53 protein-coding genes, 3 tRNA genes and 2 pseudogenes (2 of these 58 only partly in view) are annotated in these 57,671 nt (G+C 64.7%); 30 read left to right on the top strand and 28 right to left on the bottom strand.

What is annotated here, in order from left to right; all coding sequences use genetic code 11:
- Together QFZ23_RS01340 and QFZ23_RS01335 are read right to left on the bottom strand one after the other, a co-directional pair.
- Positions 1–281, bottom strand: the 5' portion of a protein-coding gene (locus QFZ23_RS01340) for a carbohydrate ABC transporter permease (RefSeq protein ID WP_306920164.1). Its footprint begins 688 nt before the window's first position; 281 of the gene's 969 nt are visible here — the first part of the coding sequence; it begins with the start codon at positions 279–281; its stop codon lies beyond the left edge, outside the window.
- Between the two features lie 60 nt (positions 282–341).
- On the bottom strand, positions 342–1,691 hold the full coding sequence (locus tag QFZ23_RS01335; protein ID WP_306920163.1) for an ABC transporter substrate-binding protein: 1,350 nt from the start codon (positions 1,689–1,691) through the stop codon (positions 342–344).
- 275 nt (positions 1,692–1,966) lie between these two features.
- Between QFZ23_RS01335 and QFZ23_RS01330 the strand changes: the two genes are divergently transcribed.
- On the top strand, positions 1,967–2,890 hold the full coding sequence (locus QFZ23_RS01330) for an AraC family transcriptional regulator (RefSeq protein WP_306920162.1): 924 nt from the start codon (positions 1,967–1,969) through the stop codon (positions 2,888–2,890).
- A 23-nt stretch (positions 2,891–2,913) separates the two neighbouring features.
- On the opposite strand, the gene QFZ23_RS01325 is transcribed toward QFZ23_RS01330, so the two are convergent.
- The 8 genes from QFZ23_RS01325 to QFZ23_RS01290 form a co-directional block, all read right to left on the bottom strand.
- Positions 2,914–3,264 carry a GNAT family N-acetyltransferase gene (locus QFZ23_RS01325; protein ID WP_306920161.1) on the bottom strand — a complete coding sequence of 117 codons (351 nt, stop codon included), beginning with the start codon at positions 3,262–3,264 and terminating at the stop codon, positions 2,914–2,916.
- Positions 3,265–3,285: 21 nt separating this feature from the next.
- Positions 3,286–4,299 (bottom strand): pirin family protein, encoded by a 1,014-nt coding sequence (locus QFZ23_RS01320; RefSeq protein ID WP_306920160.1) that lies wholly within the window; start codon positions 4,297–4,299, stop codon positions 3,286–3,288.
- Positions 4,296–4,805 (bottom strand): carboxymuconolactone decarboxylase family protein, encoded by a 510-nt coding sequence (locus tag QFZ23_RS01315; RefSeq protein WP_306920159.1) that lies wholly within the window; start codon positions 4,803–4,805, stop codon positions 4,296–4,298. Before QFZ23_RS01315 ends, QFZ23_RS01320 begins: the two co-directional genes overlap by 4 nt.
- A 126-nt stretch (positions 4,806–4,931) precedes the next feature.
- Positions 4,932–5,207: a hypothetical protein gene (locus tag QFZ23_RS01310; protein WP_306920158.1), complete on the bottom strand. Its 276-nt coding sequence runs from the start codon at positions 5,205–5,207 to the stop codon at positions 4,932–4,934.
- Between the two features lie 285 nt (positions 5,208–5,492).
- Positions 5,493–5,897 (bottom strand): universal stress protein, encoded by a 405-nt coding sequence (locus QFZ23_RS01305; protein ID WP_306920157.1) that lies wholly within the window; start codon positions 5,895–5,897, stop codon positions 5,493–5,495.
- Entirely contained in the window at positions 5,894–7,426 is a 1,533-nt protein-coding gene (locus QFZ23_RS01300) for a tripartite tricarboxylate transporter permease (RefSeq protein ID WP_306920156.1), read from the bottom strand. The genes QFZ23_RS01305 and QFZ23_RS01300 overlap by 4 nt, the downstream gene beginning before the upstream one ends.
- A gap of 9 nt (positions 7,427–7,435) precedes the next feature.
- Entirely contained in the window at positions 7,436–8,023 is a 588-nt protein-coding gene (locus QFZ23_RS01295) for a tripartite tricarboxylate transporter TctB family protein (protein WP_306920155.1), read from the bottom strand.
- A gap of 5 nt (positions 8,024–8,028) precedes the next feature.
- Positions 8,029–9,030, bottom strand: coding sequence for a tripartite tricarboxylate transporter substrate binding protein (locus tag QFZ23_RS01290; RefSeq protein WP_306920154.1), 1,002 nt, complete (start codon positions 9,028–9,030; stop codon positions 8,029–8,031).
- 147 nt (positions 9,031–9,177) lie between these two features.
- On the opposite strand from QFZ23_RS01290, the gene QFZ23_RS01285 reads away from it, so the two are divergent.
- The 11 genes and pseudogenes from QFZ23_RS01285 to QFZ23_RS01235 all read left to right on the top strand — a co-directional run bounded on the left by QFZ23_RS01285 (position 9,178) and on the right by QFZ23_RS01235 (position 21,636).
- Entirely contained in the window at positions 9,178–10,062 is an 885-nt protein-coding gene (locus QFZ23_RS01285; protein ID WP_306920153.1) for a LysR family transcriptional regulator, read from the top strand.
- Between the two features lie 145 nt (positions 10,063–10,207).
- Positions 10,208–11,122, top strand: coding sequence for a 5-dehydro-4-deoxyglucarate dehydratase (gene kdgD, locus QFZ23_RS01280; RefSeq protein WP_306920152.1), 915 nt, complete (start codon positions 10,208–10,210; stop codon positions 11,120–11,122).
- Between the two features lie 36 nt (positions 11,123–11,158).
- Complete coding sequence (locus QFZ23_RS01275) at positions 11,159–12,772, top strand: aldehyde dehydrogenase (NADP(+)) (RefSeq protein WP_306920151.1); 1,614 nt, start codon at positions 11,159–11,161, stop codon at positions 12,770–12,772.
- Entirely contained in the window at positions 12,769–14,097 is a 1,329-nt protein-coding gene (locus QFZ23_RS01270; protein ID WP_306920150.1) for an enolase C-terminal domain-like protein, read from the top strand. Before QFZ23_RS01275 ends, QFZ23_RS01270 begins: the two co-directional genes overlap by 4 nt.
- Positions 14,098–14,196: 99 nt before the next feature.
- Complete coding sequence (locus QFZ23_RS01265) at positions 14,197–15,117, top strand: AEC family transporter (RefSeq protein ID WP_306920149.1); 921 nt, start codon at positions 14,197–14,199, stop codon at positions 15,115–15,117.
- A 63-nt stretch (positions 15,118–15,180) separates the two neighbouring features.
- Positions 15,181–16,095, top strand: a pseudogene (locus tag QFZ23_RS23670) (DUF222 domain-containing protein); the annotation flags it as partial.
- Complete coding sequence (locus QFZ23_RS01255; protein ID WP_306926596.1) at positions 16,041–17,147, top strand: HNH endonuclease signature motif containing protein; 1,107 nt, start codon at positions 16,041–16,043, stop codon at positions 17,145–17,147. The pseudogene QFZ23_RS23670 and the gene QFZ23_RS01255, both read left to right, overlap by 55 nt.
- Before the next feature lie 55 nt (positions 17,148–17,202).
- A complete protein-coding gene (locus QFZ23_RS01250) occupies positions 17,203–18,330 on the top strand; it encodes an L-talarate/galactarate dehydratase (protein ID WP_306920147.1) in 1,128 nt (375 codons plus the stop codon).
- A gap of 10 nt (positions 18,331–18,340) precedes the next feature.
- Positions 18,341–19,036, top strand: coding sequence for a FadR/GntR family transcriptional regulator (locus QFZ23_RS01245; RefSeq protein ID WP_306920146.1), 696 nt, complete (start codon positions 18,341–18,343; stop codon positions 19,034–19,036).
- Positions 19,037–19,217: 181 nt separating this feature from the next.
- Entirely contained in the window at positions 19,218–20,573 is a 1,356-nt protein-coding gene (locus QFZ23_RS01240) for an MFS transporter (protein WP_306920145.1), read from the top strand.
- 268 nt (positions 20,574–20,841) lie between these two features.
- Entirely contained in the window at positions 20,842–21,636 is a 795-nt protein-coding gene (locus QFZ23_RS01235; protein WP_306920144.1) for a hypothetical protein, read from the top strand.
- A gap of 124 nt (positions 21,637–21,760) precedes the next feature.
- Here the strand turns inward: QFZ23_RS01235 and QFZ23_RS01230 are convergent.
- Positions 21,761–21,843 (bottom strand) — tRNA-Leu (locus QFZ23_RS01230).
- A 392-nt stretch (positions 21,844–22,235) separates the two neighbouring features.
- Between QFZ23_RS01230 and QFZ23_RS01225 the strand changes: the two genes are divergently transcribed.
- The 7 genes from QFZ23_RS01225 to pknB are packed head-to-tail and all read left to right on the top strand — an operon-like array spanning position 22,236 to position 31,971.
- Complete coding sequence (locus tag QFZ23_RS01225; RefSeq protein ID WP_306920143.1) at positions 22,236–22,976, top strand: FhaA domain-containing protein; 741 nt, start codon at positions 22,236–22,238, stop codon at positions 22,974–22,976.
- Positions 22,973–23,455: an FHA domain-containing protein FhaB/FipA gene (locus tag QFZ23_RS01220; protein WP_087872353.1), complete on the top strand. Its 483-nt coding sequence runs from the start codon at positions 22,973–22,975 to the stop codon at positions 23,453–23,455. The genes QFZ23_RS01225 and QFZ23_RS01220 overlap by 4 nt, the downstream gene beginning before the upstream one ends.
- A gap of 2 nt (positions 23,456–23,457) precedes the next feature.
- Complete coding sequence (locus QFZ23_RS01215) at positions 23,458–25,287, top strand: PP2C family protein-serine/threonine phosphatase (protein WP_306920142.1); 1,830 nt, start codon at positions 23,458–23,460, stop codon at positions 25,285–25,287.
- Complete coding sequence (locus QFZ23_RS01210; protein WP_306920141.1) at positions 25,284–26,732, top strand: FtsW/RodA/SpoVE family cell cycle protein; 1,449 nt, start codon at positions 25,284–25,286, stop codon at positions 26,730–26,732. Before QFZ23_RS01215 ends, QFZ23_RS01210 begins: the two co-directional genes overlap by 4 nt.
- The gene (locus QFZ23_RS01205) at positions 26,729–28,186 is read left to right on the top strand and encodes a peptidoglycan D,D-transpeptidase FtsI family protein (RefSeq protein ID WP_306920140.1); all 1,458 of its coding nucleotides are present in this window, start codon (positions 26,729–26,731) and stop codon (positions 28,184–28,186) included. Before QFZ23_RS01210 ends, QFZ23_RS01205 begins: the two co-directional genes overlap by 4 nt.
- Entirely contained in the window at positions 28,183–30,030 is a 1,848-nt protein-coding gene (locus tag QFZ23_RS01200) for a protein kinase domain-containing protein (RefSeq protein ID WP_306920139.1), read from the top strand. Before QFZ23_RS01205 ends, QFZ23_RS01200 begins: the two co-directional genes overlap by 4 nt.
- Positions 30,031–30,033: 3 nt before the next feature.
- Positions 30,034–31,971: a Stk1 family PASTA domain-containing Ser/Thr kinase gene (gene pknB / locus QFZ23_RS01195; RefSeq protein WP_306920138.1), complete on the top strand. Its 1,938-nt coding sequence runs from the start codon at positions 30,034–30,036 to the stop codon at positions 31,969–31,971.
- A gap of 105 nt (positions 31,972–32,076) precedes the next feature.
- Here the strand turns inward: pknB and QFZ23_RS01190 are convergent, their stop codons facing one another.
- A complete protein-coding gene (locus tag QFZ23_RS01190; protein WP_306920137.1) occupies positions 32,077–32,718 on the bottom strand; it encodes an aminodeoxychorismate/anthranilate synthase component II in 642 nt (213 codons plus the stop codon).
- 169 nt (positions 32,719–32,887) lie between these two features.
- Positions 32,888–33,688 (bottom strand): class E sortase, encoded by an 801-nt coding sequence (locus QFZ23_RS01185; protein WP_306920136.1) that lies wholly within the window; start codon positions 33,686–33,688, stop codon positions 32,888–32,890.
- Positions 33,689–33,860: 172 nt separating this feature from the next.
- Here QFZ23_RS01185 and QFZ23_RS01180 point away from each other — a divergent pair, with 172 nt between their 5' ends.
- Both QFZ23_RS01180 and QFZ23_RS01175 read left to right on the top strand, forming a co-directional pair.
- Positions 33,861–34,112, top strand: coding sequence for a cell division protein CrgA (locus QFZ23_RS01180; protein ID WP_306920135.1), 252 nt, complete (start codon positions 33,861–33,863; stop codon positions 34,110–34,112).
- A gap of 10 nt (positions 34,113–34,122) precedes the next feature.
- On the top strand, positions 34,123–34,719 hold the full coding sequence (locus QFZ23_RS01175; protein ID WP_306920134.1) for a DNA-3-methyladenine glycosylase I: 597 nt from the start codon (positions 34,123–34,125) through the stop codon (positions 34,717–34,719).
- A gap of 194 nt (positions 34,720–34,913) precedes the next feature.
- Here the strand turns inward: QFZ23_RS01175 and QFZ23_RS01170 are convergent, their stop codons facing one another.
- The 3 genes from QFZ23_RS01170 to QFZ23_RS01160 all read right to left on the bottom strand — a co-directional run bounded on the left by QFZ23_RS01170 (position 34,914) and on the right by QFZ23_RS01160 (position 37,522).
- Positions 34,914–35,381, bottom strand: a complete 468-nt coding sequence (locus QFZ23_RS01170) for a carboxymuconolactone decarboxylase family protein (RefSeq protein WP_306920133.1) — start codon at positions 35,379–35,381, stop codon at positions 34,914–34,916.
- Positions 35,382–36,090: 709 nt separating this feature from the next.
- Complete coding sequence (locus tag QFZ23_RS01165; protein WP_306920132.1) at positions 36,091–36,972, bottom strand: rhomboid family intramembrane serine protease; 882 nt, start codon at positions 36,970–36,972, stop codon at positions 36,091–36,093.
- A gap of 4 nt (positions 36,973–36,976) precedes the next feature.
- Positions 36,977–37,522 (bottom strand): peptidylprolyl isomerase, encoded by a 546-nt coding sequence (locus QFZ23_RS01160; RefSeq protein WP_306920131.1) that lies wholly within the window; start codon positions 37,520–37,522, stop codon positions 36,977–36,979.
- 156 nt (positions 37,523–37,678) lie between these two features.
- Here QFZ23_RS01160 and QFZ23_RS01155 point away from each other — a divergent pair, with 156 nt between their 5' ends.
- Both QFZ23_RS01155 and QFZ23_RS01150 read left to right on the top strand, forming a co-directional pair.
- Positions 37,679–38,635: a hypothetical protein gene (locus QFZ23_RS01155; RefSeq protein WP_306920130.1), complete on the top strand. Its 957-nt coding sequence runs from the start codon at positions 37,679–37,681 to the stop codon at positions 38,633–38,635.
- A 144-nt stretch (positions 38,636–38,779) separates the two neighbouring features.
- The gene (locus tag QFZ23_RS01150; RefSeq protein WP_306920129.1) at positions 38,780–39,649 is read left to right on the top strand and encodes a glycosyltransferase; all 870 of its coding nucleotides are present in this window, start codon (positions 38,780–38,782) and stop codon (positions 39,647–39,649) included.
- Positions 39,650–39,746: 97 nt separating this feature from the next.
- On the opposite strand, the gene QFZ23_RS01145 is transcribed toward QFZ23_RS01150, so the two are convergent.
- The 12 genes and pseudogenes from QFZ23_RS01145 to dnaA form a co-directional block, all read right to left on the bottom strand.
- Positions 39,747–40,670 (bottom strand): DMT family transporter, encoded by a 924-nt coding sequence (locus QFZ23_RS01145; protein ID WP_306920128.1) that lies wholly within the window; start codon positions 40,668–40,670, stop codon positions 39,747–39,749.
- Between the two features lie 127 nt (positions 40,671–40,797).
- Positions 40,798–40,873 (bottom strand) — tRNA-Ala (locus QFZ23_RS01140).
- A 70-nt stretch (positions 40,874–40,943) separates the two neighbouring features.
- The gene (locus QFZ23_RS01135; protein WP_219726545.1) at positions 40,944–41,063 is read right to left on the bottom strand and encodes a DLW-39 family protein; all 120 of its coding nucleotides are present in this window, start codon (positions 41,061–41,063) and stop codon (positions 40,944–40,946) included.
- A 70-nt stretch (positions 41,064–41,133) separates the two neighbouring features.
- Positions 41,134–41,207, bottom strand: a tRNA-Ile gene (locus QFZ23_RS01130).
- A gap of 97 nt (positions 41,208–41,304) precedes the next feature.
- Positions 41,305–41,961: a DUF3566 domain-containing protein gene (locus tag QFZ23_RS01125; protein ID WP_306920127.1), complete on the bottom strand. Its 657-nt coding sequence runs from the start codon at positions 41,959–41,961 to the stop codon at positions 41,305–41,307.
- A complete protein-coding gene (gene gyrA / locus QFZ23_RS01120; protein WP_306920126.1) occupies positions 41,958–44,693 on the bottom strand; it encodes a DNA gyrase subunit A in 2,736 nt (911 codons plus the stop codon). The genes QFZ23_RS01125 and gyrA overlap by 4 nt, the downstream gene beginning before the upstream one ends.
- Positions 44,694–44,751: 58 nt before the next feature.
- Positions 44,752–46,842 carry a DNA topoisomerase (ATP-hydrolyzing) subunit B gene (gene gyrB / locus QFZ23_RS01115; RefSeq protein ID WP_306920125.1) on the bottom strand — a complete coding sequence of 697 codons (2,091 nt, stop codon included), beginning with the start codon at positions 46,840–46,842 and terminating at the stop codon, positions 44,752–44,754.
- Between the two features lie 427 nt (positions 46,843–47,269).
- Positions 47,270–47,827, bottom strand: a complete 558-nt coding sequence (locus QFZ23_RS01110) for a DUF721 domain-containing protein (protein WP_306920124.1) — start codon at positions 47,825–47,827, stop codon at positions 47,270–47,272.
- Positions 47,814–49,016: a DNA replication/repair protein RecF gene (recF, locus tag QFZ23_RS01105; RefSeq protein WP_306920123.1), complete on the bottom strand. Its 1,203-nt coding sequence runs from the start codon at positions 49,014–49,016 to the stop codon at positions 47,814–47,816. Before recF ends, QFZ23_RS01110 begins: the two co-directional genes overlap by 14 nt.
- A gap of 60 nt (positions 49,017–49,076) precedes the next feature.
- Positions 49,077–49,988: pseudogene (gene gnd / locus QFZ23_RS01100) on the bottom strand (phosphogluconate dehydrogenase (NAD(+)-dependent, decarboxylating)); the annotation flags it as partial.
- A 90-nt stretch (positions 49,989–50,078) separates the two neighbouring features.
- Positions 50,079–51,203, bottom strand: coding sequence for a DNA polymerase III subunit beta (gene dnaN / locus QFZ23_RS01095; protein ID WP_306920122.1), 1,125 nt, complete (start codon positions 51,201–51,203; stop codon positions 50,079–50,081).
- A 536-nt stretch (positions 51,204–51,739) separates the two neighbouring features.
- Complete coding sequence (dnaA, locus tag QFZ23_RS01090) at positions 51,740–53,161, bottom strand: chromosomal replication initiator protein DnaA (protein WP_306920121.1); 1,422 nt, start codon at positions 53,159–53,161, stop codon at positions 51,740–51,742.
- 471 nt (positions 53,162–53,632) lie between these two features.
- Here dnaA and rpmH point away from each other — a divergent pair, with 471 nt between their 5' ends.
- The 7 genes from rpmH to QFZ23_RS01055 form a co-directional block, all read left to right on the top strand.
- Positions 53,633–53,770, top strand: coding sequence for a 50S ribosomal protein L34 (rpmH, locus tag QFZ23_RS01085; protein ID WP_003800212.1), 138 nt, complete (start codon positions 53,633–53,635; stop codon positions 53,768–53,770).
- A gap of 40 nt (positions 53,771–53,810) precedes the next feature.
- Positions 53,811–54,236 carry a ribonuclease P protein component gene (rnpA, locus tag QFZ23_RS01080; protein ID WP_306920120.1) on the top strand — a complete coding sequence of 142 codons (426 nt, stop codon included), beginning with the start codon at positions 53,811–53,813 and terminating at the stop codon, positions 54,234–54,236.
- Positions 54,229–54,624, top strand: coding sequence for a membrane protein insertion efficiency factor YidD (yidD, locus tag QFZ23_RS01075; protein WP_306920119.1), 396 nt, complete (start codon positions 54,229–54,231; stop codon positions 54,622–54,624). The genes rnpA and yidD overlap by 8 nt, the downstream gene beginning before the upstream one ends.
- A gap of 16 nt (positions 54,625–54,640) precedes the next feature.
- A complete protein-coding gene (yidC, locus tag QFZ23_RS01070) occupies positions 54,641–55,621 on the top strand; it encodes a membrane protein insertase YidC (protein ID WP_306920118.1) in 981 nt (326 codons plus the stop codon).
- A complete protein-coding gene (locus tag QFZ23_RS01065; RefSeq protein ID WP_306920117.1) occupies positions 55,621–56,184 on the top strand; it encodes a Jag family protein in 564 nt (187 codons plus the stop codon). Before yidC ends, QFZ23_RS01065 begins: the two co-directional genes overlap by 1 nt.
- A 19-nt stretch (positions 56,185–56,203) precedes the next feature.
- Complete coding sequence (gene rsmG / locus QFZ23_RS01060; RefSeq protein WP_306926594.1) at positions 56,204–56,854, top strand: 16S rRNA (guanine(527)-N(7))-methyltransferase RsmG; 651 nt, start codon at positions 56,204–56,206, stop codon at positions 56,852–56,854.
- An 85-nt stretch (positions 56,855–56,939) separates the two neighbouring features.
- On the top strand, positions 56,940–57,671 hold the 5' portion of the coding sequence (locus QFZ23_RS01055; RefSeq protein ID WP_306920116.1) for a ParA family protein. It continues 321 nt past the right edge of the window; the window shows 732 of its 1,053 coding nt (coding positions 1–732); its start codon is at positions 56,940–56,942; the stop codon falls past the right edge of the window.

The raw sequence follows: 57,671 nt of genomic DNA, 5'->3' as shown, positions 1-57,671 counted from the left end.
GTGAAGATGGCCTGGCGCAGGTCGGCGTTGGTGAGGACTTCGACGTAGTTGCTCAGGCCGGCGAATCCGGTCTGGTCCGGGCGGAGGCTGTTCCAGTTCAGGAACGAAATGATCAGGGTCACCACGAAGGGCAACTGCGTGACGATGATGAGGAAGATCAGGGCCGGCAGCAGCGGCGCACGCCGTGCCCAGGCCAGAGCGCGTTCACGGGATCTGGCGTTCTTGGATGGTTTGGTTGCGCTGTGCCCGGAACGGGAGATGCGCGCTGTTGCGGTAGTCATGATGGTCTCCTGCGGTTCCGTGGCCGCCCGGGGCGGGCCACGGAACCGGTTGGTGGATGGTTACTTCTTGTACTTGTCGCCGATTTTTTGAGCGGCGTCCTGGCCCTTGGCCAGTGCGTCGGCCACGGAACCCTGGCCTGCGATGGCGGAGCTGACACCCTGGGAGACCGTGGTGCCTAGGTCAGCGAATTCGGGGATCCCGACGAACTGGATGCCGACCACGGGTCGTTCCTGCACACCAGGGTTCTTCGGGTCGGCGCTTTCTATGGCTGAGCGTTCGGCCTTGAAGAACGGGGCTGCCTTCTGGAACTCAGCGTTCTCGTACGTGGAGATGCGCTTGCCGGACGGAACCTTCGCCCAGCCGAGCTTGGATGCAACTAGTTCCTCGTACTTCTTCGAACTGGCCCAGGCGATGAACTTCGCGGCAGCGTCCTGCTTCTTGGACGCAGCCTGGACGCCCCAGGACCAGGTCCACAGCCAGCCGGAGGACTTCGTGTTCTTCACTGGGGCCTGGGCATAGCCGATCTTGCCCTTCACGGGGGAACTGGTGGCTTCCAGCGCGCCGGCAGCTGACGTGGCGTCATACCACATGGCCACCTTGCTCTGGCTCATGTTGTTCAGGCACTCGGTGAATCCAGCCTGGGCGGCCCCGGCCTCGCCGTGTTCGCGGACAAGCTTGGTGTAGAACTCGGTCGCCTCGGTGAACTCGGGGGCGTTGACTTTGGCATTCCAGTCCTTGTCGAACCAGGTGCCGCCGAAGGTGTTAACCACGGTGGTCAGCGGGGCGAAAACCTGGCCCCAGCCGGGCTGGCCACGCAGGCAGATGCCCTTCATGCCGGGAGCCGCACCATCAGCCTTTGCAGCAAGATCGGCCACCTGATCCCAGGTGGGCTTCTCCGGCATGGTCAGGCCCTTGGCGTCAAAGATGTCCTTGCGGTACATCAGGAAGGAAGACTCCCCGTAGAACGGCTCCCCGTAAAGCTTGCCGTCCGTGCCCGTCAGGGAAGCCGTGTAGGCGGGCAGAATATCTGCCTGGTTGAACTCGGCGTCCTTGGATACGTTGTCCAGGGGCGCGAGCCACTTGTTCTCAGAGTAGAAAGGAATCTCGTAGTTCGAGAGTGATGCCACGTCGTACTGGCCGGCCTGGCTGGAGAATTCCTGGCTGATCTTCGCCCGGACGTCGTTCTCCGGGAGGATCGTGTAGTTGACCTTGATGCCGGTTTCCTTGGTGAAGTTATCCGCAGTCAGCCGCTGCAGATCTTCCATCTGGGGATTGTTCACCATCAGCACGTTGATGCTGTTTTGATCACCGGCAGCCGTGCCCCCACCGGCGCCGGAACAGGCCGAAGCGGACAGGACCAAGCAAACTGCTCCGGCGGCCAGTGAGGCAGCGCGCATTTTTGGGCGCATTTAAGGACTCCTTTGTTCTTCATGAGGGTGCACAGCCACTGCACTCGACAGCTGCGTCGAAGTACCGGGCCGGAGCGAGGCAACGCATCGGGGAATCCGATGTGCCGCGCTGATGTTCCTCAAGATTAGGCCTGTGGGACAGGGCACAACTAGCGCTGTGGTTGCCAATTTCTGATACAAATTTTCCGGTGCGTGGGAGCGAAAGGGCACTAATCTAGGGGAAGACCCCTTGGGAGCTGTCCATATTTCATAACCATCCAGTACGGAGAACCACGATGACTGCCGCGGACGCGAATGACGGAGCAACGGCCAGGCTTGCCGAGAGGCTCCTGGGGATGCGCGCCAACCGGGAAGTCATCCCGCCCGACCCGGAGCATTCGGTCCGGTGGCACGAGCACGACTATCCCAGCCCGGTGGCACGGTGGAACTATCACCCCGAATATGAGATCCACCTCATCCGGAAGGGCACCGGAAAATTCATCGTCGGTGACCATATCGGTACCTTCGAGGCAGGCCACGTATCCCTGGTTGGATCAGGGCTGCCCCACGACTGGGTCAGCGACCTCGAACCCGGCGAAGTGCTGAAGAAGCGGGACGCCGTCATCCAGTTCGACGGGAAGTGGGTCCAACAAACCGCCTTGACCGTCCCCGAGATGGAGGAGGTCAAGCCCCTGCTGGAGCAGTCTGCGCGCGGGATCGAGTTCACGGGCCGCACCGCCAGGGCTGCCGCAGCCTCCATCGAAGCCATGGGTGAATCACACGGGCTGGAGCGGCTGCACCACCTTCTGGAGCTCTTCACCCTTCTTGCGCGGGCGCCGCAGGAGGAACGGCATTACCTGGCCGAGGAATGGTTCAGACCGCAGCTCAATGGCCAAGCCGCCGCCGTCGTCGACATCGTCCTCGAGTATGTCTTTAGCAACCATGCCGGCAGCATCAAAATGTCCGAAGCCGCTGCCCTGGTGGGCATGACCGAACCAACATTTTCAAAGTACTTCAAGCGTTCCACCGGCCAGAACTTCAGCGATCTGGTCCGCAAACTGCGCCTTGCCCACGCACGCCGCCTGCTGGAGCACAGCGACAGGGCCATCTCTGACATCTGCTACGAAGTCGGCTTCGCCAACCTGTCCAACTTCAACCGCCACTTCCTCAACGACACCGGCGAGACCCCCAGGCGATACCGACAACGGCTGCACGGCTGACAGCGGGTGGGTCGCGCTTGTGCCTACGGGGTGAAGATGCGGTCGACGGCGGCCAGGTGCTCCGGCAGGATCGGTGCCGTGTGCTGCTGGTAGTCGGGGTGTCGGCGAAGCCAGCCTTTGATGTAGGGGCAGACGGGGATGATCGTCAGCCCGGCGGCGATGGTGTCGTCCAGGGCGTGCTTGGCCAGGACCGTGGCGAGGCCTTTGCCGGCATAGGCCTCGCTGACCTCGGTGTGGTAGAAAATCCGTTCCTTGTCGTCCGGCCCGCTGGCGGGCACGTACTCGGTCTTGCCGATAGCCGTTTCCCCGTCGACGAGCTCGTAGCAGTGCTTGTCGACGGCGTGCCGGACGGTGATGGTTGTCGCCTGTTCCATGGGACTCCTGTGTTCGGTGTACTAGCCGCGGGGCCGCAACTGGGCGTTGGGCAGGACGGGTGCGGGCAGTGGGGCGGGTGTTCCTTGCGGGAAAGGGCCGAAGCGGGGGTACGGAGCGCCGTCGGGGTAGGTGCTGCCGCTCGGCGGGGCGGCGGGTTCGGCGCCAATTTCTTCCTGCCACGCTGTCCGGTAGGCGACGACTTCCTCGTGCGTCCGGCCGATGAAGTTCCACCACATGACGATCTGCTCCCCCAAAGGCTCGCCGCCCAGGATGAGCACCCGCACGGGGGTGTCCCGGGCTTCCAGGACCAGGCGGGACTGCCCCGGGGGCAGGTACGCGAGGTGGTCCACGGGCAGGGTTGAGCCGTTGAGGATCAGGTCTCCGGTGTCGAGCAGGATGCCGTACTCGAAGGTCGGATCCAGATCCAGTTCCAAGGCCTCGCCAGAGCGGATTGTGGCCTCGGCCCCGACCAGCGGCGGAGTGTAGGTCTGCACCGGGGAGGTGGAGCCAGCCAAGGATCCCAGAAAGACCTTGAGTTCCGCGCTCCCAATGAGCACCGGCTCAGGGGCATAGTGCTCGAACGTGGGGGCCATCTGGCGCGTGGAGTCTGGCAAGGCAAACCACAGCTGCGCGCCGTGCAGGACGGTTGTATCCGGGGTAGACAGCTCCTGGTGGGAGATCCCCCGGCCGGCGACCATGAGGTTCACTTCCCCGGGGCGGACGGTGGCCGTGTACCCTGCTGAATCGCGGTGCTCGATCTCTCCGGTGAACAGCCAGCTGACGGTGGCCAGTCCGGTGTGTGGGTGTCGCGCCACCTTCATGCCTCCCGAGGAGGAGACGAGGTCCGGGCCATAGTGGTCAAGAAAGCACCAGGAACCGATGAGGCTGCGTTGTTTCTGTGGCAGGGTGCGTCGCACCGGCATGGCGCGTGGCCCGCCGAGGGGCACTTCGCGCGGGGGAAGGAATTCGATGCCTGCAGGCTGCCCCTCCTCTCCGCAGAGCATTTCCTCCGGGACGGCTTCCAGATTGCTCATGCCTGGCTCCCAACGGGTTCACGGCCGGGGCCGGTGGGCGCGGCGGAGGTGCGGGGGTTGACCGGGTGGCGGCTGAGGATGGAAACGCGGTTGAAGGCGTTCATGGAAACGGCTGCCCACTGCAGGGCCGAGTACTGGTCGTCGGTCAGCGCCGCCCGCGCTGTTGTCATGTTGGCGTGGAGGCTGTCGTGCCCGGGAAGTCCGGTGACGGCTTCGCCGATGATGAGGGCGGCGCGCTCGGTGTCGGTGAAGACGGCGGTTTCGCGCCAGGCGGGTAGCACGGCGAGCTGCTGGTCGCTGACTCCGGCTTCTCGGGCGAGGCGTACGTGCAGGTCCAGGCAGTAGGCGCAGCCATTGAGCTGGGAGATCCGGACGTTGAGCAGTTCAATGACCGATCTGGGCAGGCCTGCCTGTCCGGCAGCGTCGGCGACTTTCAGCGCGAGCCCGTTCAGCGCCCGCCAACTGGCCGGATCGGCCTTATCGAGAAAGAACTTGCTGCCGGTCATAGCGCTCCTTGTCATAAACCCATTGCCACCGACCGGCCGGATCCGCTTGCCGGTCCCATTCATCATCACATAGCGCAACATGGAAAAGCCCCGGACCTGAGCGGTCCGGGGCTACGCAGGATTCTGTTACCGCTCGATGCTGACGGTGAGATCCAGATGGATATCCGTGCCGGCGGTCAGGCGTTCCTGGAGGTAACGGGCAAGGCTAGCATCGGTGGCGGTGTGCACGCTTTGCGGGATCGCTCCGCGGAGGAGAGCCTTGGTGTTGGTGGACTTGACCATGTCCAACGGCGCCCAGCCACGGTGGGCAGAGGTGAGGCGTTCCAGATCGGTGCGGAAGGAACGCCGGTGGTCGTCGCGGACCGTGGCACACATGGTGAACGGGATGAAAGCAGTAGGCAAAGAGGTCCTTTCACGAGGCAGCCGGTGGTTGGCGCCCGCTTATAACAAGGTCCCCGCAGTCCCTGTTATTCCGTTGAAAGCAGTAATGAGTCCGACGTCACGGCCGGCTCGCCGGCGGCGAGAGGCTGCCTCCGCGGACGGCGTTGGCGGGGCGTGGCTTCGGTCAGAGTGGGTGCCATCAGAGTGGACATGGTCTTTCCTTTTAAAGAGTGCGGGATAAGGCTGAGGCGGGCCGGAATCCTGTTCGGGTGCCGGCCCGCCTCTTACCAAGCGGTGCTTCGGGAACTAAAACTGCCCGCCGTCGGCCTTCACGGCCAGAACGGGACGGTCCGCCTGCATCAGGATGCGCTGGGCGTGGCTGCCGAGGATGAACTTGCCCACCTGCGTTCGGTGCCGCAGCCCAATGACGATCAGGGAGGCATCTTCCTCCCGGGCGACGTCCAGGAACTCATCCGCCAGATCGTGCTGATAGGGCGGCTGGATCACCCGGGCCGTCACGCCGGCATCCTCTGCCTGCCGGGAGGCCTTGGCCAGGACGTCGTCCGGTGCCACGGATTTGTCCACCAGGGCGCCTTCACGGGCGGAGTTGACGATCACCAGATCCTGGTTGCGGAGGCGGGCCTCCGCAATGCCGGCGGCGAGGGCGGCCTCCCCCGCCGGGGTGGGAACGAATCCAACGATGATGCTCATACCTTCTCCTTGATTTCTGTGGCGGTGGTTCCCGCGGCGTCTGTGGCCTTGCGCTTGGCCAGCGCGGAGCGGATGCCCGGAAGCGCGGCCACGACCACAAAGACGATGAGGAGCGTGGCGGAGATGGGGCGGCTGAAGAAGCCCAGCGGGTCGCCGCCAAACACCAGCAGGGCGCGGCGGAGGGAGCTCTCCAGCAGGGAGCCCAGCACGAATGCGAGCACCAGCGGACCCGGTTCGAAGCCGAATTTCTTCATCAGGTAGCCGATGATTCCGAAGACAACCACGAGCGTCACGTCGAACATGCTGTTGTTGATCGTGTACGCGCCGAGCAGGGTGATCAGCGCCGTGATGGGCGCCAGGATGGCGGCGCGGACGCGGAGGATCTTCACGAAGATCCCCACCAGCGGCAGGCTCATGATCAGCAGCAGGATGTTGCCGATGTACATGGAGTTCACCACGCCCCAGAACAGTTCCGGGTCCTGCTCCACGAGCTGCGGACCCGGGGTGACGCCCTGGATCAGCAGCGCGCCGAACATCAGCGCCATGGTGGCGTTGGCCGGGATGCCGAGGGTCAGCAGCGGAATGAACGAGGACGTTGCCGCGGCGTTGTTGGCGGTTTCCGGCCCGGCCACGCCCTCCGGCGCGCCCTTGCCGAAGCGCTCGGGCTGCTTGGCGCGCTTCTTCTCCATGGCGTAGGAGGCCATGGAGGCGATGGTGGCACCGCCGCCGGGCAGGATGCCCAGGAAGAACCCGAGGACCGAGCCGCGCCCGATGGCACCGGACGCCTGCTTGAGGTCACCCCGGGAGGGCCAGACGTTTGCGACGGCGGAGGGCGCCTTTGCGGCGCGGTGGCGCTCCTCGAGGTTGTAGAGGATCTCGCCGAGGCCGAAGATGCCCATGGCGATCGGCACGAAGTCGATGCCGTCGGCCAACTCCAGGCTGCCAAAGGTGAACCGGTTTTCACCGGTGAAGATGTCCCGGCCAGCGGTCGCCAGCAGCAGGCCGAGGGCGGCGGCGATGAGTGCCTTGGTCTTTGAGCCGCTGCTTATGGTGGCCACCAGCAGGATGCCCAGCAGCGCCAGGGCGGTGTATTCGGCGGGACCAAAGTCCAGGGCGAAGCTCGCCACGATCGGAGCCAGGAACGTCAGACCGATGATGGCTGCGGTGCCGCCAATGAACGAGCCAATGGATGCCAGGCCCAGGGCCGTGCCGGCCCGTCCCTGCTTGGCCATCTGGTAGCCGTCGAAGACAGTCACTACCGAGGATGCCTCGCCGGGCAGCCGCAGCAGCACCGACGTGATGGTGCCGCCGTACTGGGCACCGTAGAAGATGCCGGCCAGCATGATGATGGCGGTGACGGGCTCAACGTTGTAGGTGAGCGGGAGCAGGATGGCGATGGTTGCCGCGGGCCCCAGACCGGGCAATACACCGATCAGCATGCCGATGACGACGCCGATCAGGCAGTACAGGAGGTTCATTGGCTCCAGGACGACTGCAAATCCGTTGATCACGGGATTCAGGAAATCCACGGTGGTCTCCTAGAAGAGGTGGGGGATGGAAGTGTTGAGCGCCGTCACGAAGATGCCGTAGAAAGCTGCCACGACGACGGCGCTGACCACGAGCGTGGAGCGCCAGGTTTCGCCGCCGAGGAAGCGCATCCAGATGATGCACAGCACCAGGGCGGGCAGTTCGAAGCCGGCCAGCGGCATGAGGGCCACCATGGCGGCCAGGGTGACCAGACCGGTCAGCGGGGCCACGGACATGCGGGTGAACTTCTCCGCGTCCCGGTTGTGCCGGCCCATGATCAGCTGGAACAGCCCGAGGACCACCATGACGCAGCTGATCATGAAGGGCCACAGGCCGGGTTGCGGGGCGGACGGTGTGCCCAGACCCATTGCGATGGACAGGACCACGGCTCCGATGCCGACGCCGATGACCACGAGGGAGGACCCCACGTTGGCCATCGCGCCGGCGGCCGGCGGTTTTTCTTCCTCCCACTGGGCCGCCAGCTGCTCGGGCGTCAGATCATCAAGCTCAACGTCAGGGAGATCGTTGGTGCCGTTCCCGGCGGAGGAAACAGCGTTGGAACTGTCTCCTCCGCCGGATACCGGTGATGGTGCCTGCACAGGAATCACTTGTTCCCGGCGAGGCTGATGCTGTACTTCTCCACCAGGGCCTTGTACTTGGCTGCGTAGTCCTTCCACTGCGTGACTACTTCCTCACCGGAGATTTCCTTCGGGGTCAGCATGTTCTTCTTGTTGAACTCCTTGTACGCATCCGACTTCAGGGTGTCCTGGATGGCGGCAAGGAGCTTGTCCTTGACTTCCTGCGGGGTTCCCTTGGGAGCGGCGACGGCACGGTACTGAGCGACCGGAACGTCATAGCCGGATTCCTTTGCGGTGGGTGTGTCAGCCAGGAAGGAGTTGCGCTCCTCCGAGAAGACGAGCAGCGGGGACACCTTGCCGGCCTCGATCTGGGGCATGGCCTCGCCGAGCTGGATGGTGGCCAGTTCCACCTGGTTGCCCAGGACGGCGGTCAGTGCTGGCTTGCCGCTGTCGAAGGGAACGTCGGTGCCCTTCACGTTGGCCTGCTTGAAGAGAACGGTCTGGGCGAGCTGGCTGCCGGTGCCGACGCCAGTAGTGCCGTAAGTGACGTTGCGGCCGGCCGAGGTCACGTCCTTGATGGATTTGAAGCCGGATTTTTCGCTGGCAACCAGGACATAATCGTCCTGGGACAGCCCGGTGATGATGTCGAAGTCATCGATGTTGACGGCCTCGTCCTGGGTCACAGCCAGCGGCGTGATGGTGATCAGGGAAGCGTTGATGAGCAGGAGGTTCTGGCCGTCCGCCGGCTTTCCTGCCACCTCTTTGCTGGCAAGTGCGCCGTTGGCACCCGGCTTGTTTACCACAGGCATCGGTGCGCCGAGGGTCTTGGCTGCGCCTTCGGAGATGGCACGAGCGATGAGGTCGGTGCTGCCGCCGGGCGCCTGGCCGACGGTGAGGTTGACCGGGCCGTTAGGGTACTTCGATGAATCGTTGCTGCCGCCGGAAACGTTGCCGCATGCGGTCAGGGCCAACAGGGTGATGGCGGACGCGGCTCCGAGAATGGCGCGGCGGTTGGGGAAGTGCATCATTGAAACTCCTCGTTTGCACTGCGGGCTGCCTCAGCCCGTAGGGGGATGTGAACCGGGTCACTGCCCGGCTCGCTAGGTCGAGTGTAGGGAGGCACTATGATGCATGTCTAAGCCCAAATATGCATCGAGTAATACCGGGAGAGCATCATGTTTACCTTCGACCAGCTGACCGGGTTCATAGCCGTCGCCGAGGAACTGCACTTCGGCCGGGCCGCCGAGCGCCTCAACATGACCCAGCCTCCACTCAGCCGCCAGATCCAGAAACTGGAGAAGACGGTGGGGGCCGAACTCCTCGAGCGGGACAACCGCCGGGTTGAGCTGACCGCCGCCGGACGGGCCTTCCTTGACGAAGCCCGCAGACTCATGGCACTGGCCAACCGGGCACCGGTAACCGCACGGCGCATCGCCTCCGGCCGGCAGGGCCACCTTCGCATCGGCTTCACGGCGGCGAGTGGGTTCAGCATCCTTGGCCCGCTGCTGGAAGAAATCGGCGCAATAGTGCCGGACGTGGACATCGATCTCCAGGAGCTGGTCACGGGCGAGCAGATCCAGGGCCTGCTCACCGGCGAGCTGGACCTGGGCCTGGCGCGCCCTCCCTTCGACACGGAAGTTTTCGACTCGCACTTGCTGTACCGCGAGTCCATGGTGCTGGCGGTGCCCGCATCGCATCCCCTTACTGATCTCAAGCGGGACATCGAAAACGAGGACCTCAAGGACGAGCCGCTCATCATGCACTCGCCCACGCAGGCCAGGTACTTCTACGACCTCGTGGTCCGCCTGCACGCGGTCCGGCACGAAAACGTGGTGCACACCGTGAGCCAGATCCTCACCATGGTCTCGCTCGTCGCCGCCAAGCGCGGCGTGGCCTTTGTGCCGCACTCGGCAACTGCACTGGGCATCCGCGGGGTTTCGTTCCTGCGACTGGCCAGCAGTGAGGAGGAGCCCGTGGAGTTGCATGCCATCTGGAGCCGTGATGCCAAGAACCCGGCACTGGTGCGCCTGCTGCGCGATCTGGAGTTTGCGGCCAACTGAGCGCCTTGGCTCCGACGGCTCAATGCAGCGAGGGTATCAATAGATACAAAAATGCACTTGGACAGGCATGGACGGGCCTCCCTAGTCTAAAAAGGAACCACTAGCCAGCCCGCGCCGCTTCCGGCACCGACTCCAAGGACATCCCGTGGCAAAACTTTCACCCCAGGAACTCGCCAACACCCTCAAGGACGGGCTGCTGTCCTTCCCCGTGACCTCCTTCGATGCAGAGCTGCAGTTCGACGAGGAGAACTACCGCAAGCACCTGGCGTGGCAGGCCAGCTACCCCGTGGCAGGGCTTTTCGCCGCCGGCGGCACGGGTGAGGGCTTCTCCCTCACCCCGGCCGAGTCGGCCCGCGTGGTCCGCGCCGCCGTCGAGGAAGTCGGCAGCACCGTCCCCGTTCTGGCTTCCGCCGGCGGTTCCACCGCCCAGGCTATCGAGAACGCCAGGGCTGCCGAGGCCGCCGGTGCCGAGGGCATCCTGCTCCTGCCGCCGTACCTGACCGAAGCCGACCAGGGTGGCCTGATCGAGCACGTCAGCGCCGTTTGCCGGGCCACGTCGCTCGGCGTGATCATCTACAACCGCGCCAACGCCATCTACAAGGACACCACGGTAGCCACCCTGGCGGACCGGCACGAAAACCTGATTGGCTTCAAGGACGGTGTGGGCGACCTCGAGCACGACGCCCGCGTCTACGCCAAGCTGGGCGACCGCCTGTTCTACCTCGGCGGCCTCCCCACGGCAGAGACCTTCGCGCTGCCGCTCCTGCAGCTGGGCATGAGCACCTATTCCAGCGCGATGTACAACTTCGTGCCGCAGTTCGCGCTCGACTTCTACAAGGACGTGCGCAACAACGACCGCGTGGCCGTCAACCAGAAGCTCAACGAGTTCGTCATCCCCTACCTGGACATCCGCGACCGCGTGAAGGGCTACGCCGTCTCCATCGTCAAAGGCGGCTTGGACGCCATCGGCCGTTCCGCCGGCGGCGTCCGTCCCCCGCTGCAGAACATGGCGGTGCAGGACCTCGCGGATCTCAAGGTACTCATCGCCAAGGTCTCCTAACAGCCAGCTCCCACCTTTACCCAGGAGGAACAAATCGTGACCCTCACCGGACACTCCCTGATTGCCGGACAAGCCGTTGCCGGCGAAGGCAAGACCACCTTCGCCTTCAACCCGGCCACCAACGAACAGCTTGAGCCCGCCTACACCCTGCTCACTGAGGAGCAGCTCAAGGCCGCCACGGCCGCGGCCGCCGAGGCCTTCGAGTCCTTCAGCTCGCTTGACCCCGAAACCCACGCCGCATTCCTGGACGCCATCGCGGACAACATCGAAGCCATCGGCGACGAACTGAGCGTCCGCGCCGGCCAAGAGACCGGCCTGCCCGCCGCCCGGCTGCAGGGCGAACGCGCCCGCACCACGGGACAGCTGCGGCTCTTCGCGAATGTCGTCCGCCAGGGCGACTTCCGCGGCGTCCGCATCGACCCCGCACTCCCGGACCGCACGCCCCTGCCGCGCGCTGACATCCGCCAGCGCCAGATCCCGCTGGGCCCTGTCGCCGTCTTCGGCGCTAGCAACTTCCCGCTGGCCTTCTCGACGGCGGGCGGGGACACCGCCTCCGCCCTCGCCGCCGGCTGCCCCGTGGTCTTCAAGGCACACAACGCCCACCCCGGCACCAGCGAACTGGTGGGCCAGGCCATCGCCAAGGCGGTCAAGGACTTCGGTCTCCATCCGGGCGTCTTCTCCCTCATCTACGGCCCGGGCAGCAGCATCGGCCAAGCCCTCGTGGCCGATCCGGCCATCAAGGCCGTCGGTTTCACCGGCTCCCAGAGCGCCGGCATCGCGCTGATGCGCACCGCCGCCGCACGCCCGGAACCCATCCCCGTTTACGCGGAGATGTCCTCCCTCAACCCCGTGTTCGTCTTCCCCGGTGCCCTCAACGGCTCCGCCGAAAAAATCGACGCCCTGGCGCAGCAGTACGTCACCGCCGTCACCGGCAGCTCCGGCCAGCTCTGCACCTCCCCCGGCCTGCTGTTCGCCCCCGCCGGTGAGGCAGGCGACAAACTGGCTGCCGCCGTCGGACGCGCTGTTTCCACATGTGCCGGACAGACGATGCTGACCGCGGGCATCGCCGGTTCCTGGAACTCCGGAACCGAGGCGCTCGGCGCCGCCGAGAACGTGACCGTCGTCGGCACCGGAGCTCCCGGTCCCACCCAGAACGCCCCAGCACCGGCCATCTTCGGCACGGACATCAGCAACTTCATCAGCAACGAGGTCCTGCACGCGGAAATCTTCGGCGCGGCCAGCCTGGTGATCCGCTACTCCTCAGCCGAGGAACTCATCGAGGCCACTAACCGGATTGAGGGGCAGCTCACCGCTTCCCTGCAGCTCACCGAAGAGGACTACCCGACGGCGGCACGCCTGATCCCTGCCCTGGAACAGAAGGTGGGACGCATCATCGTGAACGGCTGGCCCACCGGCGTCGAAGTTGGACACGCCATGGTTCACGGCGGCCCCTTCCCCGCCACGTCTGACACGCGCACCACATCCGTCGGTACGCTGGCAATTAACAGGTTCCTCCGGCCGGTCGCCTACCAGAACCTGCCCCAGGAACTGCTGCCCGCACCGCTCAAGGACGCCAACCCGTGGCAGCTGAACCGCCGGATCGACGGTGACGTGGTCCCCGCCGCAGAGAAAGAGGAGGTCAACGCGTGACCGCCCAGCCGACAATTGCCCGCGTGGAAGTAGTCCCGGTTGCGGGCTATGACAGCATGCTGATGAACCTCAGCGGCGCCCACGGGCCGTTCTTCACCCGGAACGTGGTCATCGTGACGGACTCCGACGGCCGGACCGGCCTCGGCGAGGTGCCCGGCGGAGAGAAGATCCGCACCACCATCGAGGAAGCCGGCAGCCTGATCGCCGGTAAGCCCGTGGCCCGCTACCGCTCCCTGCTCCGCGAAATCGCGGCCGAGTTCGCCGACCGCGACGCCGGCGGCCGTGGCCTGCAGACCTTCGACCTGCGCACCACCGTCCACGCCGTCACCGCCGTCGAATCCGCGCTGCTGGACTTGCACGGCCAGTTCCTTGGCGTCCCCGTGGCAGAACTGTTGGGCGACGGGCAGCAGCGGACGTCCGTGCCCATGCTCGGATACCTGTTCTTCATCGGCGACCACAAGCGGACGGAACTGCCCTACCTGGTGGAGGACGCGCCGTCGGACCGCTGGGAGGAACTGCGCCGCCAGGAGGCAATGACTCCCGAGGCCGTTGTTGCCCTGGCCGAAGCCGCGCAGGAGCGCTACGGCTTCAGTGACTTCAAGCTCAAGGGCGGCGTGCTCTCCGGCGACGACGAGGTGGACGTGGTCACGGCCCTCGCCAAGCGCTTCCCTGATGCCCGCGTCACGCTGGATCCGAACGGCGGCTGGCTGCTCGAGGAGGCCATCCGGCTGGGCAAGCGGATGCAGGGCGTCGTGGCCTACGCCGAGGACCCCTGCGGCGCGGAAGGCCGCTTCTCCGGGCGCGAGGTCATGGCGGAATTCCGCCGCGCCACCGGACTGAAGACGGCCACCAACATGATCGCCACGGACTGGCGGGAGATGTCCCACGCCATCCGCAGCAACGCCGTCGACATTCCACTGGCGGACCCGCACTTCTGGACCATGCACGGCTCGGTCCGCGTGGCGCAGCTGTGCAACGAGTTCGGCCTGACCTGGGGCTCGCACTCGAACAACCATTTCGATATCTCGCTGGCCATGTTCACGCACACCGGTGCGGCAGCACCCGGAGAGATCACAGCGCTGGACACGCACTGGATCTGGCAGGACGGACAAGGCCTCACCAAGAACCCGCTGCAGATCAAGGGCGGCGCCATCGAGGTTCCGGACGCCCCCGGGCTCGGCATCGAACTGGACCGCGGTGCGCTGGACAAGGCGCACCAGCTGTACCTGGAGCACGGACTGGATGCCCGCGACGACAGCATCGGCATGCAGTACTACATCGACGGCTGGTCCTTCGACCCGAAGCGCCCCTGCCTGGTCCGCTAGGGCTGCCGCGGTAGCGCGGTCTCCATCCTCCGCACGGCCGGACCTCCTCGCGCAACGGGAGCCGGCCGTGCGGAATACACATGAATAGAAGGGTCAAGAGTGGGCGGCGTCGTCTCCGGAATACTCATCGTTTCTGCAGTCATCGCCGTCGGTTACCTCGCTGCCAGGTTCCGCGTCCTGGGGCCGGAAGTCCAGGGTGCGTTGACCCGCACCGCCTTCTACATCACCAACCCCGCCCTGCTCTATACCGTGGTGGCCGGCTCGGACATCCGTGCCGCACTCGGAACGGACGCCCCGCTGGCGCTGCTTTCGGCAACGGCGGTGGGGCTTCTTTATTGGCTGCTGAGCTTCCTGTTCTTCCGGCGCCCCGCTGCGGAGACCGCCGTCGGCGCGATGGCCAGCAGCTACGCCAACGCCAACAACATCGGCATTCCGGTCTCGCTGTACGCCGTCGGCACCGCCCAGCACGTGGCCCCGGTGCTCCTGGTGCAGCTCCTGGTCATGGCCCCGTTCTACCTCACGCTCCTGGGGCTGTTCTCCGGTGCCCGGATCTCGTGGAAGAAGGTGCTGTTCCAGCCGCTGTCCAACCCCATGATCATCGCCTCCGCGCTCGGCGTCGTGGTTGCCGTGACTGGCTGGCAGGAACCCGAGCTGCTGCAGAAACCCATCGACATGCTTGCCGGCGGGGCTGTCCCCATGGTGCTTCTCGCCTTTGGCCTGTCGCTCGCCGGGAGGGCGCCGCTGCAGAAGGGCGACGGCCGCACCGAGACGCTTGTGGCCACCTTCCTCAAGATCGCCGGCATGCCGCTCATTGTGTGGCTGCTGGGCCGCTTTCTCTTTGGCCTGGAGGGACAGCACCTGCTGGCCAGCGTGATCATGGCCGCCCTCCCCACCGCGCAGAACGTCTTCCTCTTCGCCTCCCCCTACGGCCGCGGCATGACCGTGGCCCGCGACGTCATCCTCTGCACCACCATCCTGTGCGTTGGAACGCTGCTGGTTGTTGCGTGGGCCGCAGGGTAGCTCCTGATTCTGGCGTTTCCCCGGTCACCTAAGAATGTCAGACCCCGTTGAGATAGTTTTCCTGTGGAAGCCTTTGGGGAGCAGCGAGCGGGTACCGCAGCCGGGACGGATGTCTCCGGCCTGAGTGCCGCTGCTTTGCTGCGGGGCCGCGGGTTACGCAGCGTTCCCGTTGCCGGTTTCCGTTCTGACGCTGTTGTTGACGCTGTTATCAAGGACGCGTCCGACGGCGGTGCTGCCGCCGGCTTTGATGCCGCCAGCCGCTTCGGCGCCGGATTGGAGTCCCCGGCGCTGGCAACCCCTGATTTGGAGGCGGGCCTGGCGCTGTTGGACTCCGCAACCACCGCGGCGCAGGAGGAGCTGGCCGCAGCCAACTTCCTTGAAGCGGCGGACTTCGCTGACCTTGCCGAGGAACTCTCCCGCCGTATCGAGTACCTCCAATTGCTTGCTGCCGCAGCGGTGGACCGGACGCGGACCGAGGCGATCAACGCCGCCGCAACGGCCAGCCGCACGCGCGGCTGGACCACCGGCTGGAACACCGAACCCGCACCCGAACCCGCCACCGGGAGCCTGCCGGCGTGTGCGGTGACCTGGTCCCCGGCCGATGACGGGTCCCGGAACACCGCCGAATTCCTCCGCACCCGGCTCCGGATCAGCACCACCGAAGCCCGCCGCCGCCTCGCCCTCGCCAACGCCACCCTCCCCCGCACCGGACTCGCCGGCCGGCCCATGCCACCCGAACACCAGGAAACCGCCGCCGCCCTCACCGCCGGAATCATCTCCTCCCGCGCCGGAACCATCATCACCACCGCCCTGGACAAAGTCCGCCACATCCCCGACCCCGACGCGATCGCCCACATGGAACACAACCTCACCCACACCGCGATCGAAAACGACCACGACTTCCTCACCCGCATCGCCCACCGCTGGATCAACGCCCTCGACCAGGACGGCACCGAACCCAGCGAAGAAACCCTCCGCCACCGCCAAGGCATCTTCCTCCACCACAAACGCGGCGGCCTGCACCACTTCCAAGTCCACGCCACCACCGACCAATTCGAAGTCCTCACCACCATCATGAACACCGCCACCAACCCCGCACCACCACCCCCAACACCACCCACCGCGGCCCCGACAGCAGCAGCGACAACAGCGCAGGCAACAACAGTGACAGCGGCAGCAACGGCGGCGACAGTGGCAGCGACAGTGGCAGCGGCAGTGGCAGTGACGGCGGCAGTGCCGCCGCAGCCAACCTCGACGCCGTCTTCAACGCCCCCGCCCCGGACCCGGACCTGGACCGCCGCACCCGCCCCCAGCAACTCCTCGACGGCCTCGTCGGCGGCTGCAAGGCAGCCCTCGCCGCCGGCACCCTGCCCACCACCGGCGGACTCCGCCCCCAGGTCATGGTCACCGTCTCCTACCAGGACCTCCTCAACAGCATCCAAACCACCGCAGCACAGGGCCCCCGCTACAACAAAAACCACCCCACCACCCGCCCCGGCACCCGGCCAACAGACAGCACTTGGCAGACCACCGGCAGCGGAACCTTCACCTACACCGGACCCGTCACCGCCTCCACCATCCGCAAAATCGCCTGCGATGCCGACATCATCCCCATACTCCTCGGCACCGAAGGCCGCATCCTCGACATCGGCCGCACCACCCGCATCTTCCCGCCCCACATCCGCAAAGCCCTCACCGCCCGCGACCAAGGCTGTGCCTTCCCCAACTGCACCATCCCCGCCCCCTGGTGCGAAGCCCACCACATCACCTACTGGTCCCAAGGCGGACCCACCAGCACCGACAACGGAGTCCTCCTCTGCACCCACCACCACCTCATCCACAAAGAACAGTGGAAATCCACGTCAAAAACGGGACCCACTGGTTCATCCCGCCACCCCACATCGACCCCCGCCAACAACCCCGACAAAACCACCACCACAGAACATGAACCGGAGGACGCCGCCGCGGCCTGGCCGGCACAAAGCAAAGGGCAGCGTCGGCGGAACGTGAGTCACTTGTACTACAAGTGACTAACTTGTATCCTAGGTAAGCGGGCGATGTTGCCCCTACTTCCCAAGGAGAACCATGAGTACCGTCGATCTCATCCGGCACGTCAAACTGTCCACCGCCCGCCTTCCGCTGGCTGTCCCGATCAGCGACGCGAAGGTGTTCACGGGCCGCCAGAAGCCCATGACGGAGGTCGTTTTCCTCTTCGCTGAGATCACCACCGAACAGGGCCACACCGGCCTCGGCTTCAGCTACTCCAAGCGTGCCGGCGGCCCCGCCCAGTATGCCCATGCAAAGGAAGTGGCCGAAGGAATCATCGGCGAGGACCCCAACGACATCGGCAAGCTCTACACCAAGCTGCTCTGGGCCGGCGCTTCGGTGGGCCGTTCCGGTGTCGCCACCCAGGCCCTTGCCGCCATCGACATCGCCCTCTACGACCTCAAGGCCAAGCGTGCCGGCCTCCCCCTGGCCAAGCTCCTGGGCTCCTACCGCGACTCCGTCCAGACCTACAACACCTCCGGCGGTTTCCTGAACGCCACCCTCGACGAGGTGAAGGCCCGCGCCACGCAGTCAGTCGAAGAGGGCATCGGCGGCATCAAGATCAAGGTCGGACTCCCGGACACCAAGGAGGACCTGCGCCGAGTCGCCGGCATCCGCGAACATATCGGCTGGGATGTACCGCTCATGGTCGACGCCAACCAGCAGTGGGACCGCGCCACGGCACTGCGCATGGGCCGCCAGCTCGAAGAGTTCAACCTCATCTGGATCGAAGAGCCGCTGGACGCCTACGACTTCGAGGGCCACGCCCACCTCGCGCAGGTGCTGGACACGCCCATCGCCACCGGCGAAATGCTCGCCTCCGTGGCCGAGCACAAGGGCCTCATCGCCGCCAACGGTTGCGACATCGTCCAGCCCGACGCCCCGCGCGTCGGCGGCATCACCCAGTTCCTCCGTCTGGCGGCCCTCGCAGACGAACGAGGCCTGGGCCTGGCCCCGCACTTCGCCATGGAAATCCACCTGCACCTGGCCGCCGCCTACCCGCGCGAACCGTGGGTGGAACACTTCGACTGGCTGGACCCGCTGTTCAACGAACGCCTCGAAACCAAGGACGGCCGCATGATCGTTCCGGACCGCCCGGGCCTTGGTGTCAGCCTCAGCGATCAGGCCCGCGCGTGGACCACCGAGACGGCGGAATTCGGCGCGTAACCTTGAATCCATGAGCCGGAACCTGACCGCGGACCTCGCCGCCGATCTTCGCACCCGCATTGTCGACGGCGTCATCCAGCCCGGTGAGAAGCTTCCGAGCGAAAACACCCTCATCGGCGAGTTCGGCGTCAGCCGGACGGTCGTCCGGGCCGCGCTCACGCGGCTCCAGGCAGAGGGTCTCGTGGAAACCGAACGCGGGCGGGGCAGCTTCGCGCTGACCCCGCCCACGGGAAGTCCGACGCCGGGCCAGCCCACCAGGGCTGTGGTCACCGCCGAGGACCGGCTGCATCTGCTGGAATTCCGGATCGGCGTCGAAACCGAAGCGGCGGCGCTAGCTGCCGGAAACCGGACAGAGCGGCAGCTGAACGCCATGCGGCAGGCGCTGGCGGAATTCACGGACAGCGGCGAGCACCCTGCACACGCGATGAAGGCGGACTTTGAGTTCCACAGGGCCGTCGCCGCTGCCTCGGGAAACCCCTTCTACACGGACTGCCTGGCCTCGCTGGGCCAGACGATGATTGCCATGCCGCGAACCCGACTGATGACCGGCGTCGAGCATTACGCCCGCGACCACTTCGAACAGGTGGTCCATGAGCACGGGTCCATTTTCGCCGCCATCGCAGACAGCGACGGAGCCGCAGCGTCTGCAGCAATGCGCAATCACCTTGCCAACTCTCGCCGCAGGCTCCGGGCCGGGCGCGAGTAGGAGGGTGAGCAGCAAGGATGCCGCAGTAGTTCCCTGCGGGTATCACGCCATGCAATATGCGTGTTGGACGGGCATGAACCTGCTGCCTACAGTTAATTACGTGCTGTGGCGAGGACCACAATAGCCTGCCCCGTAGTCCCCACAGCGTGATCTTGCTGCTCTATCAAAGAGGATTCCCCCCATGCAGTCTGTAGACACCGCTGTCACGGATCTGGCTTCGGCCATGAAGAAGTTTTTCCGGCGCGTGCTGCCCGTCATGCTGGTCATGCTCGTGTGCAACCAGCTGAACCGGTCCAACATCGGCTACGCCCAGGACCATCTGCAGGCTGACGTCGGCATCGGTGCCGCGGCCTACGGCTTCGGCGCCGGGCTGTTCTTCATTGCCTACGCCATTTTCGAGCTTCCGAGCAACGTCATGATGGAAAAGTACGGCGCCAAGATCTGGCTGACCCGGATCATGGTCAGCTGGGGCATCGTGTCCTTCCTCATGGCCTTCGTTCAAAACGAGATGATGTTCTACGTTCTGCGGTTCCTGCTGGGTGCTGCGGAAGCCGGCTTCTTCCCCGCCGTCATCTTCTACTTCGCCCGCTGGGTGCCCGCCGGCCAGCGCGGCAAGGCGACCGCTGTCTTCATCGCCGGATCATCGGTGGCAGCCGCCCTTTCCGGCCCCATCGCCGGACTGCTCCTGAGCCTGCACGACGTCCTGGGCCTGCGCGGCTGGCAGTGGCTGTTCGGTTTCGAAGGCGTGCTCTCCGTCGTCGTCGGCATCATCGTGTTCTTCTTCCTCGACGCGAAGATCCAGGATGCCAGGTGGCTCACGGCCGGCGAGAAGTCGGCTCTCACCGCAACAATCGACCAGGAGGACGCCCAGCACACCAAGGCCGCAGGCGGCAAGGTCAACCGCTGGAAGATGCTCCTGAACCCGCAGATTCTCCTGCTGTGCGGCATCTACTTCTCGGTGCAGCTCTCCATCTACGCGAACACATTCTGGCTGCCGACCATCGTCAAGCAGATCCCCGGCACCACGGACCTGAGCGTCGGCTTCCTCTCCTCCATCCCCTGGGTGTGCGCCGTCTTCGCCATGTACTTCGCGGCCAAGTGGCAGGACAAGGCAAAGTCCAAGCGCCCGCTGCTGGTCGCCGCACTCCTCGTGGCCGCCGTCGGCACCCTCGCGGCGGCCGTCGCTACTCCGGTCCTTGCGCTGGTGTTCCTGGCCATCGCGGCCATGGGCTTCAAGAGCGCGTCACCGCTGTTCTGGACCATCCCGCAGTCGGCCCTGCACCCGCTGGTCCTCGCTCCCGCCATCGCCATCATCAATTCCCTGGGCAACCTCGGCGGCTTCGTGGCACCGTTCGGGTTTGGCATCATCAAAGAACAGACCGGAAGCGTGGTCCCCGGCCTGTTCGCCCTGGCGGCAGCGTCAACCGTGGCAGCCATCCTGGTGTACTTCCTCAAGGAGCGGAAGCCGGCCTCCGACGTTGCGGAGAAGGCATCGGCGCCCGAGGCAACACGGATGGAGCCGTCAACGGCGAAGTAGGCCATCCACAGTCAACAGGTGTCCAACGCTCTGGAGGACTATCGGGCGACAGACTATCGGGGCGGGTGTCGGAATTCCGGCACCCGCCCCGGCTTGGTCTGTCTTGGGCTCTGGTGTCGGCCGCCCCTGCCGCCGTACGCTCGGAGCAACCGTGCGGCCGGGGGAATCGGCACGGCCAACTTTCTCGCCATCGGTCCCCTGCCTGGCGGTTTCCGGGACAGACCCGCAAAAACGCGGGTCAGCCGGCACACGGAACGGGGATCCACTCATGCCACGAAGCATTGCGCCAATCTCCCTCGCCGCAGCAGCGGCCATTTTCCTCGCGGGCTGCGGCGGACCCGCTCCCTCAAGCACGGCAGAGCCGTCGAGCAACGCAGCCGCTTCGAGTGACGCAGCGCCCTCCAGCGCTACACCTGAAACAAGTACGACGGCGGAACCATCCCCCGCGTCCGCCGCACCAACATCAGCGGCGAAGGCCTACACCAACGAGGACCTCACCGCGATCGTCACAGGACTCAAGGACGCGCAGGGACGGGCCCTGACCGTGGTGCCCGCCGCCCAGGTGGACCAGGGGCTCATCGTCGCCCGGGAACTGCTCAAGAACGCCGTCATCACGCCGAAGGCCTGCGGAGTGCTGGCGGACAACAACACCCAGGTTCCCGAAGGCAGCACCTACGCTGCGGGCGCAAGCCTGGCGGCAGAAGCCAAAACTGCCACGATCGTGACAGTTTTCGCGGTCAAGGACCCCGCCGTCATGACAACCCAGTTCGACAAGAGCGAGGCAGCGGTCCGCGACTGCTCAACCTATACGTTCGAATTGAAGGGGCAGAAAATCACAAGTGCAATGAAGCCGGTCGATTTCGCCGTGGAAGCTGACAAATCGGTAAGTGCCCTGCAAACCCAGACCCTCCCCACCGGCCAGAAGCAAGCCGTCCTCACCGTTACGGGCGTTAAGGGCACGCTGGCCGCCACCGCGGTGAAAACCGGGGCCTCTGGGGCCGTCACCGCAAGTGCGGCACCAGAACTCGCCAAGCTCGTCAACGACGCACTGGCCGCTGGCTGACTGACCGGCCGGCCACCGATGGCAGCCTGCCGGCTGAAACCCGCGCCCTGGCGACTGACGGCCGACAGGCGCTGAAACAAGAAAGAACCCCGGGAAATCATCGATTTCCCGGGGTTCTGCTGCGTGCGCGAGGGGGGATTTGAACCCCCACGCCCTTTCGGACACTGGCACCTGAAGCCAGCGCGTCTGCCGTTCCGCCACTCGCGCGCAACTTCTTCCACTCGGCCCAACCGGAATCCGGTTTCGTACCTCGTAAAAGCAGCGAGATCAAGCATAACGGACATTCCCCGCAAATTCCTAATCGGGGTATCGCGGCCATTTTGCGCCGTGGTTTTCCCAGGCGCGGACACGGATGCCAGGATCCCAAAGCCACGGCCGAGGGACGATTCCCGCCTGTGATCGCGCCCACATTAGATGGGGGAACGTGAACGAATCGGGTTCCCGGCGCGTTGTGGATTAAGGTCTTTCGCAGACGTGGCAAGTAGTATCGGATACATAGGGGCCCGCTTCCGGCGGGCACGGTGTTTTGTTGTGACTGCGTTGCCAGAATGACTTCCACGGGACGAGCCGTCCCTCAGCAGCAAGGAAAGGAGAAGACCATGGGTTTGCTGGACAAGGTCGAACGCGGCATTGAAAAGGCCGTCCGCGGCGTCTTCTCCACCGGCTCCAAAGCCCAGGTCGAGCCCGTGGAAATCGCGAGCCGCCTCCGCCGCGAAGTGGACCACAAGACCATCACCATCGCTGCCGGCCGCACCTTGGTGCCCAACGTCTTCGATGTTCTCCTGAGTGACGAGGACTTCCAGCGCGCCCAGGAGTGGGGAACGCCGCTGGCCGAGGAACTCTGCGACGTCGTCATCAACCACGTCCGCAGCCAGGGGTACATCCTCCAGGGGCCGGTCCGCATCTCATTCCGCCGGGACGAATCCCACCGGCCAGGCGACTTCGAGATCACCTCAAAGACCGAAAAGTCCTCCGGTTCGGCGCCGGCCGCCCCGCGGGCAAACGTGCCGGCAGCGCCAAGCCGCCAGCCGGTCCGCCTGCAGCCCGTCCTGGACATCGACGGGCAGCGGTATTCACTGAATGCGCCCTCAGTCGTCCTGGGCCGTTCATCAGAGGCTGACATCCTGGTGGACGACACCGGAGTCTCCCGCCGGCATCTGGAAATCCAGACCCACGGCGGAACGACCACCGCCGTCGACCTGGGCTCCACCAACGGCAGCTACGTCAACGGACACAAAGTGGCCGGCAGCATGGAGCTCACCGACGGCTCCACCATCACGATGGGACGGACCAAAATCATCTTCCGCCTCCTGCCCGCCAACAATGGCGGCCGCCCATGAGCGAACTGACCATCACGGCCCTGCGCTTCGGGTTCCTGCTTCTTCTTTGGGTCCTCATCTTCAGCATCGTCTCCGCAATGCGGCGCGACCTCATGATCGGCCGCAAGGCCGCCACCGGGGCCCCCACGGCACGGCAGGTGCGGAAGAATCCCGAACTCGCCGAACCGGCTCCCGCGCCGGCCAGGCAGCAGGCCCGCCAACTGGTGGTCACCGAAGGCCCGCTCAAGGGCCGTACGGTCCCCCTGGCTGCCAGCCCCATCCTGCTGGGGCGGGCGCAGGAGGCTACGCTGGTACTTGAAGATGACTACGCTTCCGGCAGGCATGCCCGGCTTTTTCCACAGGGAAGCCGCTGGTTCATCGAGGACCTCGGATCCACCAACGGCACGTATCTGGCCGACCAGCAGCTCACCAGGGCCCTGCCCGTGGACCTTGGTGTACCCGTGAGAATCGGCAAGACGGTCATTGAATTGAGGCCGTAGCCATGGCCGCTCCGGACATGCCCGCGGGCGAGGTGCCAGCCTCGTCTCGGCCCCTCATCCTGCGCTATGCGGCGCGCTCTGACGTCGGCCGCATCCGCGCGAAGAACGACGACTCCGCCTACGTGGGCCGGCACCTGGCCGTCGTGGCGGACGGCATGGGCGGACACGCCGGCGGTGATGTTGCTTCCGCCGCCACTGTCCTGGACATGATCCACCTGGACACCGACGACTATGATGACGACGCCGGCACCGTGCTGGCCGACGAGATCCAGACCGCCAACTCGCTGCTCTCGGAACTCGTCCACATCAATCCCAAGCTGGCGGGCATGGGCACCACCGTGACTGCCCTGCTGCTGGCTGAGGGCAAACTTCATTTCGCCCACATTGGCGATTCCCGCGCCTACCGCCTGCGCGACGGCGAGTTCGAACAGATCAGCATTGACCACACGTTCGTTCAGCGCCTCATCGACGAAGGCCGGCTGCGCCCCGAAGAAGCGGAAACCCACCCGCACAAGAACGTCCTGATGCGCGTCCTTGGTGACGTCGATGCCAGCCCCGAGCTTGACCTCGCCACGATCGAGGTGCAGCCTGGAGAGCGCTGGCTGCTCTGCTCCGACGGCCTGAACTACGTGGCCGGCCACGTTGTGGAACGCACCGTGCGGGAAACGCCGGATCTCCGCGAATGCGTCGAGACACTCGTTGACCTCACCCTGGAGGCAGGCGCGCCGGACAACGTCACCGTAGTCATGGTGGAAATCGTGGAGGAAACGCCCGACGACGTCAGTACCGCCGCCGTCGACATCGTGCCTGACGCCGGACAACCGGAAGCGATTACCGGGACAAAGGCTGCGGCCCCAGCTGCTGCTCCCGATGCTCCTACTGCCGAGCCCGCCACCGGGGCGCCAGGTCCTGTGCCGGGCGCCGTGCCAACAGCTTCGGCACCGGCTGATTCGACGCCAGGCTCCACGCCTCCTCCCACCCCGCCGGCCGGGGCGCCCGCCTCCGCCAGCTCCCTGCCTGACCCGGCATCCGGGCCCGAGGCGGCAGGAGAGAGTGCCGGCAAGCCGTCCAACGAACCGGCGACCAACACAGATCCCCACCTGGGCGAACATCTTTCCGCGGAGGTGCTGCGCGAGGAGCTTTCGTCCCGGCCGCACATCCTCGTGGGCGCAGCCGTTGCTGCAGCCGAAACCGGCTCCATCCCCACCATTGCCGGCCGCACAGTCGCGCGCCGCGCGGCCACGGTCCTGACCCACAAGTCGGATCAGGCACGCGAGGAGGCTGACGAGTTCACGCCGGCCAGGCGTCCACGCCGCTGGCTCACCCTGGGAATCGCGGGCGCCGCGCTCTTGGTCCTCGCCGTCGGTCTCTGGCTCGGTTACGCCTGGACCCAGACGCGCTATTACATTGGTGAGTTCGACCAGCGGGTGGCCATCTTCAATGGGGTGTCCCAGCGCCTCGGGCCCATACAGCTCTCCACCCTGGAAGCGGTCACCGACATCAAAATGGACTCGCTGCCCCAGTTCTCGCAGCAGCGGGTCCGCCAGACGGTCCCCGCGCGGGATCTCTACGATGCCCAACGCATCGTCAAGAACCTCGAGCGCACGGGAAGCACCGCGCCTTCGGATGAGTGCCTGACTCCATCGCCGACGGCGACAGCTTCGGCCACGGCTAAGGCGACAGCCACGACCAAGGCCTCGGCCACCCCGAAGCCAACGGCCACGGCGTCCCCGAAGGCGACGTCAACCGCCAAACCGACGGCATCTCCAACCGCAACAGCCGGAGCCTCGGCAACACCCACCCCAACCGCAACCTGTGAGGGGGGCCAATGAGCCACGCCGACACCATGCCCAAACCCCGGCGCAACGTTGAACTGCTGTTGCTCGTGCTCGCCCTGTCGGTCAGCATCGGCGCCAACGCACTTATCAGCATCGATGAGCAGACGTCACTGGACACCGACTTCTGGTTCCAGTCCAGCCTGCTCGCCGTCGCATCCCTCGTGTTCCATGTGGTTCTCCGGCTCCGGGCCAAATATGCCGATCCGGTAATACTTCCGTTGGTGGTTGCCCTCAACGGCCTCGGCCTGGCGATGATCCACCGCCTTGATGCCCCGGGCGACGACACCGGCAACAACCAGCTACGGTGGACCGTCATTGCCATGGCCGTGGCCATCGCCGTGATCTGGTTCCTCAAGGACCACCGCGTCCTGCGCCGCTTCACGTACATTTCCCTTGCCGTCAGTGCCCTGCTCCTGATCCTGCCCCTGGTCCCCGGCATCTCCGCCGGTGAAATCCTCGGCGCCCGGGTCTGGATCCGCCTCGGTCCGATGACGTTCCAGCCGGGTGAAGTCGCCAAAATCACCCTCGCCATATTCTTTGCCGGATATCTTTCCTCGAACCGCGACCTCATCATGCTTGCCGGACGCAAGATCGGCCCCATGCAGTTCCCTCGTTTCAAGGACATGGGACCCATGATCACCGCCTGGCTCGTAAGCATCGGCGTGCTGATCTTCCAGCGCGACCTCGGATCCTCCGTGCTGTTCTTCGGCCTGTTCATCGTGATGATTTACGTCGCCACCAGCCGCATCAGCTGGGTGGTCATCGGCCTCACCCTGATCCTCGGCGGCGGTTTCGTGGCGTCCAAGGTCTTTTCGCACGTTGCCCTGCGCATCGACAGCTGGCTCAATGCCTTTACCGAAGAAGTCTTCGGGCGTTCTCCCGGCGGCAGCGGCCAGATCGTGGAAGGCCTGTTCGGCATGGCCAGCGGCGGACTCGTGGGCACCGGCCTCGGACAGGGCCGGCCCAACCTGGTCCCGTTCGCCAACAGCGACATGATCATCGCCTCCTTCGGCGAGGAACTGGGCCTGATCGGCCTCTTCGCCATCGTGATGATGTACCTCCTGCTTTTCACCCGCGGTTTCCGCGCGGCCCTCGGCACCCGCGACGCCTTCGGCAAGCTCTTGGCCTGCGGCCTGTCTTTCGCGGTGGCGCTGCAGTGCTTCGTGGTGATCGGCGGCGTCACGCGGCTGATCCCGCTGACCGGGCTCACCACGCCGTTCCTGGCCGCGGGTGGTTCCTCCTTGCTGGCCAACTGGATCATTGTGGGCCTGCTGCTGATGATCTCGCACACGGCCCGCGGCCCGGTGGACACGTCGCCGATGCAGCCCGGCCGGACACCTGAGGCACAGAAGCCGGCGCCCGTCGCAGGAGGCCGGCAGGACCGGAATGCCACCCAGACCCTCCCAGACGCTCCCACCGAGGCGGTGAAACACCTGTGAACCAGGCCATTCGACATTCATGGATCGCCGCGATCGCCATGTTCGCCCTGATTTTCGGTGCGATCAGCTACGTCCAGGTGGTCGGCGCGGACGAGCTCAAGGCCAACCCGTGGAACAGGCGGGCCATCCTGCAGAACTACTGCAATGATCGCGGCGCGATCCTCGTGGGCGGCTCTGCCATCGCCGAATCCGTGCCGGGCAATGAATCCTGCAAGTTCCAGCGCAAGTACAACCAGCCCGAGCTGTATGCCGGGCTGACCGGATACTTCTCCCGGAGCTACGGGGTCACCGGCCTCGAAGGCGCCATGGATGCCCAGCTGGCCGGAAGTTCGGACCAGCTGTTCTTCGACCGGATCGGGCAGCTCTTCCTGGGCAACCAGCCCAAGGGTGCATCCGTTGAGCTGACCATTGACCCCAAGATCCAGAAGCTGGCGTACGACCTCATCCCGGACGGCCAGCGGGGGTCGATCGTGGTGACCGATCCCAAGACGGGCAACATCCTGGCCATGGTCAGCAAGCCGTCCTATGATCCCAACCTCATCGCCACCCAGGACGTCGCCAAGGAACAGGCTGCCTACAACGAGGCCATCAAGGTCCCGGGCGTCAACCTGAACCCCTCGGTCAGCGGCCCCACGGGCGCCCTGCTGGCACCAGGCTCGGTGTTCAAGCTGGTGGACACGGCAGCAGCCCTGAACTCCGGCAAGTACAACGCCGACAGCGTGCTGCCCAACCCGGCCCAGATGAGCTTCCCGGGCATCCAGTACCAGCTGCCCAACTATGCCGGCGGCAACTGCTACACCCGGAACACGGCCAGCTTTGCGTTCGCGCTGCAGCAGTCCTGCAACACGCCGTTCGCGAGGATTGCCTTGGACCTGGGCCAGAAAGCCATCGGCGACCAGGCCGCAAAGTTCGGGTTCGGCCAGGACCTTGGCGACCAGCTTAAACTGGACTACGCCAACAAGCCGTTCCCGGAGGAGGAGCTGGATCAGGCCGGATTGGCGCAGTCGGCCATCGGCCAGCGCGACGTCCGTGCGACGCCGCTCCAGATCGCACTGATGACCTCGGCCATTGCCAACGGCGGAGTGCAGATGGCTCCGAACCTCATCAAGGCAGTCCGTTCCCCGGACCTCAGGGTCATCGACGAACCGAAGCCGGTGGCTTTGCGGACCTCGACGACGCCGGAGATCGCCGGACAGATCACCGACTGGATGACCAGCGTGGTCAACGAAGGCATCGCCTCGGGGGCCGGCGTTCCCGGTGTCCAAGTCGCCGGCAAGACCGGCACCGCCGAGCTTGGGAACGGCCTGAACAACTCTTGGTTTACGGGGTTCGCCCCGGCTAACGATCCGCAAGTGTCCGTCACCGTCGTCATGCAGGGCGTGGACATCACCACCGGAGCACAGCTAACCAGTCCGAACGCAAAGAAGATTTTTGAGGCGGTGTTGAATAAGTGAGGCCTACATCGGGAATCACCCTCGGCGGCAGATTCCAGTTGACCACGCGTATTGCGATCGGCGGCATGGGTGAAGTCTGGAAGGCCAAGGACCAGATCCTGGGCCGGATCGTGGCCATCAAGGTACTCAAAGAGGAGTACACGGGCGACCCCGGATTCCTCCAGCGGTTCCGCGCTGAAGCCCGTCACACCGCCCTCCTCAACCACGTGGGCATCGCCAACGTCTTCGACTACGGCGAGGAGGAAGGCTCCGCCTACCTGGTGATGGAGCTGGTCCCCGGCCAGCCGCTGAGCAGCATCATCGAGCACGAGCAGGTCCTCTCACCTGACCGCACGCTGTCCATCATGGCGCAGACGGCGCGGGCACTGTCCGTGGCCCACGCCCAAGGCCTGGTGCACCGTGACATCAAGCCCGGAAACCTGCTGATCATGCCGGATGGGCGGGTCAAGGTCACCGACTTCGGCATCGCACGCCTCGCGGACCAGGTGCCGCTGACCCAGACCGGCCAGGTCATGGGCACCGCCCAGTACCTCGCCCCCGAACAGGCCACCGGCCAGACCGCCACGGGCGCCTCGGACATCTACTCGCTCGGCGTGATCGGCTATGAGTGCCTCACCGGGCACCGGCCGTTCTCCGGCGAATCCCAGATCGCCATCGCCCTGGCACAGGTCAACGACGCGCCGCCGCCCCTGCCGGAGTCGCTGCCCAAGCCGGTCCGCGCGCTCCTGATGTCCATGCTGGCCAAGGATCCGAAGAACCGCCCGGCCAACGCCATCAAGCTGGCTGAGGCGGCAGAGGCCATCCGCAACGGTGACATCTCTGCTGCCCACGCGGCCGTCCCCGGCATGCTCCTGTACGAAGGCGGCACCGGCGCCATGACGGCACCGGTGAATATCGCCACCGCACCGACCGGCGTGATCGGCTCGGAGAAGAACCCGGCGGCGGCAACCTCCGCTCTGCCTGTGCTTGGCGCAGCGGCCGCGGGTGCTGCCGCCGGCGGGGCAGCGGCTGCAGCCGCCGGAGACCCGGACGCCGCCCGCACGCGGGCGGGGAGCACGCTCTCGCGTGCCGATGCCCTGGCGGCCGAGCGCACTTGGGACCAGGAACCGGAACAGTACGACAACGAACCCGAGGATGAACCCGAGCGGCGGAAACGCAGCCCGTGGACGTGGCCGCTGATCGCCCTGATCCTGCTGGTGCTGTTCGCCGTCGTCGGTATCCTCCTGAGCCAGGCGGGCTTCCTGTTCCCGGGCCAGAGCCCTGCTGCCACCACGTCGAGCACACCCAGCCGCAGCGTGAGCACCAGTGCCACGCCCACGCCTACCCAGACCTCGGAGACGCCGACGCCGACCCCCACACCAACTCCCACGCGGACGACTCCCCAGGCCATCAACGTGATCCCGGAGGCGTACCTCGGCAAGCAGTTCAGCGAGGTCCGCACCGAACTGATCGCTCTCGGCCTCAAGGTTAACGGCAAGGAGGTGTTCAACCCTGCCACTCCCGGCACGGTCACGGACCTCAACCCGTCGGGCCCGCTGCAGGCCGGTGACACCGTCACGGTCACTTACTCCAAGGGCCCGGAACAGATCAAGGTCCCGGACATCAGCACGGGCAGCAGTGAGACCGAAGTTCAGTCAGCCATCGAGAAGGCCGGCCTGCGCTGGCAAAAGGGCGCCGATGAGGCCGGCGAGCCGGGCCAGGACGCCGGAACGTTTGTCCGCTCCGAGCCCGACAGTGGCCGGGAGGTCGCCGCCGGATCGGTCGTGACCTACCACCTGTCCCAGGCGCTGATTCCCACACCCACCCCCACGCCAACTCCAAGCGGCTCGCCGACTGGAAGATAAGCCGTGACCACGCCACGAACTCCGTCACACCGGGAAGACAACATCCCGGTGACCAGTCAGCGCGTCCTGAACGGGCGTTATGAACTCGGGGAACTCATCGGCCGCGGGGGCATGGCCGATGTGCACCGTGGCCTGGATACCCGGCTCGGCCGGACGGTCGCCATCAAGCTGCTCCGCCCCGACCTGGCCCGGGACCCCCAGTTCCAGGCCAGGTTCAAGCGCGAGGCGCAGGCCGTCGCAGCCCTGAACCATCCGTCGATCGTCGCCATTTACGACACGGGCGAGCACACCGTGCCGGGCGACGGGCACGACCAGGTCCGGGTCCCCTACATCGTCATGGAGTTCGTGGCCGGCAAGACCCTCCGGGACCTGATTAGGGCCAGTGATATCACCATTGACCAGGCGGTGGACTACACCCTGGGGGTCCTGTCTGCACTGGAATACAGCCACAAGGCCGGAATCGTGCACCGGGACATCAAGCCGGCGAATGTGATGTACTGCGAGAACTCGGACATGGTCAAGGTCATGGACTTCGGCATTGCCCGCGCCGTCGCCGATTCCTCCGCGACGATGACCCAGACCCAGGCCGTGGTGGGCACCGCCCAGTACCTCTCGCCGGAGCAGGCGCGCGGCGAAGCCGTGGATGCCCGCAGCGACCTGTACTCGGCAGGTTGCCTGCTGTACGAAACACTGACGGGCCGCCCGCCGTTCGTGGGTGAAAGCCCGGTGTCCGTGGCCTACCAGCATGTCCGCGAGAGGCCCGAGCCGCCGAGCAAATTCAATCCGGATGTCTCCGAGGCGCTGGACAGCGTGCTGGAAAAGGCGCTGCAGAAGAACCGTGCGGACCGTTTCCAGGACGCCGCCGCTTTCCGCCGTGCGCTGCGGGCCGCGAAGAACGGAATCGCTGTTCCGGCATTGTCGCCCAGCGAAGCACCGACGGACCCGAACGACATTCCCGAGCCGCACCGCGCGCCACCCACGGAAGCGTTTTCCATGACTGGAGCGAGCTTCCTCGACGACGCTCCCGCTGGACGCCTGCGCCGCACCCGGGACACTGACGATGATGAATCCGTGCTGCCCGCCGAAGCCGCGGCGGTCTACGAGACGACCGAGCACGATGAACTTCCGCTGGGGCTTCCCCGCGAACGGGCGCGATCGAGCCTACAAAAGTCCCGCCGTCGGGCCTGGATCACGACGTTCGTGATCTTTACCCTCCTGGTGCTGGCCGGCGGCGGCCTGTGGTTCTACAACTTCCTCAACCAGCCGCCCGCCGAACCGGCGCGCATCGCCATTCCCTCGGTGGAGAAGCTTTCCGAATCAGAGGCGCTGCAGACACTCTATGACGCCAAGCTGCGGCCACAGATCAAGCGGGTGCAGCACGACTCGATCGCCAAGGGCACTGCCATTGGCACCGCACCTCCGGCAGGATCGTCGCTGGAACCGAACTCGGAAGTGGTCCTGAACATCTCGGCGGGGCCCAGTGCCGTCAAGATCCCGGAGACGCTGCCGGGACGGACGGAGGCCGCGGCCCGCGACATTCTGCGGCAGGCGGGACTTGTGGGCGCGCCGTCCACCACCATGGCCAACAGCGCCACTGTTCCGGCCGGCCTGGTGATCACCACCAAGCCGGCGCCGGGCCAGCAGGTGGCGGTGGGGAGCACCGTCGAGATCCTGGTGTCCACGGGCAAGGTGGCCATGCCGGAGCTTCGTGGCATGACCCGCGCCGAGGCCGAGGCAGCGCTCAAGGAACTCGGCCTGGTTGCCATCATCCGTGAGGTGGAGAACTCCCAAGTCCAGCCCGGCAAGGTGACCGGCCAGAGCGATCCGCTCAACTCGCTGGTGGAACAGGGCAAGGCCATCACCGTAACGGTGGCCACGGCCCCGGCTCCGGAGCCCACACCCACCCCGACGCCGACGCCGAGCCCCACCAAGGGCAAGTAGAGCCCGCCGACCGAACCAAAAAGGACCAGACAGCCGCAAGCTGTCTGGTCCTTTTTCTTTGCTCTGGTGCTTGCCTGGTGCCGCCCAGGCTAGCGCCGACGCAGGCTAGTGCTGGATGAGGGGGCTGAGCTTGGCTGCCCTGGCGGCCGCACCCTTCATGCCCAGCGACTCGAGCCAGTTGCCCAGCATCTGGTAGCCGCCCTCGGTCAGCACGGATTCGGGGTGGAACTGGACGCCGCACAGAGGCGCGGTGCGGTGCTGCAGCCCCATGATGACGCCGCTGGCGGTTTCCGCCGTCACCTCGAGGATCTCCGGAATCGTGTCGCGGACCGCGGCCAGGGAGTGGTACCGCGTGGCCGTCACGGGGGAGGGCAAGCCAGCAAAAACGCTGGTCCCGTCATGCTGGACCAGGGAGGTCTTGCCGTGCATGAGCTCCGGAGCGTGGGTCACCGTTCCGCCGAAGGCCTCCGCCAGCGCCTGGTGCCCAAGGCAGACGCCGAACATCGGCTTCGTCTTCTCGCCGCACCAACGGATCAGCTCGATACAGACTCCCGCTTCGGACGGCGAGCCCGGGCCGGGCGAGATGAGTACGCCGTCGCGCGTTTCCGCCATTTCGATCGCTTCGGCGAGGGTCACATCATCATTGCGGACCACCGTTGTCTCGGCGCCCAGCTCCTGGAGGTAGCCCACCAGGGTGTAGACGAAGCTGTCGTAGTTATCCACGACGAGAATCTTTGCTGTGCTCATGGGTTTTTTGGCGCACCAATCGTTGAGTCGGTGAATTGGGTGAACTGGGACATCCAGGGGAAAAGGAACTCGACCATCAGGAACAGGGCACCGGCAACCAACACCAGCGACGTGAGGACGCGGAGCCAGAGCGGGCCGGGGAGATGACGGAATATCCAGCCGTACATGACTAGCCTTCCCCTCGTGCGCGTGCCACCTGGGCTGCGATCTCGGCGGGGGGCCCCGCCGAGGCTGGCTGCCAGTGGTCCAGCACCGAGTACGCGATGATCCGTTCCTCGGATCCGAAGCGGGGATTGCAACTGGTCATGGTGAGAAGTCTTTCGGTGGGGCGCACTCCGGGCTGGTTGGGCACCGGCAGGAGGACATCAGCTTCGGTCGGCATGACGATGCGGTTGTTGCGGAAGACGTAGACGTAGTAGCCGTCCCGGGTCTGGACGTAGATCTTGTCCCCGGGCACCAACGTGTGGATATTGTCCAGCACTGCGCCGTGCGTCTGGCGGTGGCCGGCCACCGCGAAGTTGCCCACGGCCCCGGGCATGGAGGTGTTGCCGTAGTGGCCGAGGCCAAGGGTGTCCAGGACGTCCCCGCTGGTGCCTTCGACGATGGGCCGGGTGTAGTTCTCGCCGAACCGGGGGATGTACACGATCCCGATGGTGCCGCCGTGCCCGGGAGCCTCTCCTACAACGGGCGCTCCGTAGTCCTTCGGGCCGGCAGCGGCCGTGCCGCCGGTCGGAGCCGCGGTGGGCGCGGGGGTCACGGGTCCGCCCAGATCCCGGGCAAAGTCCTTGACCGCGGCGCTTTGCTTGGCGTCGGACTCCACGTTGGTCCACCAGAGCTGCCACGCGACAAACAGGAGCAACACTATGCCGGCGGTGATGAGCAGCTCGCCGAAGATCTGGACGGCCTTCCGCAGGATTACGACGCCGGTTGCCGGCTTGGCGGTGGCCGTCACCTTCTCCTGCACTACCACGCGATCTCCTCCAAGGTGGTTGCGGGGCACCGGCGCGGACTGAACTACAGCTAGAATTGGCTGCTAGTAAGACTTCAGACCTGACCAAGAGTGTGCAGACCGCGGGCAATCCCCTCACAGCAGGATATCAAGCCCCGGTCCCTCCTCTTGATTCAGCCGCCAAGGAGGACATGTGCCCGAGTCAAAGCCACGTAAGAAGCCTGCCCGCCCGGCCGAGCCCGTTTCCACCGAGGCCTACAAACCGAACCCTGTCTGGTTCAAACCGGTCATGTTCGGCCTGATGATCATCGGCCTGCTCTGGATCATCACCTTCTACATCAGCGAAGGCCAGTTGCCTGTCCAGGCGTGGGAGTCCTGGAACATCCTTGCCGGGTTCGGCATCGCGATCGTGGGCTTCCTGATGACCACGCGCTGGCGCTCCTGAGCCGAAGCCCATGACCGCAGAAGGCATCATCATCGGCGAGGATGGCCTGGCCCGTCCGCTGTGGGCGTCCACGGACCCCCTTCTGCGCGAGTATTACGACACTGAATGGGGCCTGCCCGTCAGGGACGAGCAGGGCCTTTACGAGCGCATCAGCCTCGAGGCCTTCCAGGCGGGCCTGTCGTGGGCAACGATCCTGCGCAAACGCCCTGCCTTCCGTGCGGCCTTCGACAATTTCCATCCCGAAACCGTGGCCGCCTTTACCGAGGCCGACGTCGAGCGACTCCTTCAGGACCCCGGCATCGTGCGCAACCGCCTCAAGATCCGGGCCGCAATCACCAATGCCCGGGCCACCATCGCGCTGCGGGACGAGGGCGGGCTCGTTGATTTTGTCTGGAAGTTCCAGCCAACTTCCACCCCTGCCCCCACCACATACGCGGACGTGCCCACCACGTCTCCTGAGTCCATCGCTCTTTCCAAGGCGCTGAGGAAGAAGGGCTTCGCCTTCGTGGGGCCAACTACCATGTTCGCCCTGATGGAAGCCATCGGCATGGTGGACACACATCTTGTGGACAGCCACCGCCGGGGAACCTCAGGCGTCTGGGCCTAACCGCTGCCGAGCACTCTGGCGCCCCGCACCTACCGGTCCACACGTGTTGGTAAAGATATCCACACTGTTGATAACTTCGCTGGTTGCGGCCGCGGGACAGGTCCCGCTTGCCCGGTTTGCGCCGCCGGGGCGAGGAAACTTGCATTTTTCAAGTTATTAACAGTTGTGGAAATGACTGTGGAAAACCTCGGCGTTCAGCCCTTTTCAGGCCGGACCGGATGCTGGCTGGTAATGGAAACGCGGTTGAAGGCGTTCATCGCAATGGCGAGCCAGCTCACCGCTGAATACTGCTGGTCGGTGAGGTGCTCCCGCGCGTAGGCATCTTCCAGATCGCGCGTGCGGGCGTCCGGAAGAACCGTGACACTCTCGGCCAGGGCCAGCGCGGCACGCTCGTGGTCCTCGAACACCGCAGTGTCCCGCCAGGCTGGCAAGACGGCCAGGCGCTGAGCGGATTCGCCGCCCTTGACTGCATCCGTGACGTGCATGTCGAGGCAATAAGCGCAGCCGTTGATCTGCGATATCCGGACATTGAGCAGTTCGATGAGTTTCGCGTCCAGGCCGGCCTCAATCATCGCTTCCTTGGCCTTTAGCCCCAGCCCATTCAGCGCCCGCCAGGTTGCGGGGTGGTGTTTGTCCAGGAAGATGTGGCTGTGGGTACTCACGTCATTGCTCCTTGGGGTCCGACGGGTTCACCTCGTGGCTGTCAGTCAGAGACTACACGGGGACTGTGTGGACACGTGGAGGGTTATCCACTTAGCAACAGGCGGCTACCCACAAGTTATCCACAGCTGGGGAAAACTTGTGGGCATCGTGGCCATGAACGGCAGAATCTAGGCGTTGCGGGGCACCTGAACGTTGGAATGAGACATCTGTGAGTTATTAACAGTGTGAATAACCCTGTTGAAAGGGCGCAATCAAAACCCCCACACGCGCAGTTAGGTGTCTGTTTATGCCCAGAACACCCGTCCGCGGTGAAATTTGGGTGAAGTTGTCCACTTAACCACAGCCGCGCGCGCCAAAGTTATCCACAGGTGTGGACAGAAGCGTGCACATTGATCGGAAGTGGCTCAGCAGCCTGCTATCTCGGGGCCTGGACGGTGACTTACAGCTGTGTAAGTTATTAACAGTGTGGATAACCGCTGTGGAAAACTCGCCGGGCTGCGTCCGGTGGGGAAGCGGTGGGCAAAACGGAACGAGCGAGCCCGTAGGCCTCTGTGCGCTGCGGAAACAAAAATGCCCCCACTTCGGAGAGCAGGGGCCTTGCGGGGGAGGGGGCCGGGGCGCCGGCGAGTTGCCGGGGTGCCGGCGTCAGGCGGATACGCCGGCACCGCAGCTACGCCAGTACGGAACTGAGAGCCTGGCAGAAAGCCGTCAGGACGCCACGAGCACACGGTACCAGGAAGCAGCAACAAGCAAGGCCAGAACGAGCGCGAGCCCTCCGGCCTGCAGAATGTTGCGTCGCGGACCGCGGGGCGCGTAGGCAATGGCGGCTGCGCACAGGGCGCCCGTGATGAAACCGCCCAGGTGTGCCTGCCAGGCGATCTGCGGCACCATGAAGCCGATGACGCCGTTGATTGCGATGAGTACCCAGAGCTGCCTCGTCTCACCGCCACGGTGGCGCTGCACCACGAGCATGGCGCCGAACAGCCCGAAAATCGCGCCGGAAGCGCCAACCAGGCCCACGGGGCCGCCCTCGGGCAGGATCGGTGTCAGAAGAAGGTATCCCACCGACCCGCCGATGGCGGACAACAGGTAAACAGCAAGGAAGCGGATCCGGCCCAGCAGCGGTTCGAGCGCCTGGCCGAAAATCCACAGCGTGTACATGTTCAGGACGATGTGGAGCAGGAATCCCTGGGAGTGCAGAAACGCCGAGGTCAGCATGCGCCAGGGCTGGAACACCCCGTACTCGGGCGTTGCATAAACCGACGCGTAGGCGAGGGTCCGGAACACCGCGTTTCCGGGAAGCACCCACTGCAGAACAAACAGCAGGGCACACAAGGCGATGATCGCGTACGTCACCGCAGGCTTGCCGGACGCAACGGCACCGCCGTAAGCGGTCCGTGCTGTCGGCGTCGTACGCCTTGCTTCGTTGACGCAGTCAACGCACTGGAACCCGACGGCGGCCGCGCGCTGGCACTCGGGGCATGCCGGCCGCCCGCAACGCTGGCAGCTGACATACGAGGGCCGGTCCGGGTGCCGGGGGCACACCGGTACCTGCGCTGACGGCTCCGCCGCCGGAGTTCCGTAGCTCATGTGGCTAGAGCTGCTCGATGTCGATGCTGTTGATGGTCACATCTTCAACCGGGCGGTCGCCCATGCCGGTGCGGACACCTTCAATGGCGTCCACAACCTTCTTGGACTCCTCATCGGCAACTTCGCCGAAGATGCTGTGCTTGCCCTGCAGCCAGTCGGTGGGGATGGTGGTGATGAAGAACTGAGAACCGTTGGTTCCCTTGCCCATCTGGATACCGGCGTTGGCCATGGCCAGCTTGTAGGGTGCGCTGAAGTTCAGCTCCGGGTGGATCTCGTCATCGAAGCGGTAGCCCGGTCCGCCGGTGCCGCGGCCCAGCGGGTCGCCGGCCTGGATCATGAAGTCCTTGATGATGCGGTGGAAGATGGTGCCGTTGTAGAGCGGCGTGCCCGTCTTGTCCTCGCCGGTTTCCGGGTGGGTCCAGGCCTGTTCGCCGGTGGCCAGTCCAATGAAGTTCTTAACAGTCTTGGGCGCGTGATTGCCGAAGAGGTTCACGACGATGTCGCCGAGGCTGGTGTGGATGGTTGCTTTTGCAGTTGCTGAGGCAGTCATAGGGCCATTCTTTCACGGCGGGTCAACGCGAACCCGGGCGGAAAAGACAGTTCCGCGCTGGGTGAAATCCACCGCGAATCCGCCGGAACGATAGCAGCCCGGCTATTCGTACACGTAGGCTAACAACAGAACCGTCACATTAATCGGGAGGTAGTTGTGAAGAAATCGGATCGTATTGCCCGCGAACTGGAGTTGTCGGTCAGTTCTGCGGTTGAGAACGCAAAAGACCGCGTGGAAGCAGCAGTGGACTGGGCAGTTCCGCGCCTGCAGCACGGCATTGATACCGCTTCCCCCAAGATCCAGGAGGGGCTCAAGGTGGCGGCCTACAACCTTGCCGACGGCGTGGCCACGGTCACGCCGCGGCTCCAGGACGGCCTGGCGCAGCTTGCCCCCAAGATCCACGATGTCGTGGAAGGCGCCACCCCGCGCATGCACGATGCGCTGGACCGGGCCACACCCGTTATTGCCCAGGCCCGCGACCGGGTGGTGGTTGAATACCTTCCCCGGCTCTCGGACCAGATCGGGACCGCTTCCGAGGCTGTCCACAGGACGCTCGAGGGCGCGCCGGCCCGCGTTGACGCAGTGGCCCAGAAGCTCGGCGACGTCGGCATCATCCACACCATCCAGGAACAGGCCCATGTGGCCGGCGGGCACCTGAAGTCAGCCGCTAACGAGGCCAGTCGGGCAGTGACGGGCAAGGCGCTCGTAGTGGAGCCCCCGAAGCCGAAGAAGCGCGGACTCCTCATTTTCGGAGTGATCACCGCGGCCGTGGCCGCCGGCGTTGCCGCGTGGAAGGCTTCAAAGCCGGTCGAGGACCCGTGGAAGACCCCCACCCCTGTGTCGCCCGCACCGTCGACGCCGGCTGCAACCACCACGGCTCCGGTTGCTGAAGGCGCCGTGTCCGAGACTCCGGCCCCGGTTCCCGCAGCAACCACGTCGACGTCGTTGGAAGAGTTGGCCTCCTTGGAAGAGGACAAAGCTGAAGGCTTCGACAAGGCAAAGCACGTGGCCGAGGACGCTGATTCCGACGCCGGTGAAGTTGCCACCGATGCCAACGCCGCGGTGAGGAACATCGCGTCCAACACCGAGAACGGTGCCGACAAGAAGGCTTAGTCAAGTGCCCGTGAGGGCAGAAACAGGAGGGGTTCCGCAGCCGCGGAGCCCCTCCTGCCGTCTCTGCGGACGTATCCGCATACCTTTCAGGCGGACAGGGGCGGTGCCGCCGGGATGGAAAGCATCGGTGCTAAGTTTGAGGTGATGTCACCCGATAGATCCGCAGAGGATGCCTTGACTGACACTGAGTTGCGCGTATCAATTGTTATCCCGGCCTACAACGAGGAAAGTGTCATCCGGCAGTGCCTCATCGCGGCGGTGTACCAGTCGGTTCCGGCGCACGAGATCATCGTGGTGGACAACATGTCCAAGGACCGCACGGCGTCGATCGTCACGCAGATGCAGCAAGAGTATCCGGAGAGCCCCATCATCCTGCTCCGCCAGGACAGGGAACAGGGACTAATCCCTACCCGCAATTTCGGCATGGACAACGCGACCGGGGACATCCTGGGCCGGATCGACGCCGACTCCGTGGTTGAACCTGACTGGGTGGAGCAGGTGCAGAAGGCTTTCGAGGACCTGTCCACGTCGGCCGCCACCGGGCCAGTGGTCTACTACGACATGCCGATGCGACGCTTCGGCCTCAAGGCCGATGACAAAATGCGCCAGCTGATGCTGAAGCTGGCCAAGCACCAGTACCACTTCCTGTTCGGGTCCAACATGGCACTCCGCCGCTCTGCCTGGGAGACCATCCGCAGCGAAACCTGCCGGGACGAAAAGGACGAGATGCACGAGGACATCGACCTGTCCCTGCATCTCGCGGACCACGATCTCAAAGTCCAGTACTGGCCGCAGATGGTCTCCGGGATGTCGGCCCGCCGGCTTGAGGACTCACCCCGCGACTACAGGTATTACGTGACGCGCTTCGACCGCACCTACAAGGCCCACAACGTGAAGAAGATGGCCCTCAAGGCGCCCATGGTGGTGTTCTTCTCGGTGTATTTCCCAGCCAAGCTGCTGCGCGCCATCCACACCGTCAACACCAGCCAGCCTGTCCGCCGCGGCGGCCAGTAACCCGCCGGGAAGAGTAGCCCGGCGCGCGGGAAGCTTCCGGAACCCGCCGTAAGTTGGCGGAACCGGCGTAACAGCCCGGGCCGGGCGACCGCCGTCGTCAGTCAGCCCCCAGCTCCGCCAACGGGCGCTCCTCGGGCGGCTTGCCCCGCCCGCCTTTGCCGTTCCGCTGTCCGGCCACCACGACGGTGAGGCCCACAAGGATGAGCGCCAGTCCGGCGTAGGTGCCTGCCGGCAGCGTCTCGTTCAGGAACACGGCGGCCAGCAGGGCCGCACCGGGTATTTCCAGCAGGATGATCATGGACACCAGCAGCGGGCTCATGGTGGCCAGCAGGTGGTTGAATGCCGTATGTCCCAAGAGCTGGGCGCACACGGTGATTGCCAGAATCCCCAGCCAGCCCCCGGCGTCGAACCCGGTCAAGGGCTGGTGGGTGAAGATTGCCAGTACCGCTACCAGGACAGCACACATGCCATAGCAAAGGGACGTGTAGGTTCCGGTGGTCATGCTCTGGCGGGCCCGGCCTCCGGCCAGGGTGTAGATGCCCGCAAGGAGTCCGCCGGCCATGGCCAGGAGGTCACCCAGCAGGGCGTCGGGAGAGGCGCCCAGGTCGAAACCTGTGATGGCCACTACGCCGCCGAGGGAGAAGCCCAGGCCCAGCAGGACCTGCCAGGGGTGCTGCACCCCGCGGAATAGCTGAATGACCGCGATCCAGGCGGACTGCAGGCAGACGAGGGCCGTGGCGGCAGCCACGGAAGTCAGCTGCAGGGACGTGATGAAGCAGGCGAAGTGTAGGGCTAGGGCCACGGCCGCAACGAGCGACCAGCGGAACTCGTAACGCCCGATGCGTCCGAACCGGCGCGGCTCCCGAATCAGCGTGGGAGCGGCCATGACGGCTGCCGCGATGGCATTGCGCCAGAAAGCGATGGCGAGGGCCGTGACAGTGGTGGCGCCTAGCGTGGCGGCGATGAGCGGTCCTGACGAAGCCACGCCCAGGACGCCCAAGGCAGCAACGAAGAGATTCACGTTTCCACAGTAGTGGGCCGGAAACGGTGCGCTGGAACGGCGGCCGCGCCCGCAAAGAAAGTGCCGGCAAAGCACGTACCGGCAAAAGAACAAAGGTCCCGGTCGTTTCCGACCGGGACCTTTCTTATGGTGGAGGCACGGGGACTCGAACCCCGAACCCCCTGCTTGCAAAGCAGGTGCGCTACCAATTGCGCCATGCCCCCATAAGAAGCAACCCGTCCATCATACCCTAGTTGCGGAGCCTGACTGACCAGCCTCGCACCGGGATCCGGGCTATTCAACCTTGTCGGTTGATTCGCTCCAGACTGTTTTCCGGGCTTCGGATTCCTGCACTTTTTTCTTGTAGAGGAGGGCGCCTGCGATCGCAGCTGCAATAACCAGCAACTTCTTCACACGCACCCCGTTCCGGCTTGATTCCCGGGGAATCCGGCCTAAACCTCTACTTGAACCTGTGCAGGTTCCGTGGGCGTACCAGGACTTGAACCTGGGACCTCTTCGTTATCAGCGAAGCGCTCTAACCGCCTGAGCTATACGCCCCGATGCCTCATCGGGCCGAGACAAGACTCTACAGCACATCCCGGCCCGATCTCAAATCGAGGCATTTTCGCGGGGTTTTCCGCGGAAATACAGGGATTTAGTCGTCCGTAAGGGTAACGCCGATGCCGCCAACGAGGGTAGCCGAAATGTTGTACAGCACGGCTGACAGCATGGACAGGGCGGTCAGCAGCACCACGTTCACAACGGCGATGATCGTCGCGAACGATGCCACCTGGCCGAGCGAGGCGACCTTCTTCAGTTCGAAGCCACCGCCCTCGGAACCGGCGAGCGTTCCCAACAGGCTATCCACCTGGTCGAAGATGCCGGTCAGGTCCAGCACGGTCCACAGCACAATGGCAGCCACCACGGTGACGATGCCGAGCGCGACGGACAGCAGGAACGCCATTTTCAGGACAGACCAGGGGTCAACCTTGCTGACCAGGAGCCGGGCACGGCGCACCTTGGCCTTGGGAGCGGGCTTGACCAGCCCTGGCGCACCCTGCGCGGCCTGGGGCCGCTGCCCGGGGGCTGCCGGGCGCTGTGCCGGCGCGGCCGGCCGCTGGCCCTGCGGGCGCTGCCCTGCGGGCGCCGGGCGCTGTCCCGCACCTGCGGGAGGCTGGCCGGGCAGGCCCGACGGCGTGGCCGGGCTCTGCTGGGGACGCACCGGGGCATTCACCCGGGGAGCGGATGCCGGCTGACGCATCCCGCCGGGACCATTACTGCTCGGCTTGGGAAATGAGTCGGGATTGCTCACTCGTTACCTCCGGTGTTGTCTTCGTTCGCCTCAGCATCGCCGGACGTTCCTTCTGCTTCTTCGGCCAGTCCTGAAGCCGCCTCTGCGGATTCCTCGTCTGGTCCGGCATCTTCAGCCAACGTTACGTCATCAGCGGCGATAGCCAAGATTTCTGACGCACTCGGTTCATCCGTGTGGTCGGCTTCGGACTCCCGCTCGGCGCTGGCTTCAACTTCGGCTTCGAGGCCACGTTCCGTATTGCGGGCAACCTCGATGATGCGGTCATTCTTGTCCGGCTTTGCGAAGATGACGCCCATCGTATCGCGGCCCTTGGCAGGAACGCCGGTCACGGATGACCGGACCACCTTGCCGCCGCCCATGACCACCAGGACCTCGTCTTCCTCCTGGACCACCAGGGCGCCCACAAGGTCCCCGCGTTCCTCGGCGAGCTTGGCCACCTTGATGCCGAGGCCGCCGCGGCCCTGAAGCCGGTATTCCTCGACGGCGGTGCGCTTGGCGTAGCCGCCTTCCGTCACAACGAAGACGTAGGAGCCCTCTGCCACCACGTTCATTGCGAGCAGTTCGTCGTCCTCGCGGAACTTCATGCCTGTCACGCCGGACGTGGCGCGGCCCATGGGGCGCAGCGCGTCGTCAGTGGCCGTGAAACGGATCGACTGGCCCTTGCGGGACACCAGCATGAGGTCATCCGTCTCGGAAACCAGCTGGGCGGAGACCAGCTCGTCTTCATCCCGGAGGTTGATGGCGATGACGCCGGCGGACCGGTTGGTGTCGTAGTCCTCCAGCCGGGTCTTCTTGACCAGGCCGCGCTTGGTGGCCAGCACCAGGTACGGCGCGTGCTGGTAGTCCTTAAGGTCAAGCACCTGGGCGATGTGCTCGTCCGGCTGGAAGGCCAGCAGGTTTGCCACATGCTGGCCCTTGGTGTCGCGGCCGCCCTCGGCAAGTTCGTAGGCCTTGGCCCGGTACACACGACCGAAGTTGGTGAAGAACAGCAGCCAATGGTGGGTAGTGGTGACAAAGAAGTGTTCCACCACGTCATCGCCGCGCAGCTGGGCACCCTTGATGCCCTTGCCGCCGCGCTGCTGCGAACGATAGTTGTCGCTCCGCGTGCGCTTGACGTAGCCGCCGCGCGTGATGGTGACCACCACTTCCTCTTCGGGAATGAGGTCTTCCATGGACATGTCGCCGTCGTAGCCCATCAGGATCTGGGTGCGGCGGTCGTCGCCGTGCTTGGCCACGATCTCGGCGAGTTCCTCGCTGATGATCGAGCGCTGGCGTTCCTCCGAGCCGAGGATCGCGTTGTACTCGGCGATCATCGCTTCGAGCTCGGCGTGGCGGTCCTGGATCTTCTGGCGTTCCAGGGCAGCCAGCCGGCGGAGCTGCATGTCCAGGATGGCGCGGGCCTGGATCTCATCGATGTCCAGCAGCTGCATCAAGCCATCCCGTGCTGCCTCGGTGGTGCTCGAGGCACGGATCAGGGCGATGACCTCGTCCAGCATGTCCAGTGCCTTGAGGAGCGCACGCAGGATATGCGCTTCTTCCTCAGCCTTCCGCAGGCGATAGCGGGTGCGCCGCGCGATGACATCCATCTGGTGGGTGACCCAATGCCGGATGAAGGCGTCGAGGCTGAGCGTACGCGGCACTCCGTCCACGATCGCCAGCATGTTCGCGCCGAAGTTCTCCTGCAGCTGGGTGTGCTTGTAGAGGTTGTTCAGCACCACCTTGGCGACGGCGTCGCGCTTCAGGACGATGACCAGGCGCTGGCCGGTGCGTCCGGACGTCTCGTCCCGGAGGTCGGCGATGCCCTGGACCTTGCCGTCCTTGACCAGTTCGGCGATCTTGATGGCCAGGTTGTCTGGGTTGGCCTGGTAGGGCAGCTCGGTGACTACCAGGCAGGTCCGTCCCTGCAGCTCCTCGACATTCACCACGGCGCGCATGGTGATGGAGCCCCGGCCGGTGCGGTAGGCGTCCTCGATGCCCCTGTGGCCCAGGATGGTGGCGCCGGTGGGGAAATCCGGTCCCTTGATGCGCTTGAGCAGTTCTTCGAGGAGCTGCTCGCGGCTGGCGGTCGGGTTGGCCAGGTACCACTGGACGCCGTCGGCCACCTCGCGGAGGTTGTGCGGCGGGATGTTGGTGGCCATGCCGACGGCGATGCCCGAGGACCCGTTGACCAGCAGGTTGGGGAACCGCGCTGGGAGGATCGTGGGTTCCTGGTTCTTGCCGTCATAGTTGTCCTGGAAGTCGACGGTCTCCTCGTCGATGTCACGGACCATTTCCATGGCGAGCGGTGCCATCTTGGTTTCCGTGTACCGCGGGGCCGCGGCGCCGTCGTTGCCGGGTGAGCCGAAGTTACCCTGGCCCAGCGCCAGCGGGTACCGCATGGTCCAGTCCTGGATCAGGCGCACCAGGGCATCGTAGATCGCCGTGTCACCGTGCGGGTGGTACTGGCCCATGACCTCGCCCACCACACGGGCACACTTGTTGAAGGCGCGGTCCGGACGGTAGCCGCCGTCGAACATCGCATAGAGCACGCGGCGGTGAACGGGCTTGAGCCCGTCGCGTACATCCGGCAGCGCACGGCCGACGATAACGGCCATCGCGTAGTCGAGGTAGGAGCGCTGCATCTCCGTCTGCAGGTCCACCTGCTCCACGCGGTCGACCAGCACGTCGCCCTCCAACACCGGCTCCGTGCCGTCCGGAGACTCGACCGGGACCTCGGGTGTTTCATCACTCATAGTCTGTATTTTCCGTTTCAGGTATATGTCGGTTCTGGAATATCAAGGGCGGAAACCGCTAGATATCGAGGAACCTGACGTCCTTGGCGTTCTGCTGGATGAAGTTTCGGCGCGACTCGACGTCCTCGCCCATCAGCACGGCGAAAATCTGGTCAGCGGCTGCTGCGTCCTCCATGGTCACCTGCAGGAGGGTACGCCGGTCCGGGTCCATGGTGGTGTCCCAGAGCTCGGTGTAGTCCATTTCGCCCAGGCCTTTGTAGCGCTGGATGCCGTTTTCCTTCGGAATGCGGCGGCCTGCTGCCTGGCCGGAAACCAGGACGGCGTCGCGCTCACGGTCGCTGAAGACGTAGTCGTGCGGTGCGTTGGACCACTTGATCCGGTACAGCGGCGGCTGGGCGAGGTAGACGTAGCCGTTCTCGATCAGGGGTCGCATGTAGCGGAACAGCAGCGTCATCAGCAGCGTGGTGATGTGCTGGCCGTCAACGTCGGCATCAGCCATCAGCACAATCTTGTGATAGCGCAGCTTGCTGAGGTCGAAGTCCTCGCCAATGCCCGTGCCGAACGCGGTGATCATGGACTGGACCTCGTTGTTGCCAAGCGCCTTGTCCAGACGGGCGCGCTCCACGTTCAGGATCTTGCCGCGGAGCGGAAGGATGGCCTGCGTTTCGGGATTGCGCCCGCGCTTGGCTGAACCGCCTGCCGAGTCCCCCTCCACCAGGTACACCTCGCACTTCGAGGGATCTTTTGAGGAGCAGTCGGATAGCTTGCCCGGCATGCCGAAGGACTCCAGAGGGCTCTTCCGGCGCGCGTTGTCACGGGCCTTGCGCGCGGCCATGCGGGCCTGGGCCGCTGAAATGGCTTTGCGGATGACGTCCTTGGCGGGGCCGGGGTTCCGCTCCAGCCAGTCGCCGAGCTGGTCGGTGACCACGCGCTGCACGAAGCCCTTGACCTCGGAGTTGCCGAGCTTGGTTTTGGTCTGGCCCTCGAACTGCGGCTCGGACAGCTTCACGGAAATGACGGCCGTCAGGCCTTCGCGGATGTCGTCGCCGGTAAGGTTCTCGTCCTTTTCCTTGATGATGGTCTTCTCGCGCGCATAGCGGTTGATGAGCGATGTCATCGCGGCGCGGAACCCCTCTTCGTGGGTGCCGCCTTCGTGGGTGTTGATGGTGTTGGCGTACGTGTGGACGCTTTCGGAATACGCTGTGGTCCACTGCATTGCCATCTCGACGGCGATGTGCCGCTCGGTGTCCTCGGTCTCGAACGCGATGACGTCCTCGTGGACAACATCCACCTTTTTGCTCGAGTTCAGGTGCTTGACGTAATCAAGGAGGCCATCGTTGTACTGGTACACCACGGTGCGGTGCTCGGCGAGGACCTCGCCCTCGGTCAGCACGCCGTCCAGGTCCAGGTCGCCGGCTTCGTCCGTGCCGGCCGTCGCCTGGCGCTCGTCCGTCAGGGTGATTTTCAGCCCCTTGTTGAGGAAGGCCATCTGCTGGAAACGCGCGCGGAGCGTCTCGAAGTCGAACAAGGTGGATTCGAAAATGCTCGGATCCGGGTAGAAGGTCTGGGTGGTTCCGGTCTCGGCAGTTTCCTCGCCCTGGACCAGGGCGCCCTGGGGCTTGCCGCCGTCGGCAAAGGACATGCGCCAGACGTGTCCCTGCCTGCGGACCTCCGTGTTCACGCGGGTGGAGAGGGCGTTGACCACGGAAATGCCTACGCCGTGAAGGCCACCGGACACGGCGTAGCCGCCGCCGCCGAACTTACCGCCCGCATGCAGGATGGTCATCACCACCTCGACCGTGGGCTTGCCCTCGGTGGGGTGGATGTCTACCGGGATGCCGCGGCCGTCATCAGTGACCTTGACGCCGCCGTCTGCCTGCAGAACAACTTCGATGTGCGTGCAATACCCTGCGAGGGCCTCATCCACGGAGTTGTCCACCACTTCATACACCAGGTGGTGCAGGCCGCGCAGACCGGTCGAGCCGATGTACATGCCGGGCCGTTTCCGTACGGCCTCGAGGCCCTCAAGAACCGTGATGTCGCTGGCGCCGTACTCCCGCGGTGTGGCCGCCTCAGCCGGTGTGCCGGACGTCAGGGCATCCTCCATTACAGGCTCCACTGTCTCGATATCTGCATTGTCGTTAGCCACAGGCGCTTTCGACTCCTCTATGTTCGATGATGGCCGGACCCCGCCGTCCGCCGGGGAAAGGGCGTCCGCCAAAAGGCACGTCACTGCCAGCGCCAGCTGCGTGTTTGCCCTGCGGAACCGTTCCCGCGCGGGAAGGAGCGCGGGAAAACGGACTCAGTCAACGTTTCACCGGCGCCCAGTTATCTAGAGGAATTCTATCGTGAAACATGGTTGATCCATGCATTGGCGGGGCGCCGACGCGGTCCAATGTGCCTCTCGCTGGCCATTGGCCCCGCCTGCAAGGCTCCAGCAGTCCCCTTTTTGGACTCCTATACGGTCGACGGCGGTTTAAGCGCCCTGCACGCCGTTTGGGGTCTGTTCCCGAAAAGCACAATCGGAAGAAGCGGCACCCGACGGATTTAGTCCCGATTGTCCGCAATTGTGGCCGCTATCCGTAGGTGTCCCTAGGCCCGCGTCCGTTGACGGTGCGCCCACCCTTGCGCCAGTTCGGTGCGGCCGGGCCCAGCACATGGATGCTGGTGACCACGCCGTCACCGAGTTCGGTGCGGAACTTTTCGAGCAGGCTCATGCTGAGCAACCGGAGCTGCGTCGCCCAGGCCGTGGAGTCGCACCTGACATGGAGAGTGGTGTCGGTAAAGCTTTCCGGCGTGCAGTGGGCAGCGATTTCTGGTCCCACAAGCGCCGGCCACTCGGCCATAACCGAGCCGACGGCCACCGGGGAGGTCCAGCCGCGTTCGGCGACCAGCCGCCCCACGACTTTTCCCAGCCCCAAGGGATCGCGTCCGGTGGAGTGGAACTGGCTGAAGCCCCGCGTTCCCTGGGCTCCAGTACGTGGTTTTTGGCTGCCGCCTGCTCGCGGCGCTTTCCGGCGGACCTCTCCGCGTGCGGCCGCTGCCTCACGCATCCTGTTTAGCGCCGCTTGGGCGGCATCGATTTCATCGGGATCGCGGCCCGGCTGCAGGCCGCCGTCCTTATCCCTGTTCATCGATTCCTCCCGGGATAACCTTCACCCGCCGGCCCGCAAGCTCGTCCGGAATATCGGCGTCGACGGCGGCGGTCACCAGCACCTGCTCGGCGCCGGCAACTATTTCCGCCAGTTTACGCCGCCGCTGGACATCAAGTTCGGCGAAAACGTCGTCCAGGATGAGGATCGGTGCTGAGCCTCCGGTGCGGGCGTCGTCGAGCATGACGTAGTAGGACGCCAGCCGCAGGGACAGACACATGGACCACGTTTCACCGTGCGAGGCGTAGCCCTTCGCCGGTGCCTGCCCCAGCACGAGTTCCAGCTCGTCGCGGTGCGGACCCACCAGCGAGATGCCCCGTTCGAGTTCCCTGCGGCGGGACGCCGCGAAGGCCTGGACGTAGCGTTCGGCAAGCTCATCCACGGACAGAAGCCCGAGATCCTCGGCCGGGGTTGCCTGCCCCGATGGAGCTGCCGAAGGGCTGGCGGGCTCGCCGTCGTCGTCCATCATGTTCTGCAGAGTTGAGCGGTAGACCGCATCCGCGGCCTTGGAGCCATCGGTCAGTTGAGCGTAGGCATTGTTGAGGTGGGGCCGCAGGCGCTCGACGAGTTCCAGCCTGGCATGGAGCAGCTCCGCTCCGGCCCGTGCCATGTGCTGGTCCCAGACATCGAGGGTGGCTTCGTGGCCGGCGGTGAACTTTCCGGCCCGTCCCGACTTCAGCAGTGCGTTGCGCTGTTTAAGCACGCGGTCATAGTCGCTGCGGGTGGCGGCGTGCCGGGGAATCAGGCTCACCAGGAGCTCGTCCAGGAAGCGGCGGCGGTTCGACGGATCACCCTTGACGAGCGCCAGGTCCTCCGGGGCGAAGAGGACGGTGTGGCAGATGCCCAGCAGGTCTCTCGCCCGGACGGGGTTGCTGCGGTTGATGCGTCCCCGGTTGGCCCGGCCGCCGTTGATCTCCAGCTCCAAAATGGTGGATTGTTCGCCCCGGACCAGCTTTGCCCGGATCAGGGCGCGGTCCGTTCCGAAACGGAGCAAGGGACCGTCAGCACTGACCCGGTGCGAACTGAGGGTTGCCAGGTAGCCGATGGCTTCCATCAGGTTGGTCTTGCCGATTCCGTTGGAACCGACCAGGACCGTGACCCCCGGATCAAACCGGAGATCCACCTGGGCGTAACTGCGGAAGTCGGTCAGGGACAAGTGTTCTAGGTACACGCGATCTTCAAATTCTCGGGAACCGTCGGTCCGGAAGCCGGCCGGAACCCGGACACGGAGCTACTTGGCCGGACGGGTGGCATGCCCGCCGAACTGGTGGCGCAGCGCGGACACCATCTTCATTGCCGGCGAGTTGTCCTCGCGGGAGGCGAACCGGGCAAACAGCGCAGCGGTGATGGCGGGGGCGGGGACCGCATTGGCGATGGCCTCCTCCACGGTCCAGCGTCCTTCACCGGAGTCCTCGACGTAGTCGTCGATCGAGGCAAGTCCCGGATCCTCGTCCAGGGCCTTCACCATGAGGTCCAGAAGCCAGGACCGGACAACTGTCCCCTTCTGCCAGGCGCGGAAAGTGCCGGGGAGATCGGTCACGATTTCCTTGGCGGCGAGGAGTTCATAGCCTTCCGCGTAGGCCTGCATCAGGCCGTACTCGATACCGTTGTGCACCATCTTGGCGTAGTGGCCGGCGCCGACGCTGCCCACATGGACGAAGCTGTCCGCGCGGTCGCCTTCGGGACGGAGCGCGTCAAAGACCGGAAGGGCACGTTCGATGTCCTCGGCGTCGCCGCCGGCCATGAGACCGTAACCGTTCTGAAGGCCCCAGACTCCGCCGGAGACGCCGCAGTCAGCGAAGCGGATTCCTTTTTCGGCGAGGGCCGCGGCATGCTTCTGGTCCTCGGTGAAGCGGGAGTTGCCTCCATCGATCACCATGTCGCCGGGCTGCAGCTTGGCACCGAGCTCGGTGATGACAGCGTCGGTGATTTCACCGGCCGGAACCATGACCCAGATGAGGCGCGGCGCAGGAAGGGCGGCGATGAGTTCGTCCGTGGAGGCAACATCGGTGACCTCGGGGTTGCGGTCGAAGCCAGTGACCTCGACCCCGCCCTTGCGCAGCCGTTCGCGCATGTTGAAACCCATTTTTCCAAGGCCGATCAGTCCGATATGCACCGTGTGAACTCTTTTCTGCGCGGATGGTTAGGGATGGCGGTCCACCCAAACAGGTAGCAGCTCAAGGCGTTCTGAAGGCTCGGAAGCCCCTCAGCTGCTACCTAGTTGGGATGTGGCTTAGTTGGGCAGGCGCACCGGCATCACGAGGTAGCGGTAGTCGTCCTGGTCCTCGCCGTCGACGTCGTTCTGCGCGGTGATCATGGCAGGTTTGGGTGCCGTGGTGAAGGAGAAGCGCACAAACTTGGTTTCAATCACGCTGAGGCCTTCAACCAGGTAGTGCGGGTTGAAGGCAACGGTGATGTCATCGCCCGAGAGTTGCGCCTCAAGTTCTTCCGATGCCTGGGCGTCCTCACCGGTGCCGGCGTCGAGGTGCAGCTGGCCCTGCGTAAAGGCGAGGCGGACCGGGGTGTTGCGTTCTGCCACGAGCGAGACGCGGCGGACCGCCTCCACGAGCTCCTGGGTCTGCACCGTGGCATGAATCGGCGTGGAATCCGGGAACAGCGAGCGGATCTTGGGGTAATCGCCGTCGACCAGCAGCGACGTGGTGGTGCGTCCGCCGCTTTCAAAGCCGATAAGCCGGCTGTCGTCGTCGGCGATGGCCAGGTTGATGTCACCGCTGCCGCCCAGAGTCTTTGCGACCTCGTTCAGCGTTTTGGCCTTGACCAGGGCACTGGTGGAGATGCCCGGAGTGACGGGCTTCCAGGGAACTTCCCGCATGGCGAGCCGGTAACGGTCCGTGGCCAGGAGGGTGATGAGGTCGTCCTCGATCTCCATCCGCACGCCCGTGAGGATGGGAAGGGTGTCGTCCTTGCTCGCGGCGATGATCACTTGGGATACAGCCTGGGCGAACGCGTCACCGGCGACAGTTCCGGTGATGGTGGGCAGCGCAGGCAGCGGCGGGTATTCAGCCTCGGGCATGGTGGCCAGGTGGAAGCTGCTTCGGCGGCAGGTGAGTGTCACCTTGTTGCCGTCGGTTTCGATGTCCACCGGCGCCGAGGGCAGGCTGCGGCAGATGTCCGCCAGGAGCCGGCCGGAGACCAGGATGGTGCCTTCCTCCCTGATGTCGGCAGGAATTTCAAGCCGTGCGGAGGTCTCGTAATCGAAGCTGGACAGGCTGACGGTTCCGGATTCGGCCTTGAGGAGGAGGCCGGAGAGCACCGGTACGGGCGGCCGCGGAGACAACGACCGGGCTGTCCATGTGACGGCTTCTGCCAGGACGTCCCGTTCGACTCTGAACTTCACGGAAGGGTGCCGCCTTTCATTGCTGCTGCCATTTTCTGAACGGGAACTCGCAAGGAGCCCACAAGACCGTTGCCCCCAAGTCCCTGAACCTGCATGGTCCGCGCATGGCCGACCGCGAACAAACCCAGGGATGGGAGCGCTGCAGACAGCTTAGCCGGAACTACAAGGATTTCCCCATCCCCGCCAGTGATGCCAGCTCTGCCGGCAGCCTGGTGGCCGATGCTTGGGCCGGTGCGTGGAGGTCGCGGAAGGAGATTGTTGTTTGAGGGAATTCGATTTTTTGGGATTAGTAGTGTTAATAACTGCTGTGGAAACTGTGGATAAGTCGGTTTCACGGCTCGGATCCGCGGTTAAGCCCTGTTCATGGACTGTGGGTTCGGCACGTTTTAAACAGGCTGTGGATGTTGACAAGATTTTGGCCCGGTTCCGTGATCCACAGACGCCTTAAGGGTTTTAAGCCCATTAACCGCGGTTGTCCCCTTAACTGTCCACAGGGTTATCCACACGCACCTGTTAATAAGGTAAAGAACCTTGGATCAGGAGTCGCGCTGCTGCTGCTTGATCCGGTTGGTGAGCTCGGTGACCTGGTTGTAAATCACACGACGCTCGGCCATGAGTTCACGGATCTTGCGGTCGGCGTGGATCACGGTGGTGTGGTCGCGTCCGCCTAGCTCCTGGCCGATCTTCGGCAGCGACATGTCGGTCAGTTCGCGGCACAGGTACATGGCGATCTGCCGTGCCGTCACCAGCGTCCGGGTCCGGGACTTGCTGCAGAGCTCCTCCATGCTGAGCTTGAAGTAGTCCGCCGTCTGCTGCAGGATCTGGGCCGACGTGATTTCCTGGGCGCCGTCGTCGGTGATGAGGTCCTTGAGCACCATCTCGGCGAGAGCGACGTCCACCGGCTGGCGGTTGAGGCTGGCGAATGCCGTGACGCGGATGAGGGCGCCTTCGAGTTCGCGGATGTTGCTGGCGATCTTCGAAGCGATGTACTCCAACGCGTCGTCCGGGGCGGAGAGGCCTTCGCTGAGGGCCTTCTTCCGGAGGATGGCGATGCGGGTTTCCAGCTCAGGCGGCTGGATGTCCGTCAGCAGGCCCCACTCGAAGCGGGACTTCATCCGGTCCTCGAAACCTGCCAGCAGCTTGGGCGGCTGGTCCGAGGTGATGACCACCTGCTTGTTGTTGTTGTGCAGCGAGTTGAAGGTGTGGAAGAACTCCTCCAGCGTCCGGTCCTTGCCGGCCAGGAACTGGATGTCATCGATCAGGAGGACGTCGACGTTGCGGTACGTCGTCTTGAAGCTGGCGCCTTCATCGTCACGGATCGAGTTGATGAAGTCGTTGGTGAATTCCTCGGAGTTGACGTACCGGACGCGGATCCCGCTGTAAAGGCGCCGGGCGTAATGGCCGATGGCGTGCAGCAGGTGGGTCTTACCCAGACCCGAGTCGCCATAGATGAACAGCGGGTTGTAGGCCTTGGCAGGGGCTTCTGCCACGGCGACGGCGGCGGCATGGGCAAACCGGTTGGAAGATCCGATCACGAAGGTGTCGAAAACGTACTTGGGGTTGAGGCGGCCGAATTCGTGCGAAGTGCTCGGCAGCATGGGCTGGGGCTTCAGCTCAACGGAGGGATCGTTTGCGAGGGAAAGCTCGACGGCGGGTTCCGGCTCTTTGTGGATGGGCACCAGATCGGTGTCGACGTCGATCGCGCAGCGGATGTCGTCCGAGAAGACGTTGCGGAGCGCGTCATCGAGAGCGTCCTTGACCTGGGTCTGGAGCACTTCCCGGGTCAGTTCGTTCGGCACTGCAACGAGAAGGGTGGAACCGATGAGGCCCTGGGCCTGCGCGAGGATGACAAAGCCGCGTTGCCGGGGCGAAACGCGGTCGTCCTGTTCGAGAAGATTCACCACGCGCCGCCAGGAACTTCCGACAGTGTTGGCGTGGTTGGCTTCGTCTACTGTCATCAAATTTGGTTCCTCAAAGCTTGCTGCCTGCATTACATGCAACCGCAAGCCCGGAACCAGGGTCCTGGCCCGGCTTAATCCACAGGGTTATGCACAGTCCGTGGATAATCGGCTACTGGGACACTCTAGGGGATGAAAAGCCTAGAAGATAGCTGGGAAGTGCCTTGTGGATAATTACACCGTTGTGGTTCGAAAACGGCCATTGTGAGCTGCTTCATCCACAGGTTCGGCACCCCGTTAGCCACAGCTGGGGAAACACGGCGGGTGGCTTGCTGGTTTGACTCCCTGCGGCGTTTTGCCCTAACGTTGTGGAGTCCTTTGTGCCTGCTTTCTGAACCCATTTTGGACTTCCGGACGCTCCGCGTGTTCCGGGAAATTCAGGGGAAGCAGACACATACAAAACTTAGCGTCGGCCAGTTCTTCCCCTTACTGATCGGGTGGGCGCACCTTTGATCCACTGGAGTAACTAACGTGAGCAAGCGGACTTTTCAGCCGAATAACCGCCGTCGGGCCAAGAAGCACGGCTTCCGCCTTCGTATGCGCACCCGTGCCGGCCGTGCCATTCTGGCCGCCCGCCGTGGCAAGGGTCGCACCGAACTGTCGGCCTAAATACTGACTTGTCGGTCTTCTTCCTTCTGCGAGATTAGCGGTGCTTGCCACCCGGAACCGCCTGAGGACTTCAACCGATTTTTCAACAACTGTACGTTCCGGCGTCCGCAATGGACGCCGGAACGTAGTGTTATATACGGCAACTATTGGAGCCGACGAACCCAGCCGCATCGGCTTCATCGTTTCCAAAGCTGTCGGGAACGCTGTTGCCAGGAACCTCGTTAAGAGGAGACTTAGAGAAGCCGGCGCTGTCTCGCTGCGCGAGTACGGCACCGGATTCGCTATTGTGGTGCGTGCTTTGCCCGCCTCGGCAACAGCCAGCTGGGATGAACTCCTGGCGGATTACAACGCCGCTTTGGAAAACACCATGAGGCGGCTGGCTGGCCGCCTTCCGGCAGTGACTGGAAAACGGCCAGCTGGAACGCCACAGGACGCAACAACACAGGAAGGGACACAGCGTGCTTGACCCGACTGCCGCCGTCGTCCATTCCCCCAAGTCCGCAGCAGCGGCCGCGGGCAGCTTCATCTGGAACCTGCCCCGCAGTATCCTCATTCTTCTGCTTCTGGCCTACCGCAAGGTGGTTTCGCCCTTGTACGGCCAGGTCTGCCGCTTCTTTCCCTCGTGCTCGGCCTATGCGCTTGAAGCAGTCACCGTCCACGGCGCTGTCAAGGGCAGCTGGCTCGCGGCCAGGCGCCTGGCACGCTGCCACCCGTGGAACGCCGGTGGCGTGGACCATGTCCCCGCCGGCCACCGGGAATGGCCTGAAAACCAGACCCCCACAATTGTTGTGCTGAACAATCCGGACAAGTACCTGGCTGCTCAGACTGATGGAGAAGGCCGCGCTGCGGCCTGACGAATAGGGAAATCGTATGGACTTCTTTGGAACAATCATGGCCCCGTTCAAATGGCTGGTCTCAGTCATTATGGTCGGCTTCCATGACGGATTGAGCTTCATTGGCCTGCCGGCCGCGAACGGCTGGACCTGGACGCTGTCCATCATCGGGCTGGTGCTGGTCATCCGTGCAGCCCTGATCCCCGTGTTCGTCAAGCAGATCAAGGCACAGCGAGGGATGCAGCTGCTGCAGCCCGACCTGAAGAAGATGCAGGACAAGTACAAGGGCAAGACCGACCAGCTTTCCCGCCAGGCCATGGCGCAGGAGCAGATGGCCCTGTACAAGAAGCACGGCACCAACCCGTTCTCGGCCTGCCTCCCGATGCTCATCCAGATGCCGTTCTTCTTTGCGCTGTTCCAGGTGCTTTCCGGGATTACCGGGGCTGCCACCAGCGGACAGGGCATCGGAGCCATGAGCCACGAACAGGTGGTTCAGTTCGACAAGTCCAGCATTTTCGGCGCTCCGCTTTCAGCGACCCTGCTTCACGGCACGCCTATTGGCGGCAACGTGGTTGCGGTGTGGATCCTCTCCATCGTGATGATCCTGGCCATGACGGCCTCGCAGTTCATCACGCAGAAGCAGATCATGGCGAAGAACATGTCCGAAGAGGCCATGGCCAGCCCGTTCATGCGCCAGCAGAAGATGATGCTGTACATCCTGCCCATCGTCTTCGGCGTGGGCGGCATCAACTTCCCCATCGGTGTCCTGATCTACTGGACCACCACCAACCTGTGGACCATGGGCCAGCAGTTCTTTGTCATCCGCCGCATGCCGACGCCGGGATCCCCCGCCGCCAAGGCCCTCGCCGAGCGCCGTGCCGCCAAGGGCCTTCCGGCCCTTCCCATCCTGGGTGGCAAGAAGGCCGACGCCGAAGCCGAAGCAGCTGCCGCCGCTGCTGTTGCGCAGGCCCGGACGCAGCGCACTCAGCCACAACGTAAGAACAGGAAGAAGAAGTAATGTCTGTTGAGAGCTCTGAACACGCACTTTCCGCTGAGGCCAGCGAAGACCAGGACTCCACTGCCGGTACCGTGAACGCGGCCAAAGGCACGTCGGCAAGCCGCCTGGAAGAAGAGGGCGACGTAGCCGCCGACTACCTTGAGGAACTGCTCGACATTGCCGACATCGACGGCGACATTGACATTGAGGTCCGGAACGGACGCACCTACATCTCGATCGTGACCGAGGAAGAGTCCGCCGGGCTGGAGAGCCTCGTGGGACGCGACGGTGAGGTGCTCGAAGCCCTTCAGGAACTGACCCGGCTTTCCGTTCTTTCCGCGACGGAAAACCGTTCACGCCTGGTGCTCGACATCAACGGCTACCGCAAGGAACGCGCGGGCCACCTGCAGAAGATCGCTGAGGACGCCGTCGCTACGGTCAAGGAAACCGGCGAGGCCGTCGCGCTGGAGCCCATGAGCGCCTACGAGCGGAAGATCGTCCACGATGCCGTTGCCGACCTGGGCTTCGTCAGCGAGTCCGAGGGCGAGGGTGCAGGCCGGCACATCGTCGTTTCCGCCGACTGAGCCGTTGGCTGACTTACTGATGGTTGAAATGACGGCTGCCGAGCGGCAGGCGGCGGAGAAGATCTTCGGCGACCGCCTGGGCCTGGCTGAACGGTATGTCGAACACCTGGCGACGTCCGGGACCGAGCGCGGACTCATCGGTCCGCGGGAAATCCCCAGGCTTTGGGGACGCCATGTCCTGAACTGTGCGGTGATCGAAAGTGTAATTCCCCAGGGCAGCCACGTGGCCGACGTCGGAAGCGGCGCCGGCCTGCCGGGACTCTGCCTGGCCATCGCCCGTCCTGACCTCGAACTGACCCTCATCGAACCGCTGGAACGCCGGGTGATCTGGCTGCAGGAAGTGGTTGACGATCTGGGTTTGAGTAATGTCACGGTCATGCGCACGCGTGCTGAACTTGCCGTTGGGATGGTGACGGCCGACGTCGTGACCGCCCGGGCAGTGTCCGCCTTGAGCAACCTTGCAGGCCTTACCATTCCGCTGCTTGGCGGTGAGGGTGAAGTCGTGGCTATCAAGGGCCGCAGTGCCGCCGAGGAGATCGAGAAGGCAGCCAACGCCATTCGCAAGCTTGGCGGCGTGGAGACCTCGGTGGTCACCGTAGGCCAGGACCTGCTCGAGGAGCCCACCACGGTAGTTCGGATCGTAGTTAAGAAGACCCAAAAGAGCGCCTAGCCCCGCAAGGTGCCGCGGGTCCTTTGGGTGTAGCGGTTAGGCTAGAGAACGGCAGTGAAAGCCGAACGAGAGTGAGTGTGTCCCAGTGACCAGTAGCGAAACCTCCACGCAGCGGATCCCCCCGTTTGTGTCCCTGGGGTCGGCGCGTGCCTTTGGCGTATCACCGGTCGCTACAACGGCAAATCAGTTCAATCCGGTTGCAGGCACGGGTGCCGCTAAGGTTTCACGTGAAACTGCCGCCCGCGGCAACGTCTTGGACACCCTGGATGACTCGAGCCCCATCGCACGGGAACTCGCGCACGAGAACAGGCGGCGTGAGCGGCTCCTCGGCCGCAATCTGCCGAAACCGGAGAAGACGCGAATCTTCACCGTTTCAAACCAAAAGGGCGGGGTGGGTAAAACCACAACCACTGTCAACATCGCTGCGGCGCTGGCAGCGGCCGGCCTGAACGTCCTGGTCATCGACATCGACCCGCAGGGCAACGCGTCCACAGCTCTGGGCATTGAGCACCATGCAGACGTCGACAGCATCTACGATGTGCTGATCAACGACTTGCCGTTGGAAGACGTCGTTGCTCCCTGCCCCGACATCAGCAACCTCATTTGCGCTCCTGCCACCATTCACCTGGCCGGCGCTGAGATCGAGCTGGTCTCGCTGGTCGCACGGGAGCAGCGCCTCCGCCGTGCCATTGACGTCTATGCCAAAGCCCGGCAGAAGAAGGGCGAGCAGCGGCTGGACTACATCTTCATTGACTGCCCGCCCAGCCTGGGACTGCTGACGGTCAATGCCTTCTGCGCGGCCGGAGAGGTACTCATC

Source organism: Arthrobacter globiformis (assembly GCF_030818015.1).
Lineage (GTDB): Bacteria > Actinomycetota > Actinomycetes > Actinomycetales > Micrococcaceae > Arthrobacter > Arthrobacter globiformis_C.
Note: the sequence above shows the minus strand (reverse complement) of the source record. Positions and strands in the feature narration are given on the sequence as shown.

What these genes read in the sequence shown, in the direction of transcription:
- dnaA (WP_306920121.1), bottom strand. Translation starts at nt 53,161, where the DNA reads ATGACAGTAGACGAAGCCAACCACGCCAACACTGTCGGAAGTTCCTGG.
- QFZ23_RS01210 (WP_306920141.1), top strand. Translation starts at nt 25,284, where the DNA reads ATGAGCCACGCCGACACCATGCCCAAACCCCGGCGCAACGTTGAACTG.
- QFZ23_RS01150 (WP_306920129.1), top strand. Translation starts at nt 38,780, where the DNA reads ATGTCACCCGATAGATCCGCAGAGGATGCCTTGACTGACACTGAGTTG.
- rsmG (WP_306926594.1), top strand. Translation starts at nt 56,204, where the DNA reads ATGGTTGAAATGACGGCTGCCGAGCGGCAGGCGGCGGAGAAGATCTTC.
- QFZ23_RS01285 (WP_306920153.1), top strand. Translation starts at nt 9,178, where the DNA reads ATGTTTACCTTCGACCAGCTGACCGGGTTCATAGCCGTCGCCGAGGAA.
- QFZ23_RS01315 (WP_306920159.1), bottom strand. Translation starts at nt 4,805, where the DNA reads ATGACCGGCAGCAAGTTCTTTCTCGATAAGGCCGATCCGGCCAGTTGG.
- QFZ23_RS01225 (WP_306920143.1), top strand. Translation starts at nt 22,236, where the DNA reads ATGGGTTTGCTGGACAAGGTCGAACGCGGCATTGAAAAGGCCGTCCGC.
- gyrA (WP_306920126.1), bottom strand. Translation starts at nt 44,693, where the DNA reads ATGAGTGATGAAACACCCGAGGTCCCGGTCGAGTCTCCGGACGGCACG.
- QFZ23_RS01290 (WP_306920154.1), bottom strand. Translation starts at nt 9,030, where the DNA reads ATGATGCACTTCCCCAACCGCCGCGCCATTCTCGGAGCCGCGTCCGCC.
- QFZ23_RS01065 (WP_306920117.1), top strand. Translation starts at nt 55,621, where the DNA reads ATGTCTGTTGAGAGCTCTGAACACGCACTTTCCGCTGAGGCCAGCGAA.
- QFZ23_RS01325 (WP_306920161.1), bottom strand. Translation starts at nt 3,264, where the DNA reads ATGGAACAGGCGACAACCATCACCGTCCGGCACGCCGTCGACAAGCAC.
- yidC (WP_306920118.1), top strand. Translation starts at nt 54,641, where the DNA reads ATGGACTTCTTTGGAACAATCATGGCCCCGTTCAAATGGCTGGTCTCA.
- QFZ23_RS01220 (WP_087872353.1), top strand. Translation starts at nt 22,973, where the DNA reads ATGAGCGAACTGACCATCACGGCCCTGCGCTTCGGGTTCCTGCTTCTT.
- QFZ23_RS01160 (WP_306920131.1), bottom strand. Translation starts at nt 37,522, where the DNA reads ATGACTGCCTCAGCAACTGCAAAAGCAACCATCCACACCAGCCTCGGC.
- QFZ23_RS01330 (WP_306920162.1), top strand. Translation starts at nt 1,967, where the DNA reads ATGACTGCCGCGGACGCGAATGACGGAGCAACGGCCAGGCTTGCCGAG.
- QFZ23_RS01240 (WP_306920145.1), top strand. Translation starts at nt 19,218, where the DNA reads ATGCAGTCTGTAGACACCGCTGTCACGGATCTGGCTTCGGCCATGAAG.
- QFZ23_RS01215 (WP_306920142.1), top strand. Translation starts at nt 23,458, where the DNA reads ATGGCCGCTCCGGACATGCCCGCGGGCGAGGTGCCAGCCTCGTCTCGG.
- QFZ23_RS01320 (WP_306920160.1), bottom strand. Translation starts at nt 4,299, where the DNA reads ATGAGCAATCTGGAAGCCGTCCCGGAGGAAATGCTCTGCGGAGAGGAG.
- QFZ23_RS01245 (WP_306920146.1), top strand. Translation starts at nt 18,341, where the DNA reads ATGAGCCGGAACCTGACCGCGGACCTCGCCGCCGATCTTCGCACCCGC.
- QFZ23_RS01190 (WP_306920137.1), bottom strand. Translation starts at nt 32,718, where the DNA reads ATGAGCACAGCAAAGATTCTCGTCGTGGATAACTACGACAGCTTCGTC.
- QFZ23_RS01165 (WP_306920132.1), bottom strand. Translation starts at nt 36,972, where the DNA reads ATGAGCTACGGAACTCCGGCGGCGGAGCCGTCAGCGCAGGTACCGGTG.
- QFZ23_RS01250 (WP_306920147.1), top strand. Translation starts at nt 17,203, where the DNA reads ATGAGTACCGTCGATCTCATCCGGCACGTCAAACTGTCCACCGCCCGC.
- QFZ23_RS01335 (WP_306920163.1), bottom strand. Translation starts at nt 1,691, where the DNA reads ATGCGCCCAAAAATGCGCGCTGCCTCACTGGCCGCCGGAGCAGTTTGC.
- QFZ23_RS01110 (WP_306920124.1), bottom strand. Translation starts at nt 47,827, where the DNA reads ATGAACAGGGATAAGGACGGCGGCCTGCAGCCGGGCCGCGATCCCGAT.
- QFZ23_RS01175 (WP_306920134.1), top strand. Translation starts at nt 34,123, where the DNA reads ATGACCGCAGAAGGCATCATCATCGGCGAGGATGGCCTGGCCCGTCCG.
- QFZ23_RS01235 (WP_306920144.1), top strand. Translation starts at nt 20,842, where the DNA reads ATGCCACGAAGCATTGCGCCAATCTCCCTCGCCGCAGCAGCGGCCATT.
- QFZ23_RS01305 (WP_306920157.1), bottom strand. Translation starts at nt 5,897, where the DNA reads ATGAGCATCATCGTTGGATTCGTTCCCACCCCGGCGGGGGAGGCCGCC.